Here is a 56930-nt window from a genome sequence, read left to right as displayed (position 1 = left end):
CGAGCCCGGGATAGCTGGGCGCGTCCGCCGGAACGATGTGCAACTGCACGGTGCCCGCCTCGGCGTGCCCGAGCAGGCACGCGAGTTGCGCGGCCATCAGGGCGCGGTCGTCGCCGACACGTCGTCGGAGCACCCCCTCGTCCAGCACGGCCACCAGCAGAGGCCCGCCCTCTCCCGGTGCGAGGATCGCCTGCCGGGCGATGCGCGCCTCGGTGAACTCGTCGACCGCCTCCGCCGCCAGCATCCCGCCGGCCAGGGTCGCCCGCGCGTACGCCTCGGTCTGCAACAGCCCGGGCACCCACGCCAGCTCGAACGACCGCAGCGTCACCGCCTCACGTTCCAGGTCGACCCACGGCCGGAACCACACCGGCTCACGACGCCGGCCGGCGTCCGGCACACGTACGACGGTTGGCTCTGGCTCGACGCGTACCAACTGGACCCGAAGGGCGAGGCGGTGGCCCGACGTGAACTGTTCGTGCTGCGCGCGGGCGTACGGCGGCAAGCACCCGGCGAGGCGCGCGGCCCGCCCCCGCGCGGCGTCGGACCGCTGCGCGGGCCGTCTGATGCCCCAGCGCCGCGAGCACCTGCCGTCGCGGCCGTCGTGGCGCTGCCCGACCTGACCCCGCGTTTCGTCGGCTGGGCCGAGGCCCGTTAAGCCAGTCGTGCGTGCAGGTGCATGTCGTGCCAGCCGTCGGCGTGGCGCACCGACCCTCGGGCCACGCCCTCGACGGTGAACCCGGCCCGCCCAGCCACCCGGCAGGACGCCACGTTGCCGGTCGAGTGCTCCAACCCGAGCCGGTGAAACCCGCCCCGGGTGAAGGCCCATCGGGTCATGGCGAGCAGCGCCTCGGTGGCGAGCCCTCGACCGCGCGCGGCGGGCATCAGCCAGTACGACACCTGCGCCGACGCCTCGGTCAGCAGCACGTCGCGCAACCCCACCTGACCGACGGGCTGGTCGTCGGCGTCGACGAGCGCCCAACTGGCGGCGCTCTCGTCGCGCCAACGGCCGGCCCACTGCGCTGTCCACGACCGTGCCTCGTCGTCGCTGTCGAGACGACGCACGTGCCATCGCTGGATCACCGGACAGTCGAAGGCAGCCCGCACGGCCGGGGCGTCGTCGTCACGCCACGGCCGCAACGCCACCCCGGGGCGTACCGGAAGGTGGGGTTGCTCCTGGGCGGCGAGGCTGCCGGCGGGCAGCGCGGGTACGACGAGCAGCGGCATCCGCCCATTATCGAGCCGGCGGCCGCACGCTCCCGGCCGGGCCACCGGCGAGCGCGGCGACCACGTCGAGGGGCCGGTGCGGCTGAGGGGACAACCCGGTCAGGGGTTGATCAGTTTCCAGTCGCCTTCGGAGATGACGTCGACATTGCCATCGACCACCGTGATGGCGGTGTTGTCGTCGATGGCGTAGGTCGGGACCGGGATTCCGGACGCCCACTTCTGGATGGTGGACAGCTCGGTGTCCTCCATCTCCGGATGGTTGAGGTGGGGGTACAGGGTGAAGTCCACCAGCCCCAGCGCCCGGTCGGCGTCCTGCGCCCTGTCGCTGCCGTCGGGGACGAACGCGAGGTCGAACTCGGCGTCGCAGTTGTACGGGGTGACCGCGATGCTCCCGGCACTGACCCCCACATAGACCGTGTCAGTCAGCGACGGCAGCAGGTCCGCCAGGCCCGACTGGCGCAGCCAGTAGGTCAGGTACAGCACGTCGCCGCCCCAGACGAGGAGAGCGTCGGCCTCCCGGACCGCCGGGACCCAGTTCTCTTCTCGAATGGTCGGCAGCGCGGTGAGCTCCAGCAACCCCAGGGATTTCCAACCGAGCTGGCACAGCGGAATGTCGGCCCGACCGTGAATCGCCTTCCACGCCCTCTCAGCCCCGCCGGGGAATGGGTAGACAGCGGTGGGAATGAACAGGGCCGTGGACTCGGCGATCGGCTTGCCCAACAGGTCGACGAGCGCGTCGGAGATGCTCGGGTTGCTGATGCCTCCCGACGTGAGAAGGAACTTCAACACATCCGCTCTCCTAAATCCATCGGATGACCGCGATCATGTTGCTCATGAGGGCCAGCGCCCCGGCTCGCCAACCCGAGCGACATCGCTGGATCATCCACCGGCGACCGTCCAACGTCAACGGCCTCCGCCCACCGCGCAGTTCGACTGGATCACCGCCGACTCAATTGATCGAGGGAAACCGCGAACAGCGGCATCAGCCCATCACTCTCCGGTCGGGCCGCCCGCGAGTTCGGCGACCACATCGAGGTGGCCGAGGTGACGGGCGTACTCCTGCACCAGGTGGAACAGCACCCGCTCCAGCGACGCCGGGTCCGCGCCGTCCCACCGCGGGCCCGGCGCACCGATCTCGGCCAGGTCGTGTGCCGTCACCACGGCCGTGGTGTGCGCGCCCTGCGCCCGCAGCGCCGCCACCAGATCCGCGCGGGTCTCGTCGGGGGCGACGTACCAACGGTCGTCGCGGCGGTCGCCCCACGGCTCGGCGACATCCCGACCCTGGAAGCCCCACTCGATCCAGCGCCGCTCCACGTGGCGCAGGTGGGTGAGCAGCTCCAGCGGGGTCCACCCGGACGGCAGCCGGCTGCGCCGCAGCTCCGGCTCAGCCAGCGCCGACACCCTGGCCACCATGGACTCGCGGAAGTAGTCCAGGTAGCGCAGGAAGACCTCGGCGCGGCTGCCGGCCGGGGCGGTGGGCTCGGGAAACGACGTCATGACTCGGCCGGTAGGTCACGGGCGCGCTGGCGCACGCCTGCGGCGCCGTACGGGTAGTCGCCCACCGGCGGGGCGCTCACCTCGTCCAGCAGCCGCATCTGCTCGGCGTCGAGGACCAGGTCGGCGGCGGTCAGGTTGTCGTCGAGCTGCTCGGTGGTACGCGCACCGAGGATCACCGAGGTGACCGCCGGTCGGGCAGCCAGCCAGGCCAGCGACACCGCCGACATGGACACCCCCAGGTCCCCGGCGATCTGACGGACCGCGTCGAGCACCCGCCAGGTGCGCTCCTCGGCGTTGCGACCCGCGTACGCCTCGACGCCGCGCTGCGGGTTCTCGCCGAGCCGCGTCGCGCCGGTGGGCGTGTTGTCGCGCTGGTACTTGCCGGTCAGCCAACCGCCACCCAGCGGTGACCACGGCAGGATGCCGATGCCCTCGTTCTCGCAGACCGGCACCAACTCGAACTCGATCTCCCGGGCCAGCAGGTTGTACTGCGGTTGCAGGGTCACGATCGGGGTGAGGTTGAGGTGCTGGGTGAGCAGGGCGGCCTTCTGCAGCTGCCAGCCGGTGAAGTTGCTGACCCCCGCATAGCGGATCTTGCCAGCGCGCACCGCGTCGTCGAAGAACCGCAGCGTCTCCGGCAGCGGGGTCAGCGGGTCCCAGGCGTGCGCCTGGTACAGGTCGACGGCGTCGACGCCGAGGCGCCGCAGGCTCGCGTCCAGGGCGCGGGTGAGGTGCACCCGGGACAGGCCGGCGTCGTTCGTCCCCGGGCCCATCGGGAACCGCCCCTTGGTGGCGATCACCAGGCGGTCGCGCACGTCGGGTCGGCTGCGCAGCCAACGCCCGATGATGTCCTCCGAGACACCGGTGGAGTAGACGTCGGCGGTGTCGATGAAGGTGCCGCCGGCCTCGACGAACCGGTCCAGTTGGGCGAAGCTGCCGGCCTCGTCGGTCTCCGCGCCGAAGGTCATCGTGCCCAGGCACAGTGTCGACACCACGGTGCCGGTGCTGCCCAGAGTGCGGTAGCGCATATCGTCCTTTCGGTCCGAGTGACAAAGCCGATCTTCGCACCCGGCTGGGCCACCTGCACATGGAGGCCGCCGGGCCCCGGCACGGGCACCCACGCGGGCACCTCGCCGGTCATCATGAGCGGGTGAGTGAGCCCGCGACTGACATCGACCGGCCTCACCGGTCGGCCCAGTCACCACCACCGCCGGGGCGTCAGCCGGAGCCCGGCACGCGCACCCGCGGCCCGTGGCTGGTGGCCGCCGCCACCAGCGCGACGCTGCTGCTGCTCGCCGGCCGCTACGGCTATCACCGTGACGAGCTGTACTTCCTGCTCGCCGGTCGACACCTCGACTGGGGCTACGTCGATCAGGGTCCGCTGGTCCCGGCGCTGGCCCGGCTGCTCGACACGATCGCGCCGGGCAACCTGGTGGTGCTGCGGACCCCGTCCGCGCTGCTGGCCGGCGGTGCGGTGCTGCTGGTCGCCGCGATCGCCCGGGAGCTGGGCGCCGGTCGGGGCGCGCAGCTCGTCGCGGCGGTGCTCGCCGCGCTGTCCGGCATCGTGCTCGCCAGTGGTCACCTGCTCAGCACCACCACCGTCGACCTGCTGGTCTGGTTGCTCGCGGCGTGGTGTGCGGTGCGGTTGCTGCGTACCGGTGACAGCCGTTGGGCGCTGGGCATCGGGCTGGCGCTCGGTGTGGGCATGCTCAGCAAGCTGCTGCCGGCGCTGCTGGCGGTGGGCCTGATCGTCGGGGTGCTCATCGCCGGGCCGCGTCGGCTGCTGCGCGACAGGTGGGTGCTCGCCGCCGCCGGGGTCACCGTGCTGTTGGCCGCGCCGAACCTGATCTGGCAGGCGTCGCACGGCTTTCCGCAGCTCGGCGTGGCAGCGTCCATCTCCGGCGGTGACAGCTCCTACAGTGGTCGGCTCGACGCGTTCACCCTCCAGTTCGTCATCATCAGCCCGTACGCCGTACCGATCTGGATCGCCGGCCTGGTCGCGCTGCTGCGCCGGCCGGCGTGGCGGCCCTACCGGGCGGTGGGCTGGGCGTGGTTGGTGGTGGTGGGCATCGTGCTGGTCGCCGGCGGCAAGGGCTACTACGACGCGCCGCTGTTGCTGGTTCTGACCGCCGCCGGTGCGGTGGTCACGGTCGCCTGGGCGTCGCGCGGGTCGCTCTGGTGGCGTCGAGGGCTCCTCGCGCTGGGTGTGGTGCCGTTCCTGCTGCCCAACGTCGTGCTGCTGCTGCCGGTGCTGCCGGCCGACCGGTTGCCCGGTTTCGTGGTCGACGTCAACTACGACGCCGGTGAGACGATCGGCTGGCCCGCGTTCGCCGACTCCCTGGCCGCCGTCCACAACGGACTGCCGCCCGAGGAGCGTTCGCGGGCGGTCATCCTCACCGCCAACTACGGGGAGGCCGGTGCGGTGGCCCGGTACGGTCCGGACCGGGCCCTCCCCCGCGCGTACTCCGGGCACAACAGCATGGTCGACTTCGGGCGGCCGCCCGCCGACGCGGACGTGGTCATCGCCGTCGGCTGGGAGCGCCCCGACCAGCTGAGCACCTGGTTCGAGCAGTGCATCCTCGCCGGGCGGGTGGATCAGCGGGTCGAGGTGGACAACGACGAGAACGGCGGCCCGATCCACGTGTGCCGGGGGCTGCGGCGTCCGTGGGCGCAGATCTGGGACACCGAGGTACGCCACACCGGCTGAGCGCGGTCAGCCCGGGTCGGCCGGAGCCGCTGGTCAGCAGGGTTCAGCCGGTGCCGCTGGTCAGCCAGGCCTGGATGCCGACCAGGGCCTCCGGGCCGGAGGTGGCGTCGACGTCGCGGGCGAGGTCGGCGATGGTGACCGCGGCGAGCGCCTGCCGCCACGCGTCCTCGGCCGCCCACATCGCCCGGGCGACGGGGCACGGCGTGGTGCAGGCGTCGGCGGGGGCCGCGAAGGGGCCGCGCTGGCGGATCTCGGTGCAGACGAAGCTCGGGCCGGGACCGTCGACGGCCCGGACCACGTCGAGCACTGTGACGCTCTCCGGTGCGCGGGTCAGCACGTAGCCACCCGACTTGCCCTGCACGGAGTGGATCAGGCCGGCGCGGGCCAGAGCCTGGAGCTGCTTGGCGAGGTAGCTGCTGGAGACGTCGTGCAGTTCCGCCAGCTTGGCCGCCGGAACGGGCGTGTGGCTGGCGGTGAGCACCACGCAGCAGTGCAGCGCCCACTCGACCCCGCCGGACATCTTCATGACCTCACCCTAGTCACCCCGTTACTCGGACCCCGTGTGTCCGAGTATAGTTCCCGGACAGAAGAAGTCCGAGTATCGGCGAGGTTTCCGCAGCCGGACACCGGACCACACACGTCACTGGAAGGTGCATGGGCATGAAGATCGCCGTACTGGGCGGGACCGGTCTCATCGGGTCCCAGGTCGTCAAGATCCTGCAGGCCGCAGGGCACGAGGCGGTGCCGCTGTCGCCGTCCACCGGGGTGGACCTGCTCACCGGGCAGGGCCTGTCCGACGGGCTCGCCGGCGCCGAGGTCGTCGTCAACCTGACGAACTCACCGACCTTCGACGAGGCCTCACCCACCTTCTTCCGCACGACCATGGACAACCTGCTGGCCGCCGCCGCCCGCGCGGGCGTCGGCCACGCGGTGATCCTCTCCATCGTCGGCGTCGACCAGGTGCCCGACCTGGACTACTACCGCGCCAAGACCCTCCAGGAGGACATCCTCACGGCCGGTCCGATTCCGTACTCCATCGTCCGCGCCACGCAGTTCTTCGAGTTCGTCGACGCGATCCTGTCCTGGACGGCCGACGACACCACCGTCCGCCTACCCAGCACCCCGGTGCAGCCGATGGCCGCCGCCGACGTGGCCCAGGCCGTCGCCGAGGTCAGCATGGGCGCGCCGTTGCAGGGCATCCGCAACGTCGCCGGGCCCGACGTCTTCGCCCTCGACGAGCTGGGGCGGATCACCCTCGCCGCCCGCGACGACCAACGCACCGTGACCACCGACGACAGCGCCGGCATGTTCGCCGCCGCGCCCGGCGACGTCCTGATCGCCAAGGGCGACGCCGTCATCGCGCCCACCGCCTACCGGGAGTGGCTCGCGCGCCGGGCCTGAGGTTGTCAGCCTGATCCGCACGTCGCCGTGGCAGCCGGTCACGACAGCGGCGTGCGGATCCCGGCCCGCCACTCGTGCGCCAGGATCGCGAAGACGAGTTGGTCGGCCCACTCCCCCTTGAACAGGTAACTCTCGACGTGGCGGGCCTCCTGGCGCATGCCGAGTCGCGTCATCATCCGGGCCGACGCGGCGTTGCGGCCGTGGCACCTGCCGTAGACCCGGTGCAGCCCGAACTCGTCGAACCCCCAGGCCAGCACCGCGGCGGCGGCCTCCGTCGCCAACCCGCGACCGCCGTGGTCGGGGTGAAAGACGAACCCGATCTCGGCGGTACGGTCCACCTGGCTGCGCCACACCAACTCCACGATCCCGATCACCCCGGCGTCGGTGACCGCGGCCACCGTCAGGCAGTCACCCTCCGTGCGCCACGCGTCCTCGCCCGCCATGACCAGCACCGACGCCCGGGACTGTTCACGGGTACGCGGCTCCGCGCCGAGCATCCACCGCACCACGTCGGGCCGGCGCTGATACGCGTACACGTCGTCGAGGTCGTCGATCGTGACCGGGCGCAGCGTGAGGCGGGTGGTGCGGATCGGGTAGGTCGGCTGGAACATCACGCGATCGTAGAGATCCGCTCGGCGTGCTCGGGTGCCGGTCGTTCGGTGTCCGGGCGTCGGGGCAGCAGCAGCGGGCTCGCGAGGATCACCAGCCCGGCGACCGTGATCGCCGTGCGCGCGCTGGTGGCCTCGGCGAGCAGCCCACCGAGCGCGCTGAGAACGGCGATGGCCGCACCGCTGCCGATCGACCAGGCAGAGAGGGTGCGGACGACGCGCTCCTTCGGAGTCTGTTGAAGGCGGTAGGTGGCGAGCACCGGGTTGTACAGACTCATGCAGATGATGATCGCGAACTCGACGGCGATCACCGTGGCGAGACCGACCACGCCGGGCTGCACGACGGCGAGACCGATCAGCCAGATCGCACGCAGCGCGCCCACGGTGCGGATGATCCGGTGTTGGCCGTAGCGCGCCACCACCCGACGGGCCAGGCGTGACCCGATGAGTCCGCCCACACAGGGCACAGCGAACGCGAGACCGTACTGCCAGGGCGGAAAGCCCAACTCGCCGAGCAGCAGCACGGCCAGCAACGGCTCCGTGGCCATGATCAGTCCACTGACGAGCACCTGGTTGAGGTAGAGCGCCCGCAGACCGCTGTGGGTGAGCAGATGCCGCCAGCCGTCGAGCAGCTCGCCGGCCCGGACCCGGGCCGCTCCGGTGCGCCGAGGGTGATCCTCGTGGCCGCGAATGGCCGCGATGCCCAGCGCCGAGAGCAGATAGCTGAGCGCGTCCGCCACAATGGTGACCACCGGTCCGAACAGGCCGACCGCCGCGCCGCCCAGCGGTGGTCCGAGCGCGATCGCGCTCCACGTCGTCGACTCGAACCGCGCGTTCGCCACCAGCAGGTCGTCCGGCCGCACCAGGGCCTTGAGGAACGCGCCGCTGGCCGCGTTGAAGGCGATCTTGGCGGTGGCGACCACGGCCGAGACGACCAGCAACTGCCCGAAGCTGAGCCGGCCCAACGCGTACGCGACGGGGATGGTCAGCAGCACCGCGAACCGGGCCAGGTCCATCCCGATCATCACCGGCCGCTTGCGGTGGAACTCCACCCACGGCCCCAGCGGCAACGCGATCAGCGCGCCCACCGCCGGCCCCAGCGCGGCCAGCACCGACACCTGAGCCGGGCTGGCCTGCAACACCAGCACGGCGATCAACGGCAACGCCCCGAACCCCAGCCCCGACCCGTAGGCGCTGACCGCGTACGACGCCCACAACCACCCGAACCGCCGACCCAGGGATCGCCTCGCGGACAAACCCGCACCTCCCGCTCCCGACAACTCGTCGTTGACCGCCGCGATCAAAGCAAGGCCACTGACCGTGGATCAAACAACCAGACGAGCGGCGCGGCACAACCAGAGGTTGTGTCAGTAGGGTTCGTCGGGTGAACCTCGACGCCGTCCGCACCTTCGTCGCCGCCGTGGACGCCGGCCAGTTCCAGGACGCCGCCGCCGCGCTGTCGATCACCCAGCAGGCCGTCTCCAAGCGCGTCGCCGCACTGGAGAAGGACCTCGGCGTACGGCTGTTCACCCGCACGCCTCGCGGCATCGCCCTCACCGTCGACGGTCAGACCTTCCTGCCGCACGCCCGTGAACTGCTGCGGGCCGAGGCACGCGCCGACGCCTCCGTACGCCCCGGCCGGCGGGCACTGCGCGTCGACGTGCACAGCCGGCGGACCGCACCGGCGGTGCTGCTTCAGGATTTCCACCGCGCGCATCCGCGTATCGAGCTGGACGTGGTCACCCTCGACGCCGACGTGCACGCTGCGATGGCCGCCGTCGAGGCAGGGACTGTCGACGCCACCTTCCACGCCGTCACCGTCGCCGCGCGCCATCTGCCCGCAGCGATCAGTGCCGCCCGCGTGATCGACGAGCACCACGACCTGCTCGTGGGGCCACGCCACGCGCTTGCCAACGCCCGTACCGTCACGCCCGCGCAACTCGCCGAGCACCGCATCTGGATGCCCGGCATGGCCCTCGGCACCGAATGGTCCGCCTACTACGACGAGCTCGCCGCCGCGTTCGGCCTCACCATCGACCTGGTCGGGCCGGTCTTCGGCAACGAGGCGCTGCTGGCCGAGATCGCCGACTCCGCGCAGTTGGCGACGCTCGCCGGCGAACGTACCCGGTACCTGTGGCCGGACAGCTACGACCTGCGCCGGATACCGGTACGCGACCCGGCGCCGGTCTACCCCATGTCACTCATCTGGCGCGACGACAACCCGCACCCCGCGCTGCGCGCACTGCGTGAGCACCTCGACTCCCGCCGGGTCCCGGCCCCCGACGCCGAGGTCTGGCTACCTCCCTGGGGTTGAGACGACGCCGGGACAACTGGGTACGGTGGCCCCGTGCTCTCGGCCGTGAAGGGTTTGTCCCGCTACCACACCGAGGAGTCGCTGCGCGCGTACCTGCTCCAGCGCTCGCACCGCACCGAGAGCGGCTGCCTCATCGTCCACGGCTACGGGCCGCGACGCGGGGTGCACCAGAAGGTCGCCGGCCGCGCGTGGGCGCACATCGCCGCGTACGCGGTGCTCGTCGGTGACTACGACCCCGCCCTCGACGTCGACCAGGCCTGTGGGGCCGCCGACTGCATCGAACCAACCCACCTACGTCAGGTCAGCCGCTCGGAAACCTGCCGAACCCGGTCACAGTCAGCGCAGTGCCGCAACGGCCACGACCGTGAGCTCGATGACGCGACGGGTCGCTACCGGCGGGTCTGTCGGGCCTGCAACCGGGAGGCGCAGCGTCGGTGGCGTGAACGCGAGGCCGCCGAGGTGGCGCAGGCGCGCGCCTCGTACGGCCGCACGTAGCGCGCCCGACGCGCAGAGCTGAACGAAGCCGGCCGTACGGCGGATGCGACCCGGCCGCAAACCCATCCTTAGGCAGATGTCCCGAGCGGCTCGGTGTGACAGTTTTGCCCCGTGACGACAGTTGATCGTGAAGTACAGCGCCGCCACCGGGTCCTGACGGTGGTGGCCGGTGGGGTTCTTCTCGGCGTGGTGGACCTGTTGCTACAGCTCAGTCTGCCGTACCCCTGGGCGAACCTGGCCAATTCCAGCGCCGTCTGGGCGGTCGGCGCGTTCGCCATCGGATGGTGGCTCCGCGCCGACTGGCGGCAATCCGCGTTCGCCGGGATCGTGCTGCTGGTCGTCGCCGTTGAGGCGTACTACGTCGCGGCGGTCGTCCTGTTGGACGACAGCGCGCAGAACCTGTGGTCGCCGACGACGTTGATGTGGCTGTTCTTCGGAGTCCTCGCCGGCGCACTCTTCGGGGTGGCGGGTGGGCTGAGCCGCCACGGGCAACCGTGGGTTCGAGCGATCGCCGTGGCCATGCCCGGTGCGGTCCTGCTCGCCGAGGCGGCCATGCTGTTCCACCGCAGCGCACAACCCGGCCACGACTCGCACTACCGCACCGACAGCCTGCAGACCGCAGTGATCGAAGCGGTGCTCGGCGCCGCACTGATCCTGGTGGTCGCTCGGACCAACCGGGTACGTCTGCAGGCGCTCGCCGCGGCAACGGCACTCGCGGTGCTCGGCTTCGCCGCGTACACCATTGCCGGCTTCGGCAGCTGATCAGTGCCGCATCAGCCCCGTTCTGCCAATGGGTTCCCCGTGCCCCGTTGGCGGTGTGTGGCGATGCAGGTCAAGCCCGATGTCGACGACCACGGAACGCTCCAGGGTGGCGACCTGTTCCAGCGGCACCCATTGCGCCAGGTCTGTCGTGCCGCCCGTCTCGGATCGCAGCTCACCGCCCGCGATCCGAGCCCGGTAGAAGACAGCCAGCGTGTGCAGGTCGACAATCCCGCCGTCGTAGCTCTCGACGGTCCGGGTCCGCGAGTTCACACCGAGCAGCAGCTCGACCTGCGCCTCGTACCCCGTCTCCTCGGCCACCTCCCGCACGACGGCGTCGAACGGATCCTCGGCGTGCTCGACCCCTCCACCAGGTAGCGTCCAGTGCCGCCGCGCCCGGTCTGGTGAGACCCAGCGGGCGAGCAGCAGACGATCGTCTCGCAAACACACCGCGTACGCGGCGACCCTGAGCCGTTGTGCGATCACAGTGACAGGTGTTGAACGACATGTGAACTTCAGTAAGAACGACATTGTTCTTCAGTGGCTGTGCCACCGGCGGCACAGGCGCTGATCTCGCATCCCACCTTTGGAGATCACGAAAAACGGCGAAGCAGCTTTCCAGCAACCCGCCACCTTGCGGCAGTCACCCCAGGTGCGGGCCTAGATCAACTGCCTAGCGTTGTTTTGGTCTGGAATCTACGGACGGCCCATCACCGTAAGCCGCGCAATGCTGAGAAGCTGGTTCCGCTCCATGGTCTACCTAAACCCGAACGGCAATATGGGCGCGCACTTAAGAGCACCGGGCGGGCCGCGCTAAAACCCGCCGGTGTGCGCTCAGCCCTGGCCGCTGGCTGGCCGGTCGCCGGCGGGCTCCGCGCCTGCGACCCGGAGTTCGCTGCGCCCGAGGCACGCATTGCCAGGTCACGCCGTACGGTTCTCGCTGGCGTCGGCTCGTTCGGCTGGCTTTGCCCGTCGGGATGCCCGGCGCCTGCCCAGCACGTGGGCGGGGTCGCGGTCGAGGTTGTGCCGATCGCGGTCGTAGCGGCGGGTGGTGCGCACGTCGGCATGGCCCATCGCATCCTGCACGTCCTCCAGCGGCACCCCCGCAGCGCGGGCCGAGGTGGCGAACGCGTGCCGCAGCGAGTGCGGCGACAAGCGGTTGGCCGAGGCGATACCTGCGGCCGAGGCCAGGCGACGGAGCCAGGTGAACACGTTGGGCTCGGCAAGCCGGCCCAGCTGCCCGACGGAGCTGGTGGTGGCGAACAGTGGGCCGCTCAGCGCGTCGATGGTGCTCCCGGCATGGGCCGCGCGGGCGGCGAGGTAGTCATCGAGTGCCTCCAGAGTGTGTGCGGGCAGGGGGCGCTCCCGCTGCTGGGTGCCCTTGCCAATGAACTTCAGCGTGCGCTGACCCGCGTTGTAGCTCAAATCGGTTACATCACGGTCGAGGGCCTCGCTGATGCGCAACCCGAGGTCACCGAGCAGCCGCAGCAGTGCCCGGTCGCGCAGCGCCGCCAAGTGCCGGGCGTTCCGAACCGGCGTCGGCGCGGCCTGCCAGCGCTTGGTGCGGTCGGCGGCCTCGTCGTCGGTTTGGGCAAGCAGCAGGTCGACTTCGTCGAGGGTGAGTCCGGCGGTGGTGGACGTGTGGGCGTTGACCTTGGGTCGTTTCACCGCGACGACCGGGTTGCAGGCAAACTGGCCGTCGGTGTTGGCCACCAGATGGGTGTACCAACTGGACACCGAGGCCAGGGCGCGGGCGACGGTGCTGGGCTTGGCGGCACGGCTTCCGGTGCCGCCCAGCTCGCGCCACACCTTGAACTGGGCTAGGTCGGTGGGCCGGGCAGTGAGTGGGTCCAGGCGTTCGCGGAGGCACCAGTCCAGGTAGGTGGAGAGGTCTCGGCGGTGCGCGATCGCGGTGTGCCGGGAGCGGCCCCACGCATCAAGGTTCCAGGAGACGGTGAGCCGGCGGATGCTGTACCGAGTGCCGTCGTCGGGGGGCAGTGCGGGCAAGCCGGCCGCCCACGTGGCGATTTGCCGGGTCGCGGTGGCCAGGGTGCCGGACGGCCCGGGGCCCGGGCCGTCCGGCACAGGCATGGCGGCTTGGGCGGTCACTGTTTATCTCCGGGGATGACCTGCAGCCGTGGGGTGGGCACCGGGAGCCCGAGACCCTCGAAGGCAATTCGGGCGAGGTGGAGCTGGCGCTGGGCCGCTCCGTCGAGGCAGCGCTGGGGCAGGTCCCGGCCAGGCCAGGACCTGCTCACCGATCGAGTCGGTGAGGATCTGCAGCAGGTCGACGTGGCGCAGCTGGCTCCACGAGCGGCTGGTGTAGACGTGCCCGCACAGCGCGGACTCGGGCTGGCTGAGCTCGTGCTCGGCCCACAGCGCTGCGAGCGCGCTGTCGTCGTCGATTCGTAGCGTGGTCGCGTGCAGGAGGACACGGCACGCACGCGTCGACCCGAGGGCAGGAAGCCGTCCATTAGGTGCACTCGGCCGGTTACGACTGCCCTCATCACCGCGTGGCCCGGCGAATCGTCCACCAGCCGGGGTCAAATCCCTGCGCGACTGCCTCGATCGCAGCGAGGTGGTCGTCGGCGTGCGGGGGCGCGAGCAGAAACGCGGCGGTGTCGTTGGTGCCGATGGTCGACCGGATGGCGCCGGGATGCCGGTTACCCCAGCCCGGCAGCTGGCACATGGCGGCCTCGTCCTCGGCCGTCTCTGGATCGCTGTGCACGACAGTCAGGTGCCGGTACCCGCGGGTAGCGAGCTCGTAGGCGGGCAGGCGGGTCTCCGCGATCCGGTCGGCGGCTCCCCGGGCCGCTGGGCCACTGATGGGCTGGCCGTTGACGAGGTAGCGGGACAGGAACTCGGCGAGCTGGTCTCGGTCGCCGTCGGGACTGGCGGATGTCATGCCGGTCAGGCCTCCTTGGTAGGGACGATGACGACGTCGCCGAGAGCGGCGCCCAAGCGATCCAGGTGGTGCGTGACCCACAGCAGTTCCACAGCGGTGAGAACGACATTGTTCTTCAGTGGCTCCACCGGGGTGAGGTGGTCACTCGATGCTCCAGCCATGCGGTGACTGCGGAGTCGGTCGGCTGATCATGGGGTGATCTCCGCGGGTGCGGCGGCGCGTAGTTTGCGTAGATCGAGGATGTGGCTCTAGAGGGCGCCGGGGCTGAGGCCGAGGAGCCGGGCAATGGAGGCGACGCCGGCGTCGGGATTGGGCAGTAGGTCGCGGGCTGCGCGGATCAGGTCGGGATTCATAACGGTGGGGAGTCGGCTTTCGTTCCGATCCCACCAGTATCAACCGACGGAGCGTCTTCGGGTGGGTACCGGTACTGAGTGATGCCGAGGCTGAATTTGACGTCGGGGTGTAGCTCGACCGGGTGGAAACTGCCCAGGTCCGAGGCCTCGGTGCTGTGCACGACGAGCTGGTAGTCGAGGGCTTCGTCGACCAGGTCTGCATGTTCGTGGAGGCGGTAGCGGCCGGGCGTGTAGGGGTCGCTGAGCTGGTGGATCAGGTGCAGGACGTGTGGATCGGGGCCGAGGCCGTGGGCGTGCAGCAGCTGGTTGAGTCGTCGGCGGGCGGCGTGGTCGAGGGTTTGGGGCGCTACGTCGAGGGTGAGGGTGTCGCCGGTGTTGGTCAGGCGGGTGCCGCCGCCGGGCCGGACGCGGGTAGCGAGCTGGTCGGCGGCGGCGCGTACACGGTCAGTGGTCCAGTTCAGGACGGCGGCGATTTCGCTGAGGTGCAGGGATTGCCCGAGAGCGGCGGAGAGGACGGCGTGCACACGGGCGGTGTCGGGGCGCTCGTGGGGTGCTGCGGGTGCGGGCCAGGTTGTTGGGGTGGTGAGCCAGTCGGGCCAGGGCAGGTCGAGGCGTTCGGCAAGGGTGCGTAGCACAGCGCCGGGCAGATGGTTGAGCGCTTCGGGCCCTGGCAGGGTGCGGATGCGCGCCGCGGGGATGCCGAGCAGGTCGGCGAGCTCCTCGCTGGTCAGGCCGTGGTCGCGGGCGCGGGTGAGGAGGTCGGCGCCGAAAGTGGCGGGTTGGGTCATAGGTGGCCCGGTCGTGGTGCGAGTTCGGCTAGGACGCACAGATCGAGGCCGCGGTGACGCATCCAGGGGGTGGCGTGGCCGCGGAGATAGGCGCGGCTGCGCCGGTACCAGGGGGTGGGTAGGGCGGCGAGCCGTAGGCGTCGCAGGGTGCGTTCGGTGAGGTTGTCCGCGTCGCGCCATTGGCCGGTGAACAGGGCGGTATCGGGTGGTGCGGTGCCGGTGGGGTCGACGAAGTGCCGGTGGGCGCGCAGGATGGCGTGCGCGCAGACGGGCAAGGGGACGCTGCCGTAGTCGGTGTGCAGTTGGCTGCCGTCCGGTTCGATGCTGCTCAGCGCATCCGATTGGGGCCGGGCCGGGATGAAGGAGCCATCCAGCGGGTTGACCAGCTGGAGCACGGCGGCGGCCGCCGCGGAGGTGGACACGGCGCGGTTGAGGGCCACGGCGACCTCGGGGGTGAGACGGCATCCGAGGTCGCCACCGAATGGCGCGGCGGTGCGGGGTTCGTGGTGCAGCAGTAGCCCGAGCCGGAACAGCGAGGCTTGGGCGGCGCGTAACCGCAGCAGCGCGTCGGCGGGGTGCGCGGCGGTGTAGAGCAGGTCGGCGAGTTGGACGCTGAGCCCGGCGGTGAGTGTGCGGGTCGCGGCGATGACGCGCTGCGGGTCGGGCCGGTGGGTGGCGGCGAACACCTCGGTGCGGTTCAGCCAGCCGCGCATGGTGTCGAAGATGTGCCGCCAGGCGTCATCGACGAGAGCAGCTTGGGCGGCGGGAAGGCGGCGTTGGCAGGCGTAACGGAAGGTCAGGAACCCGGTGTGCGGGAGGATGACCGGTGGGATGTGCGGCGCCGCGGTGGCGGGTTGTGGCGCTGCGGCCGGCTCGGCGAGCGTAATGGTGAGCAGCTGCTGGGGACGCTGCTCGACGGCGTGGGCGAGGCCGGCGAGTGCGGGAGCGTTGTGGGCCGGGGAGGCGTCGATGAACCAGAGGTGAGCGCCACTCGCGGCCGCGAGGCTGATCAGGTGGGTGATTAGGTGCGCGGGCAGGGTGTGAGCGCGGTCGACGACGAGGTGGTCGATCTGATGACCGACCGTCCAGGCTTGGGCCAGCGGCCACCACTGCCTTTGGGCGGCGCGGGGTTGCGGCTCGACCTGTTTGCCCAGCGCGGCGAGCACGGCCAGGGCGAGCATGGCGGGGCTGGTGGTGCCCGGAACCGGCCGTACGACCAGCGCCCCGCGGTCGGGGCGGTCGACGCGGGCGAGAAGGTCGCGGGTGGCCGGGGTGTCGTGCGGGTCGCGTACGACGGTGACCCAGGGCCGGTCAGCTGGCATCGCTGGTGCCGGGGTGCAGGGCGAAGGCGTTGTCGACGATCTCAATGTCGAGGCTGGTGCGCCGGGCACGGCGGGCCAACAGGTGGGCGGTTGAGGAGAACAGCGCCCAGTTACGCCAGATGCCGTGAGCGAATTTGTCGTCGACGTAGTGCAGCAGTTCGTCGTCGACCTCTGCGTAGAGCCGGTGGTAGGAGCGCATGACCTGCGGCACCTCGGCGCGGCTCATCGGAGTGAAGGTCTGCCGGCGCCAGACCCGCGAGCGCAGCATCGGCTGGCGGGAGAGCACCTCCCAGCAGCCGTTGCCGCCGACGTAGAGCAGCCCGAAGCGGGTGTCGTCGTGGTCGTGCAGGTAGCGCAGCAGCTCGATGCATTCCTCGGGGAGCCGTTGCGCTTCGTCAACGACGATCAACCGAGGGGCGCGTGCCATTTCGCGGACCAGGGCCGCGGTCAGGTAGAAGCGGTTGGCCTGCCGGGCCGGTGGCGTCCCGGTGAGAGTTTGCAGCAGAAGGTCGGCCAGCAGCCGCATCGTGGGCCGGGACGGGAACGTGATGATGGCGACCTCGATCCGCTCTGCCGCGCGGGTTCGGGCGGCCAGCGCCGCGATGCAGGTGCGCGTGGCGAAGGTCTTGCCGAGTCCGGCCAGGCCGTGGATGACGCCGACCGCCTGGTGGTCGGCGGTGTCGGTGATGACGTGCCGGGCCAACTGCAGCGCGGGGGTGGAGATCCGGCGGGCGCCGGGCGGTCCGGCCTCGGGCGGGCGGCGGGTCACCACGGCATGTCCCCTTCTTGGTCGTCGGTGATCAGGTCGTCCAGGGCGACGGGGTCGTCCAGCGGTGCCGCCGGGCCGATACCGAGCAGGCTGGTCGAGGCCGCCCGACGCAGCAGATGCCCACCGCCGGCGGGCAGCCGGCCGGGCAGGGCCGCGACGTCGACGGGGCTGACCAGCTTCGACTCGGTCACCGGGTCGCCGCTGCTGGCGAGGGCGGCCAGCCGGCGGCGGCCACGGCGGCGGGCAGCGCGCTTGTCGGCGGCCGCCGCCCGTTCCGCGGCGCGGGCGGCGGCGTAGAACTGCTCGGCCTGCTCGTCGGACAGGGCATTGTCCGGGTAGCAGGTGGTCAGGTAGGCGCCGTCGAGGTAGACGTGGACGAACCGGTCGTCGTGCGGCATGTACCGCAGCCGGACTTTCTGCCCGCGCCGTTCGCGGATGAGCCCGGCCGGGCACACGTAGACCAGGTTGCGGAAGTGGATCCCGTCGGCGCCGATGGTCCGTCCGACGTCGGCCAACAGCAGGTGTCGCAGCTCGTCCTCGGGGATCAGCCGCAGCGGCGTCGGGTCCTGCTCCCATGCTGCGGCCGGGGTACGCCCGCCGATGCCGGTGTGGGCGTGCTCGCGGTTGTACCAGGTCACCCAGGCGGCGAACTGGTCGACGAACACACTCCAGCGCATCGGCAGCGTCTCGGCAGGGGCACCGGCCGCCGCGGCGGCCTCGTATCCGGCCCGGGCCAGGCTGCGGTCGTCGACCGGGCCGGCGAGGCGACCGGATAGCTCGCGCGGTCCTTCGGTGAAGCCGGGCAGCATCGACAGCAGCAGCTGGTCGGTACTGCGGTTGACCCGCTCGATCTTGCCTTTGGCGTTGGCGTGGTACGCGGGCATCACTGCTACCTCGACGCCGAGGGCGTTCATGGCGTCGCGTACGGAGTCGGCGGCGAACTCCAGGCCGCGGTCCAGCCGCAGCATCCCCGGCACGCCACGGGCAGGCCCCGCGTCGTCGGGCAGCATGCCCATGCGTAGCGCGGTCAGCACTGTTCCCGCGTGCGGGGTGAGCGCGATCGCCCAGCCGACGATGACGCGGGTGGCGTCGTCGATGAACATCGTCACCCATGGCGTTGTCGCCGGGCCACGCGGCGGCAGCACCAGAACTGGCAGGTTTTTGTGGTCGCCTTCCCAGACCTGGTTGCGGTGCGACGCGGCCCGGCGCAGGTAGACCAGCTTCGCCCGCCGGGCCCGGTCACCACCGGCTGCGGCGGCGGCCTGCGCTGGGGTGAGCTCGGCGGCGAACGCCCGCTGCAGCGTGCGCAGCGAAACCGGCGCGGCGTTGGCCCAGCCGGAAACGAACTCGTCCGGGATCGACATTGCGGCCGCCGTGGTGCGCCCGGCCAGCACCGCTGTTCGGGCCCGGTGCACCGCGGCCACGTTGCCGCGGAAGTCGACGTACGCGGCCCGGTCGGTGTCCGAGAGCCGGAACCGCGTCTCGTCGCTCCGCTCGACGGCGGCCAGACGCAGCCACACCGCGCGCTCGGTCACACTGAGCCCGGCGGCCACCAGCCGGACCATCGCCGTGGTGCGCTGCCCCGCCGCATGCGCCTCTCGCAGTTGGTGCAGGGCGGCGCTCCACTGTTCCGCATTCGGGCGTGCCACGATCCGCCCTCCCTGCACCACGTGAAGGATCGCCGATCGGGAAGATCACACCGGCCTAATCGAACGATGTCAAGCCCGCTCCACGCCACGGGCTGGGCGCACCGCTGCTCACCCCGCAGGCTTCGATTGCCAGCGGGGCTGGCTGCCCGGCATTTGCCGCTTGTGGTCGTGCCGCACCCACAGGCGGGCTAAGAGAGCATGGGCGACGGAGACCGTGGATGGGTGGACCAGGCGGCCGGAAGATCCAAGCAAGCTGCTGCACGAGGGCTGGTCGAGTGAGACCAAAGTGCCGGCGGGAGCAACCGACTCCTGCTAGCCTCAGAGCCGCAGGAGGCCCAAAGGGTTCCCGCGCCCGCCTTGGGGCCCGCTCATGCGGGCCCTTCGTGCATCTGGCGCCGTGACATGGAGATGCTCCTGTGCGGGCATGAGCCGCTGAGCCACTTCGTCAACGGCTGAGACCCAACGGCAGCATCTGCTTCAACTTCCTGTGTGCGCCGCCGCGCTTCTCGGTGGTGCCGGACAGTCCAATGCAGTCCGGCACTGCACGGGCGAGCAGGTCGAACAATGCGGTGACGATCACAGGCCGACGTTGATGGGGGCCTGGCCAGGGTGAGGAACTGAGTTGGCTGTGCGATGTTGTCCTCACTGGCCGGCATCCTCGATACAGCCGGCCAGGTTAGTGGAACCGTCCTGCCGCCCGCCGTCGAGGGATTCTCGGCGCTTCTTGGTTGACCGTTCGGGCTTGCGCCCGTCCTACTCCGAACGGCGAAGCAGACGCCGGCATCACAATCAGTAGATACACGGTCACCGCACAATGATGCCAATCCCCCGCTTTCCGGACCGCCTTCACCAGCAACTTCGTCAGGGTGCTGCGTGAGCGCACCCGTCAAGCGGGCTCGGTGGGGCGCAAGCTCGCGGGCAGGTCAGCAGCGATTAGTTCGGCCAATTGGTGCAGGAACGGCGGCAGCAGCACCGGCAATAGTTCGAACTGGCCATCGGGCACCATCGCCCTCAGCCGGCTCATTCCGTTGGCCATGAACAGCAGCATCGCCGCGGTGCTCGCCCGGGCTCTCGTGGACGGCGCAGGCTCGAGCAGGGCCTGGCGCAGCAGCAGCCGGTTAAGGCCAAACGTAATGCCGAAGAACCACTGCTTCAGGCCCGGACACTCAGGCGGAGGCTGGCCGGCGGCCAGCGCGTCGAGCTCTGCCTCGACGGCGTCGCACAACGAAAGCGCCCAGCGGTGCATACGATCGACGGCCTGCCAGCTGGCCCGCAGCTGCGCGAGGGACGCTTCGGCGACGATCCGCTCAAAATCATTGCGTGCGTCACCAGCCGGTAGCAGAGTCAAGCCATGGCCGTCGTTGATGTCGGCGAGCTGCGTGCCCTCCTCGGGGTACTCGAGCATGGAGGCAACCGGAACGGTCGCACCGGGCGGAGCCAGGGCCCGCGAGACGGCAGCGATGCCCATGTCGGACAGCTCGCTGGTGCCGCCCAGGACGCCGGAGATCGCCGTAGTGAGGAGGTCCCGGTTGGTGTACGGCTCGGTCTCGTAGGCGCCCTTATCGAACGGGGCCAGTTCGGGCAGTGCGAAGGGGATGCCGGCAGCGGCAATGCGGCCGTCGATGTCGCGGATGCGCTGAGGCAGCAGCGTGCTCTTGCCACTGTGCTTAGCTGCGAGCTCCTGCGCGGTGTCGGCGATCCAGTCGCTGCGGTCGGCATCCTCTACCGGTTCCCGTAGGGCTTCCAGTCGGAAGTCGGTGACCGCAGCAAGCCACGCCGCGCGCACGGCCGGCTCCGGGATCGGCAGGCCGGCCCCGAACGCTTCCAGGGCGAGGTCGCCGGGGCGGCGGCCCGGGCGGGCGTGAGCGCTGAGCCACACCACCAGATCGACCGATTCGGCCGGGACAGTGGAGACGCTTCCCCGACCCTGCCCGGCGCCATGCTGCTCGTTGCGGGGCAGCAGGCCCGCCGCACGCCACCGTTCGAACTGGGTGGGAGTGGGTGCCGCGCCACGCGCGCCGGCGGCGGCCATCAGCGCAGTATCGGCTGCGCTCGGCTGTTTGCGGACCATGACCAGCGACCGTACCGGGTGCGGACGACTTTTGGAGCCCCGCGAGCTTGCCGAGGATCGGATCGTTGCGGGCTGGTGTGCTGGTTTCCTGTCCGAGGCGATGAGCCTCTCATCCACAAGGAGTGAATAGGTCCATGACCAGCACACGCAGCTCATCGGCGCCTGGCCCAGGCGGACCGCGTCGGTGGATCACGATCGCCGCGGCCGCAGGTGCCGCAGCCGCCGGGGTACTGGCCGCGCACAGCACGCCGTGGGCGGTCGGTGTCGGCACCGCAACGGGCCTGTTCGTCGCAATCCGCGAGGTCCTTCGGCATTGAGTTCCTGGCCGCGGCGGGGATGCATGACCGGGTGCGCCGGGTGGCTAGACGACGGCGGTTGCGGTCGGCGGAACAGCCGACCGGGCGCTCGCCGTGAGATCACGGTTCGTGCTCGCTGGTGGCGCGGGGCCGGCGGTTATTCCTTGGCGGAAAGAAGGGCGTCACCGCAGGTCGGGATGTTCGAGCGCCGTCTAGACCCACCGCCAGTCCAGGTCGACGACTGCGGGGCGGGTGACCAGGGCTTTGCCGAGGTCGGTGGGACCGCTAGGATGATCTTCGAGGTACCGGCGTGTAGCTCTGCCCGCCCAGCCGACGCCTCCAGCATCATGAGCGGCGTGCGGATTACGCGAGTGCTGATCAACAATTTCCGTGGTTGGGCTTATCTTGACCTACGGCCGCGAGGCCACGTCCTGCTTGCGGGTGTGCCCCGCTCTGGGCGCAGCGACATCATCGCTGCGCTGAGACGGGCCCTTGATCCGGACGGGCCCCGAGCGCCCCGTCCGTCCGATATTCATCAGCGCACGGTCTCGATCGAGAGGCCCGAGGGCGAAGACCGGGAAGGTCTCCCGGTCGAGGAGGTAATCACCAGAGCCGACTTCGCGGAAGTCGAGGTCACGCTCACGGATCTGGACCCGGAGCTGCAGCAGCTATTCGACGGCTTCCTTGAGCCACTAGACCCAGCCGGCCACGCGAGTGAGGCCGATGACGCTGATTCGTCCGCCCCACAGTGCGTGCGACTGACCTACCGGCTGAGCTACGACGCCGACGCCGATGTGACTGAGGCGTTCGTCTACTTCCCGGTCCGCAGCGACCCGGCCATGAGTCAATACAGTCGCCTGCCGGCGGCGACACGCCGTGCGCTGCCGGTCATCAATCTGAACTCGTCTCAACCGCTGCAGCTACGGTCCGGCGGCGCCCTGCGCCGCATTCTCGACGCCCGCGACCCAGACGCCGCTATCGCCGCTTTCACGACGCTCAGCGACGCAGTCGGCGCTGCCGTGGCCGTCTTGTCAGCCGATAATGCGATGGCAGGCACGGTGAGCCAGGTACTCGAGACGGGCGGAGCAGGCACGAGGCTCGGGGACACGGCCGTCACCGCCGCCGACATCGGCTTCTTCGCTGAAGACGGCACGGTGGCAGCGTTGCTGCGGACACTGCAGCCGGCCCTTCGGCTGGACCAAGCCGGCCCGCTGGCTCTCACCAGCCACGGCAGCTCAGCCACGGCAGTGCTCTCCGCGGCCGAGGCGATGCTGCTGGCCAACCTACCTGGAGCAGTCGTTCTCGCCGACGACTTCGGTGATCAGCTCGACGCCGCTGCAGCCCAGCACCTCACCGCGCTGCTACGCGCCCGATCCGGGCAACTGTGGCTGTCAACGAGACGTCCCGAGGCAGCGCGGGCGTTCGAGCCGGCCGAGTTGGTCCGCCTGGCGCGGCACGACGGCGTACGGGCGCACCATCAGCTGGACAGAATCACCGACCGCAAGGCACTCTCCGCGATGCGGCAGCTGCACACGCAACTGCTCACCGCGATGTCCGCACCGACCGTCGCCATCACCGAAGGACCCCACGACGTCGCCGTCTACAGCATGGTTGACCGCCGCTACCCGCCCGACCGGCTGCCGTTGTCGGCGCGCGGCGTGCGCCTCGTCGCCGCTGGCACTGGACAGGACGGCGGGATCGACCAAATCCCGCGAGTTGCAGACCTGGCCCGCAAGCTTGGCTTCCGGGTCATCGCCGTGATCGACAAGGACAAGGACAGCGCGCAAGCCGCCACGCAGGTAGCGCGGATCGAGGCTGCCTGCGACAACGTGATCCGGCTGCCTCCGGGGGCCATCGAACGCGCCATGCTCGCCGGCATCAGCATGGACGCGATCGTCGCGGGGAGCGCCACCCTCACGGAGTACGGCATCCCCGACCCGGTCGACGGTCGCACTGGCGAGGCGGCGGTCATTGAGCTGTGCAAGGTTGTACACAAGCAGGGCCTGCATGAGCAGCTTCTGGAGTCCCTCTACGCCGAAACGGGCGCCCATCCGCCTCTCATCCAAACCGTCCTGGCCCTCATCGCGGCACTGGCGACCACCCCACCCAGCGAAAACAAGCTGACCGACCTGACCGACATCGCGCGACCCGTGGCGGCCACCTCATGACCTACGAACCCCGAGGCACCCAGAACGACGTAATCACCAGCTCCGCGCCCGTGATCGTGGTCAGCGGCGGAGCTGGCACCGGCAAGACCACCACCGCTGTAGCCGCTGCGCGCGCTTACCTGGAGACGACCGACCGCCAGCTGCTCGAGACTCGTCGCGCAGCGGCGATCGCGGACCAACGAACCCGACTGGCAGCGCCCCAGCGGGTCCTTTTCTTGTCGTTCTCGCGTACCGCGGTCACGCAGATCATCGACCGCGCGGGTTCGATCATCGGACCGTACGGACCGCGGCTGGAGGTCGCAACGTTCGACGGCTTCGCCTGGCGCATCGTCACCAGCTTTGGCCCTCATCACGGTTACCCGCCGCCGCTTTCGGTCCTGAGCGCCGCCAACGCGCGTGTGCCCGGCGCCCCACCAGGACTGACATACGACGAACTGCTCCCGGCAGCCATGAAACTTCTGACCATCCCCAGGATCGCCGAGCACTACAACGGCCGGTACGGCATGATCATCTGCGACGAGTTCCAAGACACCGACACGGAAGAGTGGGTGTTCCTGCGGACGATTGCACCTTCAGCCCGACTGATCCTGCTCGGCGATCTCCACCAATGCATCTATGACGGGTTCAAACACGTAGACCCGAACGCGCGGATCTCCGACGCACTCGCGTTGCCCGGCGCGATCGAGATCGATCTGCCACCGGCAAGCTTCCGGGACCCCACCGGTGTGCTGCCCGCTGCGGCCGAGGCAGCGCGCAAGCGCCGATTCGACGACCCAGCCATCGCCTACGCGGCGAAAGCCGGGCGCCTTTCAATCACCCGTACTACCTCCGCCACGGGCTACGCAGAGGTCATCGATCTCGTGCGCGACGCCCGACTGCAGGGGCACACCGTCAGCATCTTCACGCACACCAATGCGGCCACGACCGAGCTTTCCGACGCCATGCGCCAGGCCGGGCTTAACCACGAACAGGTCGGCCTTACCGAAGCGTACGGGGAGGCCCTTCCGGCGCAGCTCGCCCTGATTCAATATGCGCTCGGCGAGGACGCGGCACCGATCCGCCGCGCCCTCGCCGTGTACATCACGGCAAACCACCGAGGTAGGTACCTGCCTGCACTTGCCGAGCAACTACTGATCGGGACGAATCCTCAGCTGGAACATGCTTTGTCCGGGTTGTGCCAGGACCTGCGGGCTGCAGCCCGTTCAGCACCCGACCTTTCCGGCGTTATCGCCGGGGCGTACCGCCGGGTCGGTACCTTCCGAGGGCAGGAAACCTGGACGCAAGCGGCGGAACGAACTCGCAATGCCCTTCGGGGGGTCAACCTCGACCACGGAATGGCGGGCATCGAGGCACAGCTACTTCGGCTGCGCGACGAATCGCTGGTCGGTGGGCTTAGCCCACGCCGGCACTCGATTCAGGCAATGAATCTTCACCAGACTAAGGGACGCGAGGCCGACACCACCATCCTCCTGCTTCGCCCAGACGAGTGGTACGGCTACGAACAAGATCCGTATCCGAACGGGTCGCGGTTGCTCTACGTGGTCATGACACGTGCTCGACAACGAGCCCACCTGGTGGTGCCAAGCGCAGCGCACCCATTGTGGCAGCCACTCATCGATGCCTGCGATTCCTACTGAACCGGCACACGGCTGCACCCCCAAGGAACGGGTGTGGCTGAGCCGGAATTCACGTAATGATTCCCTCCGGCCACTGCCGGGTTGCCGCATGAGCGCCGCGGTGCTCAGCCGGCGTAGCGGGCGGCGAGCCGGTCGAAGAAGGCGTCGAGCCGGCGGGCTGTGTCCGGGCCGTCGGCGAGCTCGGCGCCGCCGAAGCGATAGACCTCATAGCCGGCTAGGCGCAGCTCGCGGTCCTCGGCCATCATCTCGGCGTACAGGCGCGGGTTGGCGTATCGCCGCTTGTTGCCCGACACCTTTTCATCAGCGTAATGCTGCACGCCGTCACACTCGATCACGACCCGGACCCGGTGCGGTAGCAGCATCAGGAAGTCCATCCGCTGGCGTGGCAACGGCGGTGTGCCGGGCGAGTGGTAGCTGCGCACATGCGGGTCGTAGTGCAGGTAGACCTGTGGGATCAGCGCCGGGATGTCCGGGCCCAGGCGCAGGGACCGGTCGGTGTAGGCGCGCAGCACCCGCCGTTCGGCGTCGTTGTCGCCCAGCGACCGGTCCAGCCGCCGGCACAAGCTGAGGAATACCTCCCGCGCCGGGGCGCCGGTCATGCCTTCCCGATCGGCCCACCACCCAGTCAATTCGGTCCATGTGAGCCCGTGCGCGGGCAGCGGGCGGTCGTACATCAGGCAGTTCTGCGCGTTGCGAGTGATGCGTAGGTCGTTATTGAGCGCGTCGACGAGCACGATTTCGGGCTTGGGGCCGATCGCGGCGAAGATCAGGTTCTTCATGGTGCCGCGGACGCCGGAGCCGATCCGGCGCGGGGCGAACACCGGGGCACCGCTGATGTCGTCGATCTGGATCAGCTTATAGCCGTCGTGCACAAGCACGCCGTTGAGGAACTCGCCCAGCCGTTCGACCTCGGCCGGGTCAGTACGCACAGCAGGGTGCAGCATCTCGGCGAGGAAGCGCAGCAATTTTTCGTCACTGTCGGCTAGGCCGAACCGCGGGTCCTCGAAGATCCAGTCGTCGTCCCAGTCCTCGTTCATCACACGGTGCTGGACAACGTCTTGGAACGCGTTGGCGTACCGAGGGTCGTGGCTGGGCAGCTCGTCGAGGTCGTAGAGCCGGGCCAGGAAGTCGGTCTCCGAGAGGGCGCCGCTCCAGAAGGTGTGCGCCGGCGTTAAGAACTCTCGGAACCCGTTCGGCACGCTGCCGCGCAGCCAGCCGAGGCCCTCGAGGATTCGGCGTCGGGTGACCTCGGTGATGTATCCGGCGATCGGGACCTCCGGTAACGGTGTCGAAGCGGGAGGTCGCCGGTGGGCGGCCCTGCAGGTTTCTTACCGCCCGCCGCTGGTTGCTGTCCAACCCCGACCGTGGCGTCTCCAAACCTTGGCCGAGTCGCGTCGTCGCCGTCTCTTACAGTGACAGCCATGTCAATCGCCGGGCATGCCTCCGACCGGTTCTGGAGTCAGCAGCGGACCACATTGTCGGAACTGCTGCTGCGCGCGGGCAACCAACGCGCAGCGCGACTGCTATCGCTCGTACCAGCCGCGGAACTCGGCGATGGAGATCCGTGGGATCCGGTTCAAGTAGTGCTGTTGGTACGGCCGACCTTCCTGGACCTGTTCCGCCCGGCAGACCTGCGAGCGATCGCCGGGCAGATGAACGAGCTCAAGAGCTGGGACTCCAGCACTGGCCACCATGTCACCGTGGCGCCGCTGCTGGCAGACCCTTTCACCCGTGCCCCGCTGGGCAGCACCGGGACCAGCGCTATGCAGCTGCGCGACGCGATTGCCGAGGCGCTGTACGCCGTCAAGTCGTACGACCTCCCCGAGGTTTGCCGGGCTTTAGGGCTCGCTGATGGTGATGTCGATGAGGCCCACGCGAGCAAGCGCAGTTACGTGCGCAGTCGGATCCAGGGCTACAGCGAGGATCAGCTGCTCGAACTGGGCGACCGGGTGGTGGAGGAGCACTACCTTCCAGAGTTATGGGGACTATTGCAAGTGCTCGGAGCCCGCCGAAGTGGGGTGTGCACCCCCTTCCGGAATCTGATCTTCGCCGCCGACGGTCCGAAACCCGAGCTGGTGCTCGCCGACGCGGTCAGCAACACCATCGAGATCGTTAAGAATGAGGACTTCTGCCTGGTGTTCGACCGGCCTCTCGGTGATGCTGGGCTCACCTGGGCAGAAGTCGTGGCGTGGTGGGCCGAGACTCATGCGCCCGCGGCCGGGAGCGAGCGTGTCGCCGCGAACCAGTTGCATGCCCGTCTTCTTCGGTCGCTTGATGCTGGCCGCCCGGTGTCGGTGGAGCCCGGCCCGGAACGGCAGATGTTCCTGGCTTACACAGAGCTACTCAAGCAGCACGGCTTCCAACTGCCAGCGCTGATCCCGCAGGTCTATCTGCACTACGACCCTTATAGCCGCCAATACCGTCGCGCCGCAGGACCGCTGCCGCGCCAACGTATGGACTTTCTGATGCTGCTGCGCGGGCGCCGTCGGCTCGTCATCGAGATCGATGGCAAGCAGCATTATGCCGAAGGCGATCGGGCGAGCCCGCGGCTGTATGCGGAGATGATGCGCGAGGACCGGGCACTCCGCTTGGACGGCTACGAGGTCTATCGGTTCGGGGGCCACGAGTTCCGCGACGTACAGCATGCGCGGACCGACATGCGGGCCTTCTTTGGTCGCATCCTCGCCAACTACGGCTACCTTGAGGACGCGTCCGCATAGAGACCAGGGCTCCTCTGCGGCGGTCAGCAACGCCAGGCGGTGCACCTCGCGCGACGGCACCAGCCGTCGGAGTCGGGCTGTGATGCCGTACCTGACCACTACCTCACGGGCGGAGGCAGCGAGCGTGAGGCGGTCCAGCGGCGGTATGACGTCGAGGCGCTGCGGGCGCCGATCTGGGAGACCACGACGATGTGCGGCCGGGAGTGGGCGCTGATGCTCGGCGGTGACGGCGGGATGCTGGGCAGGTGCCGGAAGCCGGCGTTCGCGCCGACGGTGTCTTACGCTGATGGACCGCCTGTTCTCCGCGCCAGCGGTCGACAGCAGAGCCTCCGTCGTTGCGCAGGTAGTCGCCGACGTGGTGCGTCAGCACGGCTACGCGGAGGTGCGCGTAAGGTTCCCGGTGACCAGCTTGCCGCCCTCCGGAAGGCGATCCGGTCGCTGATCAGGCAGCAGGCGGGGCACCCCGCCCAGACACTCGTGCACGGCGATCTCCTGCTGGTGGTGTGATCCGCTGCGGGACCCGGCGGCGGAGATGCGGGCAGCAGCCGAGGCGGTAGGAGCGGCACTGTTCGGGAATCAGCCGCGTCCGGCCACGCGACCCGAACGGCCAAAGGTGGTCAGGTGGACCGCGTGGGAACTTGGGTAGGCGTCGGATTGACGTGCTGTCGGCCTTCAGCACGCTCGCCATTTGCGGGTGCTTGAGCTGGATATGCTCCGCACACGGCACCACGCGGGGCTCAAACATCGGCCCTGACGCTAGATGCGCCGAAGCACACAGACGACCTTGCCCAGGATGACCGCGTGTTCGGCGGAGATCACCTCATAGAGCGGATTTCGCGGGACGAGCTCGATGCGACCGTCGCGGGTCCGGTGGGCCTTGACCGTTGCCTCGCCCTCGATCATCGCGGCGACGATGTCGCCGTTCTCGGCGACCGCCTGCTGGCGTACGACGACGACGTCTCCGTCGCAGATCGCCGCCTCGATCATGGAATCGCCCTTAACTATCAGAGCGAACAGTGTGCCGTGCCCGACTAGGTTGCGAGGCAGCGTCAGCTCGTCCTCCACGTGTTCCTCGGCGAGGATCGGGGCGCCGGCAGCGATAGTGCCAAGCACGGGAACCTTGAGGCCTGGCTTGTCTGCTCCGTTCGATGCCGGGCCAACCTGCGCCCTGCGAATGTCGACCGCCCTGGATGCATTTGCCTCGCGACGCAGGAGGCCGCGCCGTTCAAGCGTGTTCAAGTGGTGCGCCACGGACGAGGGGGAACCAAGCCCGACCGCTGCACCGATCTCGCGCACTGTGGGTGGGTAGCCGTGCTGCTGGACCCAATCGCGGATCACAGTCAGGATGCGCTGCTGCTTGGAGCTGATGTGGGGCGGCTCGGCCTCGGCACCATCGGAGGTTGTCATTCACGCACCATACAACGGACTTTGGCACGTGTGTACTAACACGCTGACTGCTCGTCGTTGACGTCCTCGCCGCCAATTTGGTGGCTCGCGAAGGTGGTGGTGCGGGGTCGGGTGCCACTCACGGTGTCTAGCAGCCGGGCCAGCACGTCAGGGCACAGAAACACGACGGCGCCGTGGAAGGAGGGCGCCAACGGCGGGCAGCTGCTGCCGTGGACGAGGGGCCCGCCTTGCAGACCGCTCCCTAACCACTCAGGCATTCCCCGTGAACGCCCGGACCGATTCGGCCGGTCGGGGTTCCTCCGTGTACGGCGAAGAGGAGCTTCAATATGGAGAGACTAGGGGCATCAATCGCTGCCCTTTGGTGAGCCGGGTGATGGGGCATTCTCGGAATGGCTTACGGTCACGCCGAGGGAAAGTCGATCCTTACCGACGGCGTCTACGAGGGTTTGGTAAAGGTCGGTGCGGAGGATTAGGTCGGCTCCGTGGATGGCTGGTTCGAGTGGGCTGTAGTTGCCGTCGTGGATGAGGAAGCCGCGCCATTGCCGGCCGACAATTGCTGTGCCGTTGTCGTCGACGAGGACGTGACGTAGTGCTGGTGCTTCGGGGCGGAGCCCGAGGAGAGCAATGACTTCGATCCGGGGGACGAGTGTGAAGCGTTGGAGTCCAACTCCACGGTCATGCGCCGGGGCGCCCGGTTGGCCCTCGTAGTCGATGAATGCGGCGAGGGGTCCTCGGGTGGAGCTGAGGGCGATGCGGGCTCGTTCGGCGTCGAGATTGGGTGCGAGGTGTTTGTAGCCGACGGCCCACGGGTGCGGTGTGGTGCGGGAGAGTGGCATGCTGTTGACGGGCGGCGGTCCGTCGCATGCCTCGAGTCCGGTTGCGATGAGTATTTGCCGGGCTGGGGTGTCGGGGTAGCGGGTGGCGAGTGTTGCTTGCCGCTCGAACATCCCGAGCTGGACCCATCCTTTGTATGGCTCCTCGCTGACGCGTACCGGCTCGCCGTCTGCACCGGTGAGTTGCCGGACATCCGCGAGAGCGATTGCGTCGGCGGGGGGCCACTCAGCGTCGTCTTCAATCCATGGGATGGGTGTCAGAGACCAGTTGAGCGCACTGGCTCGGGTTGGGGGCCGCGGAACCCTTGATGCTTCGCTGCGGAGCGCCCATCGCGCGTTCGGCGCCAAACGTTGCGCGAGAGTCTGTTCGAATCGTCGAGGGTCTGATAGGACTCCTTCTAGCGCTCTCGCGGCCCGGATGCCGGCAGCAGCCGACTGCAGCTCGTTCTCGACGACTTCTTCGTCCGCGAGGTACGCGTCCGGCATCCGTCTGGCCCACGATGATCGCAGATGGTCGATCTGTTCGCCGAAGCGTTTCCCGATGTCGTCGACCTGCCCGACAAGCCGATCGACGATTGCTTCACGCAATCCCGGGGGCTCGTTCGCATCCTCAAGGCGGTCATGGAGAAACAGAGTCACGAACCCTTCAGCCCGTTCCTCCGGTGTCGCCGATGTCATTCGCGCTTCCTCATGAGGTCGTGGAAGGCAGCTCGTACCTTCGGGGCGGGTTCGGTCGCCGTCGGGTACGGAACCGGACGGCCGTGTGCGTCCAGGATCCGGCCCGCGAGCGCGCGCACTGACAACCAATCCGTTCCAGCCAGCTGCGTCAACTCTGCCGCCATCTCATCAGTCAGATCGCCAATCGGCAGGCAGGTGCGTATGACGTCCAACAGCCATGTGATTCGGCCTGCGTCCAAGCGAGCTCGCAGCACGTGGACGAGTGCTGCCTGCGCGATCCTCGGGCGGCACGTCACCAGCAGTGTGGTGGCGAGGAGCGTCTGCCGCAGGTCCGCGCGCAGGGGCTGCGAGATCGTCGCCAACGCAAGCGTCGCCAACGCGACATCCAATGCATCCTGCGAATCAGGGGTTGCGGTCGGGCGGTACGTGTGACCGGCCCGTTCCGCGGTCCCCGGGAGCCGATGCTGAATGATCGGGAACGCAGCCTCCCAACACTCGACCGCCGTACCACCCGGCGCGCCGGTCGGCGCCGAAGCGAACGCTGCGACCACAGCCTGCGTCACCCCGTACGTACTCTGCGCATCTGAATCAACCGTCTCGGCGACCGCCGCCGCCAGCGTCCTCTCCGCGGTAACCGAATCCAGCTCTTGTGCTGTGGTCCACAGGTTTACACGTTCCCGTCCGGCGAACGTGCGCCACCCGCCCCCGCCGCGGATACGGATGTAAGCGAGCGTGAGACAGTAGCTCGCGACCGTCCTCAACGCGTCGCTGGTGCCGTCGCAGCGGGCGGCGAGGCCCTCGCCAAGACCAGCGAACACCTCGTTATCGGAAAACCGGGAGACCTCACGGGCGACGTCGTCAACTAGCCCGATACCCGCCTCTGCACCATAGGTCAGGGTCGCTTCAATGATGCGCCATCCGATGGCGTTCGTGACCGCGTCAAGGTCCCACCTGGGAGCAGCGTCGTCCCGATACCGCTGGTTGTCGAATTCGCGTGCCGCGAGTATCGCACCCGCCCGGCCAACGAGGACGACGGGACGCTGGTCACTCACAAGCCGCTTCTGCAACTCCAGCGGGTCAGGCTTCGGGCTGGAGTCCCATGCGCTGTTCCGCTTCTGCTCCGGACGCGGCGTCCGGGTCGGGAAAGCTGCGCCACCCAATCGGACGACTGCGTCGACAAGCTCCGGTGTCACCGCGGACTTGGGCTGATCGCTGGAGTACAGCATCGGCTGGTCGTCGTAGGTCGCCGCGACATTGTTCGCGACAATGGCGAGCATCACGTCCGTCTGCGGGCTCCTGCCGAGCTCATTCGCGAGCCGGGTGAGGAGCTCAAGGTCCGTGGTCGGGCGACGCCAGCCCGTCCCGACGGTCAGTCGGAGGGCCGCCAGGACGATTGGGTCCGCGGCCATGGCCTGGGTTTCGAGTAGGTGCGCGTGTGCGGTGTACGCGCGCACGTCCTCGAACCCAAGCATGGCGAGGAGGGTGTCCGCGCCGTCGATGCCCACAGCAATCGGATCAATGGTTGCGGCCTCCTCCCACCACCGGGTCACGAAGCCTGAGGTGCCGCGGCCGTTGGTGTGCTGCCGCACCAGGTAGACGAGATCGACGAGCTTCTCCAGGCATGCGCGTGCGGCGTCGATGTCGACGTCGGCGATGTCGTGGATGCTGTCGATGATTTCCAAGATGGTGGGGTCTTTATGTCCGCCGTAGCTCGCCAGGAGTAGACAGGCGCGGCGCCAGCATTCGTCGGCTTCATCCTTCGCGCCGGCGGCGACGCAGATGCGGGCGGTCGCGAGTTCGAAGTCGGCGGTGATGCTGTACTGGGTGTTGGTGTCACGGCGTCGGTCCCGGATAACCTTGATCAGGGCGTGGGTGGCGCCGACGCCGATGTGGTCGGAGACGCGAGACAGGATTTCGAGAAGGTCGTTGGTTGCGAGGGGCCCATTCTCGGGCAGTCCGAAGTTGGTCGTGGTGGTGGTGCCGTCGCCGATGGCGACGAGGTGGGCGAGCACCGGGTCGAGGTCGCTGGTTTGGACGACGATGAGGGAGCTCTCGACGACCTTGTGAACAAGCGAGTGAATGGAATACAGGTCGCACGCCCGCGGGTCACCGGTGAACGGGTGTGCTTCAGCCGCGAGGTCCGCGAGCGCGACCAGGACGGCCGTGGAGGCTGCTTCGGCCGTGGTGAGGCCGGCGGCGACGTCCTCTGCGACGCCGATGGTCGCCACCGCGTACCGCAGCCAGGCGCGATAGAAGCCGACGCCCGCGAGCTGACTGGCGTACTTGAGCGGGATGCTCCGGTCGAGGGCGTGGGCGAGGGTGAGGAGCGAAAGCCACCGTTGGATGTTGCCGTAGTTGGCGGAACGACGGGCGAGGATGGCGTCGGTCGCGGCCTGGATGTCCGCTTCAAGGTCGATGGTTCCCAGCCCTGCGAGAACGTCACCGGCGGGGATGCCATAGTTCAGGTACCCGACGATGTCGAGTGCCGGCGCAAGCCCCCACGCCTGCCGGGCGAGGTCGGCCGGATCGGGTAGGCCGGGTGTCCCGGCTGCGGCGAGGTTGGCGAGTGCCAGGTAGACCCGAGCGGCCTTGTCGGGGTCGGTCATCGCCGCCGCAACATCCGGCATGAACCCCGCCGGGAGACCGGCGGTGAACACGTCGACCAGATCTTCAAGGGACGCGTCGTGGTCGAGTTCTAGGTTCTCGGCAACCTGTTCGGCCAGGTTCGGCGGGACGTCACCGCGCTGATTGCGGAGGCGGAGCGCACCGAGCTGGATGGCCAGGTGGAGAGTGCCGTCGCCGTCAGAGCTGTAGGTGGAGCGTTCGCGTTTCGATTCGGACTCTCGGGCGTCGATGTATGCCTTCCACGGGGCCGCAGCCCCGGCTCGATCAACTGACTCACAGAGGCGGAGCCCCCACCGTGACGGGAATGTGGGCCGTCCTTCGTACATGAGTCGCTCGGCTACGACGTCGGCACCGACGATGGCCACCACGACCTCCGCGTACTCGACAATCGAGTCGGTCAGCGACTCGGTCTCGTAAGTGTCAATTGACTTGCGGGTCTCGACGCAGGTGATCAGCGTCGGCCAGTCGAGCCGTGCTTCGGCTTCACGGGCAACGATCCCGACGACCCGCTGCAGCGCCTCCGGCGGTTGGAACGCGCGGATGCTTTCGGCGACGAACCCCGGCTGGATGAGCTCCTTCAGTTCGTCGTACCGGTCCAAGTGCGCGAGGAGCTCGGGAAGGTGCCGGAACGCCCGCGCGTCGGTGAAGAACCCGCGAGCCGCGAGCCACGCGGCCGCGCTTTCACGGATGGACGCGACCCACTCGTCGTCCTTGCCGCGCAGGATGTGCCGGCTAAAGCTTTCGTGGTGGATGCGCAGGCCACCGAGGCCGGGTTGCGACTTCAGCACGGGTGCGAGCGTCTTGAGAGCGGATGCCAACAACGTCTTCACCATTGGGGGAAGCAGTTCGCCGAGCTCGTCCGCGGACAGCGCGAAGTCGCACAGCGCGAGGATACCGATGGCGAACAACTGGTCGTCGGTCATGGCGCCAAGCAGGTACTCGTAGTACGCGTCGATGTCAGTGGCCGTGTCGGGGACACGCGCCAGCCGGTGAATGATGTCGTTGACCGTGCTCGGCGCTGCGCCGTCGTCGAGCGGTGACGTGCGGGTCGCGTACCGGCACAGGTAGGTGGCGTAGAGCGCGTTGCCGCCGGAACGGCCGTGGACTAGATCGACGATGGCGCGTTCGTCGTCATCATCGAGCGGCTCGGTCCCCCCGGGCTCGGTGAGGAGCCCATGCTTGGTCGCGAGAGTGCAGATCTCCTCCCACGACATGCGGGGCATCTGGACGAGGTCCCCGGCCGCGGGTGCTGCGTTCGCGAGGTGGGAACCGGGTTGACTCGCGATGAGCATGCAAACGCCGGGCGGGAGGTCGATGGCGGCAAGCTGGTCAACCAGTAGGCGGGAGGGGTCCGTCTGTCGGCTGGTACGCCGGCCCAGAACCCGGTCAACGTGGTCGAGACCGTCGACGATAAGAAGCACGCTCTGCCCGGGGCGCGTCTCGCGGCATGCCTCCACTGCGACGGTGAGCGCTTCCGGGGTAGCGGCGAACCTGGGCCGCAGGTCTGTGGTGGCTTCGGGCACGATCTGTTCGAGCTGCCGCAGAAGGCTTCCGATGACAACGTCGGTGAGGACGCGTTCCTCTCGGTTGATGTCGTTGGCACCGAGCCAGCAGTGGTGCCGGGCAACAATCCAGCCTTCGTCGCGGTGGGTGTCTGCGAGTTGTTCGCACAGCCAGGACTTGCCGACACCGGGTTCGCCGGTAACGACGACGCGGCCGCCGGCGGGGGCGACGGCGTCGACATGCTTGCGCACTTCGGCGGTAGCGCCGGCCCGGGGCACGACGATGGCCGTTTCGATGGGGTGTCCTTCGGCGACGGCACCGAAGTCGGTGGTGAGCCCGACTTGGGGTAAAACGTGTTCCCGCGCGACGTTCCCGTCGAGTGCGCGGGCGCCAGTGGCTGCATGAGCCAAGGCGAGCGCCGCATACTCGGGTCGAATGTTGGTGTTAGGGGTGCGGCCAGCGCCGAGCTCTTCGATAACGCGACGCAGGAGCGCGCGCTCAGCCAGACCGGGCGCGGAGAAGTCGAGCGTCGAAGCCGGGGCGCTGGTGTCGATAGTGAGGTGCTCGCACGCCGTGCGGATCTGAACCTCAGTGAGACCGGCAAGGCGCGTCTTCCAGGGTTCAGTTTCCTGGAGGGCCGTCGGGTTGAACTTGAACCTGCGGGTGGCGACGCCCGGCAGCGGGTGACCAGGGTCGCCTGCCGCGTCAACGGGTTTTAGCACGACGGCGAGGTCCTCATCCGGGTTGCCGTCGCGGACGATGACCCGGTACGTAGTGCCGGGGTGCTGGTCCAGGTCGGATAGGAGAGCGCCGAACAGCAAGTCGAGCCGGAGACTCCTCCCGTCCCCGGAAAAGCTGTCCTTCGACAGCTCGCGGTCTAGAGTCGTGTGCTTGATCTGGATACGGAGTCGCCGACCGGTCCTGTAGGCGATAGTCAGGTCGTCGAACCGGTCGCCAGTGAACCCCTTGGTGTCGACCGTGATGTGTTCGGCGGTGCCAAGCACCAGGTCGACGAGGGCGATGCCAGTGATGAGGTCCTGGTATGCGTAGCCGTAGTGCGTCGCCCTCAGGTTCATGCGCGTCCTCAAACTGGTTTCAATCCGGCAAGTCGGGTGCTGGAGGAGAGGCCCGTCACGCTCGGGTGAGTCGATGATGGCACGCGGGACCGACAGAGTCCTGTTCCACCAAGGCGGCGCGGTCACGCTGACCACACCGTTGGTCCGCCACCGCAGCCGTCACCTCGTGTCGAAAGTGTGCAGTTCGGCGGCGGCAGGCACCGGACGCATCCGGCGAAAATGGTCACAGCAGTCGGCTCCGCGGCAAGGACCCGAGGCGACATCAGCATCCGCTGACTGCCGCCGATCACGTCGCTCGTGCCCGTGCTCTGCCGGCTCACCTGACGTTGAGGGCAGCAGCTCGACGCGCGAACGAGCCGCCGCTCCCAGCGGGGTTTGTGTCATGCGCTCGCGTCTGCTGGCTGATCACCGCCGGTGTCATCGAGGGGCGTTTGCCGTCACTTCGTCAGAGACCCGCATGGAACCCACCTCACCGATGCCTGCTCGGGCCTGCCCGGTGCCGAAGCCGTCTTCAAGCTACGCGCCCCGATCAGCAACGGCGACTTCGACGCCCACTGGACCTACCGCCTTGACCAGGAGAAAAACCGCGTCCACGCCAGTTGCTACAAGGGCAACGTCACCTTGACTTGATCATCTCTCCGGAAGAGCCACACCCGGTTGAGTTCGAGGGCGGCTTCCGGGTGTCGGCCGGCAGTAAGGCGATCTGCGCGGCGAGGCGATGCTGCGCCAGCTGCGGCGGAAGCAGCTCGGGCAGTGCTTTGTAGATCGTGCTGCGAGACACGCCGACGAGTTTGGCGATCGCGCTGATCGAGCGGTCCGGCTCTGCGAGCAGCTGGCGGGCGTAGGCAAGTTTCTCGGGGGTCATCGCTGGCGGCCGGCCGAGTCGTTGCCCTCTGGCGCGGGCGGCGGCCAGGCCTTCGTTGGTGTTGGCGACAATGATGGTGCGGATGAACTCGGCCAAGGCAGCGAACACGTGGAAGACGAACATGCCGCCGGCGGTGGTGGTGTCCAGCTTTTCGTGCAGCGACAGGAATCCCACGCCCTGGCGCTTGAGCCGGCCCACGATCGCGATGAGGTCTTCCAGGGAGCGGCCGAGGCGATCGAGGGACACCACGATCAGGGCGTCACCGGGTCGGACGTAGTCGAACATGCGGGCCAGCTCCGGCCGGTCTGCGTTCTTGCCTGAGGCCTTGTCGAAGAAGCAACGCGCACAGCCGGCCGCAGTCAACGCCGCCTCCTGGCGAGCGAGGTTCTGCTCCCGGGTCGACACCCGGCCGTAGCCGACGAGCACTCCGGACGGCCGGGCCTGCGCGAGCGGATCGTCCGGTGCGGACGTGGAAGCGGTCATGCGGTTCAGGGTGTCCGACAAACCTGTGATCGGTTTCTTGGACACGCCGACTTTCTGGACAGGGTTGTTGGACAGCTCCGACCGGCAGGCGGGCCCTGTCTCGATCTTGTTCAGGAAACGATCGTTTCTCGGACAGCCCCGCCGTGCCCCTTGAGGCCCCGCCTCCGCTTACATCGGACAGCCCTTCCGGTCGGGCCGTTGGGGAGGAATCGCCGACTCGATCTTCCGCAATGCCGAAGATCGAGTCACTGAAGATCGGTGACGCACGTACTGAAGGGCGGTGTCGTCCCTACCGAACGCCCGCGTCACCGGCCGCTGAAGTGCCGCTGGCGCTCAACAACAGGATCTCGCAGTTCGCGGGCCAAGCGCTGCCCCCACGACACCATCCTGACGCGTTACGCACAAGAACTGTCATTATGATGCACGTGTGATATGCCCGTTTTGTGGCGGTGATTTATTGGATTACTGTTACCGGTAAACCGTTAATTGCCATAACGGGGTGGACGACGTCGCGTGTGGAGGGGCCCCGAAGGCGCGAGGGAGACGGGCACCTCCCGTCTCCCTCGATTCGAAGTCCTGGCCCAGCCCTATCTGCTCGATCAGGCCGCGGCGCGGTCGGCGAGTGGGCGGCGACGCAGTGCGGTGTCGGTCAGCGAACGCGGGGGCATGGGAGCGTTCGGGTTGTACAGGTTGGTCCCGGGCGGCACGATCTCGTCGATTCGGTCGAGGGCCGCGTCGTCCAGGGTCAGCGCGGCGCCCTTGAGGAGATCCTCCAGCTGCGGCATGGTCCGCGGTCCGATGATCGCCGAGGTGACGGCCGGGTGGGCCACTGTGAACGCAATGGCGAGCTGCGGGAGGGTGCAGCCGATGCTCTCCGCGAGGTCGACGAGCTGCTCGACGACGTCGAGCTTGGCGGCGTTTTCCGCGAGCGTGGGATCGAATCGTTCCGGCCGGATTGTGGGACGCCCGGTGGACAGGTCGATGGGCTGGTTCTTGCGGTACTTGCCGGTGAGGAACCCGAAGGCCAGTGGGCTCCAGACAAGCACGCCCATTCCGTAGCGCCGGCAGACGGGCAGGACCGAGGCCTCGATCCCGCGGGCCAGGATCGAGTACGGCGGCTGCTCGGTGCGGAAGCGTCCGAGGCCACGACGCTCGGAGACGTGATGCGCCTCGACGATCTCCTCGGATGGGAACGTCGAGCAGCCGAAAGCACGGATTTTCCCCTGACGCACGAGGTCGCTGAGCACCGAGAGCGTCTCCTCGACGTCGGTCGAGTCGTCGGGGCGGTGGACCTGGTAGAGGTCGATCCAGTCGGTGTTCAGGCGCCTGAGGCTGTCCTCAACCGCCTTGAGGATCCAACGCCGCGAGTTGCCACTGCGATTGCGGCCCTCGCCCATCTGGAAGTGCACCTTGGTGGCCAGGACAACGTCATCACGGCGCCCCCGCAGCGCCTTGCCGACGATCTCCTCGGACTCTCCCTGCCCGTACATGTCAGCGGTATCGACAAAGTTGATCCCCTGATCCACCGCGGCATGGATCATACGAACGCAATCGTCATGGTCGGAGTTGCAGCCATCCTGGAACATCATGGTCCCGAGGCAGTAGGCACTGACGTGAATGCCAGTTCCACCGAGGGTGCGATAGCGCATGGTGATGCTCCCTTGATTCAGCCGTGATCGCGGAGCGACAGAAGTGTCGACCGCACGGGAACCCTAGGATCTAGAGTTGACTCTAGGTCAAGCCGCTAGCCTGAACGGCATGGCTGAGGTCACCACAAATCTGAGCATCGGGCAGGTCGCCGAACGCACCGGCTTGAGCGTCCATGCGCTGCGCTTTTACGAGCACGAGGGCCTCTTCGTCAACCCTGTGCAACGTGGACCTGGCGGGCGCCGCGTCTACAGCCAGGATGACGTGGACTGGCTCACCGTCTGCATCATCTTGCGCGCCTCCGGCATGCCCCTGCCCGCGCTACGCCGATACGCCGACCTCGTCCGGCAGGGAGCCGGCAACGAGGAAGAACGACTCACGCTCATGCGCGAGCACCAAGCCCACGTCACCACCCAGATCGGCAGACTCGCCGAGTGCCTGGACCTGATCAGGTTCAAGGTCGGGGTGTACGAGGACCTCCTCGACCCGGACAGCGGTGGCGACCGCCAATGCCACGCGGCATCTCCTTCGGCGAACGACGAAGACGCCAACAACATCGGGCTCATCAATGGCCCGCGAGGACCAGTGACGCCGGACCCGGCGCTGAGCCCGTAGTGGTCGTGCCATGGATAAGCTCCAGCGCTTACGGTCAGGTCGTCACTGTCAGCTCTTGCGAAGGCGAGAACCCATGTCAGCGTCCCACCCCCCGTCGCCGGTGATCACGCATTTCGCGGCCCGCGCCGGCGACCACAACGACCGGGCCATGCAGGCGTCGGGAATGATCGCGGCCGAACTCGCCGCCCGGCTGGGTTCAGCGCCGGTCGTCATCGGGTCACCCGAACCCGCGCTGTGTACCAACTGGGAAGAAGAGTTGGCCGCGGCTCGGCCGGCACTGCGCGCCATGGCAGAGCATTTCGACGGGTTGTTGCGCGACGGCGCCTTTCCGGTCACGGCGCTGAGCCGCTGCGCGGTCGCTCTGGCGACGCTTCCCGTCGTCGCCAGGTATCGCCCGGACGCGGTGGTCGTCTGGTTCGACGCACACGCGGACCTCAACACTCCCCAGAGCAGCACGACCGGCTACCTCGGCGGCCTCGCCTTCAGCGGCCCGCTCGGTATGTGGGACTCCGGTCTGGGACAGGGGCTGAAGCCAGAGAACGCGATCCTTTGCGGGGCACGTGACATCGACCCGGGCGAGCAGCCCCTGATCGATGATGGCGTGATCACGCTGGTCGGGCCAGGACCGGACCTGGCGAAGAGGCTGCGGTCCGCGATCGCCGGCCGTCCGGTCTATGTGCACCTCGACTGCGACGTCCTCGAACCCGGCATCGTGCCCACCGACTACCTCGTTCCCGGCGGCCTCACACTCAGCGAACTCAGATCCGCCGCGCTCGCCATCGGCGAATCCGACCTCGTCGGCTTGGAGATCGGCGAGTTCGAGGCCGGGGAAGACGCCAATGGCCTCCCAGTCCACCCCGGTCCGCTCCTGGACGCTCTTCAGCCGCTACTCGACACGGCGGTGGACCTGCGTGCTGTTCCGTAAGGGGTTCGTCCGGGAGCCCTGTCCGGAGCAACCCGGGGTCACGAAGGCGACCCGTCGACAGGGGTGCGCCCGGCCGGCGGCTGGAGCCAGCGATCAAACCAGGCGCGGGTGCGGCGCAGGAGGTCGAGTTGGTGGTGGCGTTCCCGGATCGCGTGGCCCTCTCTCGGATACGTCACGAACTCGTGCTCGACATCGAAGTGGCGCAACGCCCGGTGCAGATACACGGCCTGCCCGAGGGGGACGTTGGTGTCCTCGGCGCCGTGCACGATGAGCACCGGAGTGCGGATCTGACTGGCGAAGGAGATCGGGCTGACCGCGTCGTGCGGGTGTGGTCCGATGCCGGACCAGCCGGTGCTGCCACCCAGCGCCGCCTCGAACTGGCCGTTGTCGCCGGTCGCGGCGAGCATGCCCCAGTCGACGATGCCGGCGCCGACGAGCGCGGCGCGGAAACGGTCGGTCTGGCCGATGGCCCAGGCGGACATGAAGCCGCCGTGGCTCCAGCCGGCGATGCCCAGCCGGTCGGGGTCGGCGACGCCCTCGGCGATCAGTAGGTCGATGCCGGTCAGGATGTCGGTCCACTCCTGCTGACCGACCCGGCCGGCGACGCTGGCGGCGAACTCGTGACCATGGCCCTGGCCGCCGCGCGGGTTGGGCAGGAACACCGCGTAGCCGGCGGCTGCCAGCCACTGCGCGCTGGGGAACCAGAACAGCTGGCAACGATCGGCGTAGCGGTCGTACGGGCCGCCGTGCACGATCGTGACCAGCGGGAACGGGCCTTCGGACGCGTTTCTTCCGACCGGGAGGACGAGCAGGCCGTCCAGGTCGAGGCCGTCGACGGCACGGTAGGCCAGCGGCTGTTGGGTGCCGAATGTGATGCCGTCGAGTTCCGGACGGGTGTGGGTGATGCGTCGCAGCGGCCCCGTTGGCGCTCCGATGTGCACGTTCGGCGGTTCGTAGCGGGCGCCGGTGCGTACCGCGATCATGTCGCCGGTGGGGGTGGCGGTGAGGTTGTCGAGACGTCCGGGGTGATGCGACAGGGTGGTGAGGTCGGTGTGATCGAGCCTGGCCACCGTGGTGTTCAGGCCGTCGGCGAACACCACCAGCGGGGCGGTGTCGGTCTGGCAGAGTTCGGTGGGGCAGATCGAGAGACCAGCGGTGCGGTTGCGGAGGACGCGGCTCTCCACTGCCAGGTCGAACACGGCGGTGCCGGCTTGCAGAAGCGGTGGGGTGAGCGCGACGTAACCGAGGTGCCAACCGTCATCATCCGGCCACCAGGCCAGCGATCGTGCGTCGACCGCGACCGGTCCGAGGTTCTCCGCCGTTTCGGTGGTGGGGTCGAACAGATGCAGTTGGTTGGTGCGTGGCCCGTGGTCGTTGTCGGCGCTGGCCCAGGTCAGCACGGCGAGTGGGCCGCCGTCGGGACGTTGCCGCACCTCCACGACGTGCCGGTCAGCGAACACCTGCGGGCTGACCACCCGGCCGGTACGCAGGTCGAGCAGGCGCAACCGGGTACGCGGCTCGTGCTCGCCGACCACGATGGCGTCGTCGCGGTCCCGGGCCCGGCGCGCGTCCCGTTCGGTGGGTTCGTCCTCGGCGAGCAGGGCGACCAGGTCGGGGTCGTTGAGCGGCAGGTGGTCGATGACGCCGCCGCTCCAGCTGGTGCACGTGGTCACCGTGCCGTCGGCGAGGGTGAGGCGGTGCAGTTGCGGGGTCCCACGCTCGGTGCGGTCGGACAGGAAGAACAGCGTCTGGGAGTCCGCCGACCAGCGTGGCTGGGACTCGGTTGCGGTGTCGGCGGTCGCCCGGCGCGACGCGACACCATCGGTGTCGACGAGCCAGAGCTCGGTGTCGAGGTGGTCACCGGCCCGGCTGATGGGAGCGAGAACGTAGCCGAGCAGTCGCCCGTTCGGGGCGAGTGCCGGGGTCTGCGGCTCACGACCATCGACGACGAGGTCGGCGGTCAGCCCTGTCATTCGATCAGTCTGCCAGCACCGGCGTGGCACCACGAACCGGTGCGCCGCTGACAAGTCCGCGCCGGACTCTTCCACGGCGACGTCGAGGCACCGGGATAGCATTCTCACGTCCCGCTGGTGACGGGTCCGAGGAGGAAGCCGGTGGCCTGGTGCCGATACAGCGTCGGGCCGTCAGCTCATCTCCGGCCGCCGGGCCACCTCGATGGTGGAGCAGCGTGATCACGTGTTCTCCGTGGAGGAACGCGACCTGATCCGGGAGCGGTTGTTGCGCCTCGCCGCGCAAGATCCCGCCGTGGTCGCCGCGGCTATCACCGGCTCGCATGCCAGCGGCGATGAGGATCGCTGGTCGGATGTCGATCTGGCCTTCGCGGTCAGCGACCCGCTCGACGCCGTCATGCGTCGGTGGACGCAACTCATGTACCGGGACTTCGCCGCTGTCCATCACTGGGACCTCCCTTCCGGGTCGATGCTCTACCGGGTGTTCCTGCTTCCCCACTGCCTGGAGGTCGACCTCGCCTTCGGCCCGGAAGCCGACTTCGGGCCGCGCGGCCCGGGTTGGCGTCTCATCTTCGGGCAAGCCACACCGTCCCAGGCGGTCATGGCGAGCGGCTACGACACGATCGCCGGCCTGGCGTGGCACCACGCCCTGCACGCGCGGATCAGCATCGAGCGAGGCCGATACTGGCAGGCGGAGCACTGGATCAGCGCGATGCGCACCCAGACGATGTCACTTGCCTGCCAGCGCCTGGGTCATGCCACCAGCTACGCCAAGGGCGCCCACCTCCTGCCCACCACCATCACCGGACCTCTCGAAACGACCCTGGTCCGTTCCCTGGATGAGGCCGAGTTACGTCGCGCGCTGTCGGCCGCCGTAGCCGTCCTGAGCACAGAACTCACTCGTACGGACGCGGCCCTGGCCGACCGCCTGCGCCCGATTCTCGGCGAACTCGCCGCCAGCTCATGACGATCAACGCGATTGCGGTGATCGGGGCGTAGCAGGAGCATCGTCTCGTGGAGGAGATGATGCCCGGCGGCAACATGGGCGGCGCGATACGCGTCGGCGACACCGTTCGGCGTGCTGCCGCCGAATGGAACCCGACCGTGCAGCGCCTGCTGGGGCACCTTCGTGACCGCGGCCTCACCTGGGTGCCGCACCCGTTGGGCACCGACGAGTACGGGCGTGACACCGTCTCGTACCTGCCGGGTGTCGTGCCTCAGTACCCGCTGCCGGCCTGGGTCTGGAGTCGGGAGGTCCTCATCGACGCCGGCGCCCACCTCGCCCACCTTCACCAGGCCAGTCTGGGCTTCGATGTCTCCGGTGCCGTCTGGCAGTCCGCGGTACGGCAGCCGGCCGAGGTCATCTGTCACAACGACTTCGCGCCGTACAACATGGTCTTCACCGATGGCCGACTGAGCGGTGTCATCGACTGGGACACGGCCTCGCCAGGCCCCCGGTTGTGGGACGTGGCATACCTCGCCTACCGGCTGGTGCCGTTGGCGGACCCGAGCAACGGCGACGCCATTGACAGTGACCTGGGCGAGCGGGCCCGACGCCTGCGGCTGCTCGCCGCCTCCTACGGCTCGCAGCTGGCGCCCGCGGACGTCCTCCCCGTCGCCGTTGCGCGACTGCACGATCTCGCCGCCTTCACCGAGGCCCGCGCCGACCAGGGTCAGGAGACGGTTCGCAGTCACGTCGAGCTCTACCGCCGCGACGCGGCGTGGATCACGAGGCACGCCGATGAGCTGTGCCAGGAATCCGGCTGAACCACCGGTCGGTGTGACGCCGATTCCGGTGGGTGTCGTGGCGACGTCCTGGCAGACCGGGACGTCGCCACAGCTCGGCACCTGTTGGTGCGGCGGGATCAGTGGACGGGCCGGCCGAACCAGCGGGTGAGGTGGTGGTCCAGATCCCGCTGGTCGTCGCCGATCCAGGCGACGTGGCCGTCGGGGCGGAGCAGGACGCCGGGAGCGTCCAGTGCCGCGGTGGAATCCGCGAGGTGGTCGACCCGGTCGGACCAGCCGCCGACGGTCAGGCGTTCGATGCGGTCCAGCAGCAGGCCACGGCCGCGGTGCAGCAGGCCGTAGAGGTGCCCGTGCTTCACGTCGATGTCGGGCAGCCGGCGACCGAGCAGGTCGGGGCCGTCGCCGAAGTCGTAGCGGATGCCGATGGCGGTGATCTTTTTGAGCAGGTGCAGGTTCACCTCGTCGAAGTCCATCAGCTCGATGAGCAGCCGGCGCACAGCCTGTGCGCCCGGTTCGGTGGACAGCAACTGCGTCTGGGCCCGGGTGTTGTCCAGCACGTCCTCGGCGACCGGACGCCGTTCGGCCTGGTAGGTGTCGAGCAGGGCCTCCGGCGCCCAGCCGCGGACCTGTGCGGCCAGTTTCCAGCCGAGGTTGACGGCGTCCTGAACGCCGAGGTTGAGGCCCTGCCCGCCGATGGGGGGATGGATGTGCGCCGCGTCGCCGGCCAGCAGCACCCGTCCGACCCGATAACTGTCGGCCAACCGCATGGCGTCGCCGAAGCGGGACAGCCAGCGCGGGGAGTGAACGCCGAAGTCGGTCCCGGCTACGGCGTGCAACTGGCGCTTGAAATCGTCGAGGGTGGGCGGTTCGGCGCGGTCACTGACGCCGGCGGCGGGGACCAGGACGCTGTAGACGCCGACGCCTGCTGGCCGGAGCCAGAACCGTTGATGGGTCTCGCGGATCTCGGCCACCCTGACGGCGATCTCCTCCGGCGGGATCCCTACTGCCATCTCGCCCATCAGGCTCTCGGTCCGTGCCGGCTCGCCGGGAAAGCCGACGCCGAGCAGTTTGCGAACTGTGCTGCGCCCGCCGTCGCAGCCGACGAGGAATCGCGAGCGCAGCCGTTCCCCGTCGGCCAGCTCAACTGTCACCCAGTCGTCGTCCTGCTCGACAGCGGTGACCGCCCGACCGCGCCGGACCTGCGCGCCCAGTTCGACGGCATGTTCTTCGAGCAGACGTTCGATGACCGGCTGCGGAATGCCCAGCAGGTAGGCGTACCGGGGATCCAGGCCCGTGGGCGCGGGCTTGGGGATGGCGGCGAAGTAGGCGCTGGCCGGACGCTGCCGCCCGTGCGGGAGGATGCGTTCCAGCAGCCCGCGCATCGCCATCAGCTCCAGGCTGCGGATGTGCAGGCCGACGATGCGGACGGCCGATGGCGGCTCGGTCTCCTTCTCCACCACGAGTACCCGGACGTCGTGCAGCCGCAGCTCGGCGGCGAGCATCGCACCTGTCGGTCCGCACCCTGCGATGATCACGTCGTACGTGCGGGGGGCGTAATCGGTGCTGCGGGTCGGAGATGACGGGCGGCCGCCGACGACGGAGTCGGGCTCGACGGGGGCGGTCGACGGGTTTTCGGCGGTGAAATGCGCAGGGTGCACAGGTGTCGCCTCTCGGGAGTGCCGTGTTGGCGGGGCGCTCCCGGCGACACCTATGTCAGTCGCCCGACCGTGACGGCAAGGGGGAGCACCCACATCGCTTGAACGTTCATGGGTCTCACCTCCTCGGGTGGTGTCGCGGTCAGCGGCACGCTATCTCCCCCGGCCAGGTCGCGTCGAGCTCTTTTCCGCCGCCGGGGGTGGTCACGACGTCGAGTGGGTCAGCGATCGGTGGAGCCACTCGGCCATCAGTGCGCGTTCGGCGTCGGTGAGCCCCGGCAGGTGGGGCAGCACCGTCGCGAAGGTCACCGCGACCGTGTTCGTGGTCGTGTCGGGTGTCGCCGGGGTTGTCGACAGGATGCTGGTGAGCACGGCGTCGAGCATGGCCTCGCTCAGGCCGGGGTCGCGCTGCTCGGGGGGCGTTCCGAGTAGCGCGAGGATGGTTCCGTGGCCCGCTGAGTGGATCATCATGAGTGCGCGTTGTTCGTCGACCCGCAGCAGACCGGCTGCGGCGAGTCGCCGGACGCGACGACGGAGCACGTCGAGGCCCGCGACGGTCGCCGGTGAGGGTGCGCCGCTCCCCCGGGCGGCCATCAGGGCGTACAGCTCGGGGTTTGTCAGGCCGAACTCCACGTGCGTGCGCCACCCGGTGCGCAGCTCCGCGACCGGGTCACCCGTCGCGGCGTGCGCGGCGACCGATTTGCCGCTGACGTAGCTGGCCATGACGTGCTCGGCGACGGCGTCGATGAGGCCGTCCTTGTCACCGAACAGGCGGTAGATGGTCGGCGCCTGCACACCTGCGGCCTGGGCGACGGCGCGCGTCGTCACCGCGTTGGCGCCCTTCTCGCGCAGCAGTTCGGTTGCTGCCGCGACGATGCCCGCGCGGACGTCGTCGCGGGATGCCATGTCCTGCGTCGTCACCATGAATCAATGCTAACAGCGACTTGTTAACCACGGATTATCGCTGCTAACGTCTCAGCCGTAACGCCGATATCAAGGGAGTGTGCAACATGTTCGTCGTCACCGGTGCCACTGGTCAGCTCGGGTCCCAGATCGTCGACCGGCTGCTCGACCGGTTACCAGCCGAGGCGGTGGGCGTGAGCGTGCGCGACGTCGACCGGGCCGTGGGCCTCGCCGAGCGGGGCGTGCGGGTGCGCGCCGGCGACTTCACCGACCCGGCCACGCTGGAGCACGCCTTCGAGGGCGCCGACAAGGTGCTCGTCGTGTCCGCCGCCATCCGTGGGGCCGCCGCGGTCGCCGCGAACCGCGCCGCCATCGACGCCGCCCACGCCGCGGGAGCCAAACGAATCCTCTACACCAGCCACCAGGCCGCCTCCCGGGACTCGCTGTTCGCCCCCCAGCCCACCCACGCCGCGACCGAGGAGCACCTGGCCGGGCTGGGGGTTCCCTTCACCGCCCTGCGCAACGGGTTCTACGCGAGCACGCTCAGCCTCTGCATCGGGGCGGCGTTGGAGACCGGTCAACTCGTGGCGCCGGCGGACGGCCCGGTGTCCTGGACCGCGCACGCCGACCTGGCCGAAGCCGCGGCCATCGCCCTGGCCGAGGAGGGCCTGCTCGACGGCATCACGCCGGCGCTGACCGCTGCGCAGGCGCTCGACCTCGAGGCGGTGGCCGCCATCCTGAGCGACATCACGGGCCGCACCGTCACCCGGGTGGTCGTCACCGACGACCAGTGGCGCTCGGCCGCCATCGCAGGTGGCATGCCCCCGCCGGCCGCCGACTTCACCCTCGGCATGTACCGCGCGGCGCGTCGCGGCGAGTTCGCCGTCACCGATCCGACGCTGGAGACCCTCATCGGTCGCCGTCCGACATCCGCTCGCGCAGCACTGGAGGCCATCGTCGCCCAGCGTTGACGGGCCGGGTCGGCGGAGGTTGACCCTCGACGTGGTTGAGGCTCGACCATCGGCGACATGACCGAGCAACCGACCGCCGATCCGACCATGACCCGCATCATCGAGGCCGTGCACCTCGGCCATGGTGGCGCGCCCGCCGAGGCCCGTGCGCTGCTCACGGCGCTGTGGGACGACATCGGCCCGACCGGGGACGCCCTGCACCGCTGCACCCTGGCGCATCACCTCGCCGACCTGCAGGACAGCACCGAGGCGGAGCTGAGCTGGGACGAACGTGCCCTGGCCGCGGTGTCCGAGCTGACCGACGAACGCGCCCAGCGATACCTGTCCTCACTGCAGGTTCAGGCGTTCCTGCCGTCGCTGCACCTCAACCTGGCCGACTGTCACCGGCGGCTGGGTAACGTCGCTGCGGCTCGGGAGCACCTCGCCCGAGCCCGGGAACACCTGGTACTCCTACCGGACGACCCGTACGGCGAGAGCATCCGCGTCGCCGTCCGTGACTTCGTCGAGGATGATCCGACCGACCACCGGCGACGGTGACCGGTCACCGACCCTGGTGCGCGACGGTCGTCCGGTAGGCCTGCGGTGAACGTCCGTAGCGGGCCCGGAAGAGGCGACTGAAGTGGGCCTTGTCGCGGAATCCCCAACGGGCGGCGATGGCCTGGATCGGTTGCCGTACCAGCGGGTTGGCGAGATCACGCCGGCACTGCTCCAGGCGTTTGGCGCGGATGAGTTCGGCGACTGTCGTCGAGTCCCCTTCGAACAGGCGGTGCAGCGATCGCAGCGAGATGTGGTGGACGGCGGCGACGCTGCGCGGGCTGAGCTCGTCGCTGTCCAGGTGGCGGTCGATGAAATCGACGACGCGAGCCCGCAACGTGGTTTGCCGGGCCTCCGGCGACAGGGTGTCCTCGATGTCGAGGTACTGGGCGAACGCGGCGGCGAGCAGGTCCAGCGCCACGCTGCCCAGCACCTCGGCCTGGGCGGGCTGGTACTGCTCGGGGTGCGCGGCGATGCTGCGCAGGTGGTGGACCAACAGCCCGCCGACGCCGACGTGCGACGGCAGCGGCGTGGCCAGCAGCCGGCGGATCCGGTCCGGCGCCACTGGTAGCGACGGGTGCGGTATCTGCACGGTGATCGTGTGGGCGAGGCCGGGGCCGTCAGCGCTGTGCCGGGCGACGTGCGGCCGCGCGGTGTCCAGGAGCGTGAAGTGGTTTCCGGCTTCCAACGGGGACTCGGTGCGGTCCTGGATCAGCATGCTGCGGCCGGTGAGTGGGAGCGCGAGCTGGTACACGTCCCCCTCCGTTCTGCGGACCAGCTTCGCGGACCGGACCGAGTCCAGCGACGGGTACCGCAGCGAGGCCATCCGAACGCGGCCGAGATCGATGGCCTGGGCGTAGGCCACGAAGTTGTCCAGGTGACCGCTGCTGATGTGCGCAGGCGCCATCTCCTGAGCGATCAGTGCGTACCAGAACTCGAACCGGTCCGCCGGCGGTAACACCGTCGTGTCGACCACCAGGTTGGGCAACACTCTGCTCGCCTCCCCCGCATGCGAGGATGGATTCTTGCATGCTTCGATCCGTGGTGCCCATGACGGGATTCCCACACGCGGTGCGTCCCAGGGGGTTGCTCAGTGTCAGTGGTGACCGGTGCCGACCTGCACGAGGCGGCCGAGGAGATGACCCGGGTGCTGGAGCCACACCGCGAACGCGACTGGTCGGTGCCGGCCGGCTCGCTGAGCTGGAGCTGCTGGACCACCGCGGCGCACGTCGCGCACGACCTCATCGGGTACGCGGGCCAGGTCGCCGGCCGCCCGGATGACGGCTATCTGCCGTACGACCTGCGGGTCTCCCCCGACGCGAGCCCGACGCAGGTGCTCACCGTGGTGCGAGCCTGCGCCGGTCTGCTCGCCACCGCCGTCGACGCCGCGGGCCGGGACACGCGGGCCTGGCATTGGGGCCCGTGCGACCCGGCCGGTTTCGCCGCCATGGGCGTGGCCGAGACCGTGCTGCACACCCACGACATCACCCTCGGCCTCGGTGTGCCGTGGCAGCCACCGCAGCGACTGAGCGCGCTGGTGCTGCGGCGACTCTTCCCGGACGCCCCGGCCGGTGCGGCACCCGAGGTGCTGCTGTGGATGACCGGCCGGGGTGAGTTGCCCGGCCGGACCCGGCGCACCTCCTGGGTCTGGCGGGCCAGGGTGGACTGACGGCTAGGCGTGCAGGGCGTGCCGGTGACCGTCGAGCGGGAAGGGCGGCCGGGCTGGCAGCACCTCCTGGAACACGAAGCCGCACTTCTGCGCCACCCGGCAGGACGCCACGTTGTCCACCTGGTGCAGCAGGTCGAGACGCGTCACCTCGGGGAACCGGTCGAACGCCCAGCGGCTCAGCGCGATCACCGCGCGGGGCGCGACCCCACGACCGCGTGCCCACGACGCCGTCCAGTAGCCCACCTCCGGCGCCGGGCGCTGCGGGGTGATCCCCTTGAGCACCACGTTGCCGACCAGCCGCGCGCCGTCGGCCTGCTCTTCGACGACGGCGAAGGTGTACCGGCGGCCGTCGGCCTGGTCGCGCAGGGTGCCCTCCAACCACCGCCGGGCCTCGGCGGCGTTGGTCACCGGATGACTGGTCCAGTGCCGCAGGACCGGGTCCCGGTACGCGTCCACCAGGTCATCGAGGTCGTCGGCGCACCACTGACGCAGGGTGACACCCGGTGTCGAGGGTGGGCCGGATGCCGGTGATGATCCGATGAGCATCGGCACATTCTGCCGTGTCCGTGGCCGTGGGGTCAGCCCCGACGGCGCCACCGCTGCCACCAGCCCCGGCGCGACGGTCTCACGGCGGTCACCGCTTCGGTGACGGTGACGGTGACCTCGGGGCGGGCCCGTTCGGCGCGCCAACGGCGGATGACGTCCTCGGTGTTGACCGGGCGCACCGCGATCCGGGGCCCGTCGTCGGGGAAGCGCAGCCACGCCACGATCTGCACGTTCAGCTGCCCGACGAAGTCCCGGACGGACTGCTCGGTGGGCAGGTCACGGACCTCGTCGGGGACCTGCTCGATACGGCGGCGCAGTTGCAGCGACGTGGGCAGCAGCAGGTCACTGGGGAGTGCCTCGCGCTCCAGGAAGCTCTTGATCCACCACGCCTCGTCGTACGGCGCCCCACGACCGGGGATCGGCTTGCCCGTGCCGGGCAGGTCGTCGAACTCGCCGCGCTGAATGGCATCCTGGATCTTCGCCTCGACTGACGCTTCCCACGCCTCGGTCACCCTGCGGCACCTCCCCTGGCCACCGTAACGCGCCGCTTCCGGTGCGCGGCACGCATGTGCCACTGATCAGCGCGCCCGTGACGGTGGGCATTCCCGCCGTGGCCGCCCGGTGCCGGCAAACGCGAGTGGATCACCCCGGATCTCAGGCCACGGCTCGTCAGGTGGCTCTGGGCCGGGATGTTCGTCCCGATTACGGTCAGTGTGGGGGTCTACCGAACGGGGGAATCGTCGTGGTCGGTGCGGGCGCACTGCTGGGTATCGCGCTGGTGGCGTTGGGGCTGGTGCTCACCCCCGGCCCGAACATGGTCTACCTGGTGTCCCGCTCGGTGGCGCAGGGCCGCCGGGCCGGGCTGGTCTCGCTGCTCGGGGTGGCCGCCGGCTTCGGCGTCTACCTGGCGGCGGCGGTCGCCGGCCTGGCCACCGTCTTCGTCCTGGTGCCGACGCTGTACGCGGTGGTGAAGCTCGCCGGCGCCGGCTACCTGCTCTGGCTGGCCTGGCGGACGCTGCGTCCGGGCGGCGGTTCACCGTTCGCCCCCGCACCGCTGCCACCGGACCCGCCCCGGCGGCTGTTCACCATGGGCCTGGTCACCAACCTGCTCAACCCGAAGATCGCCATCCTGTACGTGTCGCTGCTGCCCCAGTTCATCGACCCGACCCGGGGGCACCTCGCCACGCAGAGCCTGCTGCTCGGTCTGACCCAGATCGCCGTGGCGTTGAGCGTGAACGCGCTGATCGTGCTCAGCGCCGGCGCCCTCGCGGGGTTCTTCGCCCGCCGGCCGGTGTGGCTACGGGTGCAGCGCTGGGTGACCGGCACCGCCCTGGCCGCGCTGGCGATCCGCATCGCCGCGGACCGCTCACGCGCGGCCGTGGCCACGCCCTGACCCGGCCGCCCACCGCCCCGGTCGGGTGGCCGTCCGGCAGAGCGGGCCACGGGTGCGCCGCTCGCCAGTGCGACGCACCGATGAGGTTTCCGCGTCGCGCTCGTCGGTACGGGTGAGATCGACTGACGAGAGGCTGACACGATGCGGAAACTGATCTTCGGCATGAACGCGACACTGGACGGTTACGTCGCCGCGCCGGGCGACGACATCAGTTGGAGCGGGCCGACCGACGAGCTGTTCCAGTGGTGGCTCGACCGCGAACGGGCGATCGCGCTGTTCCTGTACGGGCGCAAGCTGTGGGAGATGATGAGTTCCTACTGGCCGACCGGCGACCAGCAGCCGGGTGCCACCCCGGCGCAGGTCGAGTTCGCGCGGAACTGGCGGGACACGCCGAAGGTGGTGTTCTCCTCGACGATCGACAAGGTCGACTGGAACACCCGGCTGGTCACCGGCGACGCGGTCGCCGAGATCACCCGGCTCAAGGCCGAGGACGGCGGGCCGATGAGGGTTGGTGGCGTGACGCTCGCTGGCGCGGTGATGCGGGCCGGGTTGGTCGACGAATTCGAGGTTGTGACCCACCCGGTGCTGCTGGGCGGCGGCAAGCCGCTCTTCAGCGCACTCGACAGCTGGGTGAACCTGAACCTGGTGGAGACGCGGACGTTCCCGGGCGGTGTGGCGCTGGCCCGGTACGAGACGAGGCGATAGCAACGGTCACCTGCCCCGGCCCGTGCGTGGATCTGTGATCACAGTGTCGGTGCCAGGTCCAGCCACGGCTTGTCGGTGGCGTCGAAGCCGGTGAGCTCGGCGATCTTCCCGTCGACGATGTGCAGGACGGCGATGGCGAACAGCCGGTACTGCGAGTCGCCGGGGGCGCGGAGGTAGAGCGCGGCGGCTGGCATGCGGTTGACCGTCGTGGTGATACCGCGCCAGTCGTCGTGCCCGCGCTGGAAGAGCCCACCGGAGATCCAGCCGTCCACCGCGTCCCCGGCCGTCGTGGTCACGGTGCCCGGGTCGGGCAGCATCGCGAAGCGCAGGTCGTCGCGCAGCAGGGACATCAGCCCGTCGAGGTCGTTGCGCTCATGCGCGCGGATGTACGACCTCACCGCGCCGCGCTCGTCGCTCGACAGCTCGTGGGTGGCGGGGCTGCGCCAGTCGAGGCGGCGGTCGGGCAGCTGCTCGCGCATCGTCACGCGGGCCCGCTGCAGTGCGCTGGTCACCGACGCGACGGTCAGCTCCAGGGCGTCGGCGGCCGTCGACGCCGGCCAGCCGAGCACGTCGCGCAGGATGAACACCGCCCGCTGGCGCGGTGGTAGGTGCTGCACGGCGACGATGAACGCCAGCTCGATCGTCTCCCGCGCCACCACCGACTCCTGCGGGTCCTCGGGGAGCATCTGGTCGGGGTACGGCTGCAGGTACATCACCTCGGAGTCGGCGTCCGGCAGCGCGGACGGTGCGGGTGCGCGGTTGGTGGGCTTCTTCAGGAAGTCGAGGCAGGCGTTCGTCGCGATCCGGTACAGCCAGGTCCGTACTGCCGCGTGGCCCCGGAAGGACTCCCGCTTGTGCCACGCGCGCAGGAACGTCTCCTGCGTCATGTCCTGGGCGTCCTCGTAGTTCGCGAGCATCCGGTAGCAGTGCACCTGCAGCTCACGCCGGTGGCGCTCGGTCAGGAGCGCGAACCGCGCGGCATCTCCCGCGCGGACCGCCGCGATGAACGTGGTCTCGTCGGCGTCCAACCGGGTGGCGTCGGTCATGTCAGCATCCTTCCAACGGTGCGAGTGGCCAACAGAGCTGACGACCTGGTGGATCATTTCTGATCGCGCCGGCACTGTCACGCGCGAACCGCTGCCCGCCTCGGCTACCTGCCGCCGGTTTCCGGCGACCTCCGGGCGGCCCCGCGGTGCCGGTCGACCATCCCGGCGGCCAGCGGCGCGGCGTCCAGGTCACCGGCGGCGAGCCGGGCGGCGAGGGTACGACGCACCAACCGGTCGGCCAGCGCGGGCGCGTGCCGGCCGACGGCCATCTCCAGCCGGCCACGGGCGGTGGTCGCCACGTCCCGGGGCGCCCGCCGGGCGGTGGCGGTCCGCAGGATCGCCGCGACCACCCCTTCGACGGGCTCGGGGCGGGACACCCCCCGCAGGGACAGCCCGGCCTCGGCGGTGCTGTCGTGAATCGGTGAGGCGACCATGCTCGGGTAGACGACGCTCACCCCGACGTGGGTGCCCACCTCGTGGCGCAGCGCGTCGGCGTAGGCGACCAGTGCCCGTTTGCTCACCCCGTACGCGGCGGCGAGCGGCAGCGGCAGCACCGCCATCCGGCTGGCCACGAAGATCACCCGTCCGCGGGTGGTGAGCAGTGCGGGCAGCGCGGCGGCGGTGGTGCGCCAGGCGGCCAGCAGGTTGACCTCCAGTTGCCGGCGGACCACCTCGTCGGGAGGCAACTCGGCCGGCGCGGGACCACCGACCCCGGCGTTGTTGATCAGCAGGTCAAGCCCGCCGAGCCGGTCGACGGCGGCCCGCACCGCCGCCGGTACGGCGTCCGGGTCGGTCAGGTCGCAGCCGAGCACCGGCACGTCGTCGTCGGGGCGGGCGTGCAGGTCGAGCCCCACCACCCGGGCGTCGGCCGCGCTCAGCGCCGCGCCGAGGTGGCGGCCGAACGTCCCGCTCGCCCCGGTGACCAGCACCCGCCAGCCGGCCAGCGATCGGCCGCTCACCGGGGTGCCCGCACCGAGGACGGCGCGCCGGAGCGGGCGCGGCGGGCCCCGGCGGTCAGCTCCCGGGCCAGCTCGGCCAGGTAGACGTCGAAGTCCACCCGCATCGCCGGGCGGCGCTGACCCCACCGGGCGGTAGCGGCCCGTAGTTCGGCCCGGCACACGGCGCGCTGCCGGTCCGGGTCCGGCAGCGCGTACCGGCCGGCGAGGTGCGCCGCGATCAGCTTGGCCTGCGCCTCGACCAGCGGGAACGCGGAACCGGTGGACTGCATCAACCCGACGAAGCTCAGTCCGGGGGCGTCGGGGTGGAACACGTGCCGGTACAACGGCAGGGTGTCGGCGCCGCCGGCGAGCAGCGCCGGGTCGAGGAACGGCACGTCCACCCGGTAGCCGGTGCACCAGATGATCAGGTCGACGGTGTCGCTGCGGCCGTCGGTGAACTCCACCCGGTCGCCGTCGAGGGCGGCGACGCCGGGGCGGGCCTCGACGTCGCCGTGGGTCAGCCGCGACAGCAACCCGTCGGAGAGCGTCGGGTGGTCCTGGAGGAAGCCGTGCGTCGGCGCGGGCAGCCCGTAGCGGGCCGGGTTGCCGACGGTGGCGCTCAGCATCGTCTGGCTGACGCGTTGACGCAGCCGCCACGGCAGTCGGCGGGCCAACGCCCCGTTGAGGGTGTCCGAGGGGCGACCCAGCAGGTACTTCGGCACCACCCAGACGCCCCGGCGCAACGACAGTAGGGTGCGGGCCGCCGCGTACGACGCGTCCACGGCGATGTCCATCGCGGAGTTCCCGCCGCCGACGACCAGGACCCGCCTGCCGGCCAGCTGCTCCGGGCCCCGGTAGTCGTGGCTGTGCATCTGCTCGGCGGTGCAGGCGCCGGGGTAGCCGGGATCCGGCAGCCGGGGCACCCGGTTGTGCCCGTTGGCGACGACAACCGCGTCGACGGTGACCTCGGCCGGGCCGGTCGGGCCGGTGGCGGCCACCGTCCAGGTGCCGGTGGGGTTGCGGGTGACCCGCTCGACGGTGTGCCGAAGCCGGATGGTGTCGGCCAGCCCGAAGCGGGCGGCGTAGTCGGCGAGGTATCCGGCGACGCGCCGGTGGTCGGGGTAGTCCGGCCAGTCGGTGGGCATCGGGTGTTCGGCGAACTGGGTACGACCGCGGCTGGTGTTGAGGTGCAGCGTGCGGTACGCGGGTGAGTCGGGTGCCCCGTACACCCAGAGGCCGCCGACCTGCTCGGCGGCCTCGAAGCCGACCGTCGGCACGTCGGCGTCACGTAGTGCCTTGACCGCGGCGAGCCCGGCGGCGCCAGCGCCGATCACCGCCACCCGCTGTGCTGCGCCCATCGCCCCGCCCCCAATAAATCCAACGTCCGATGGATAATCGTCGGGCGGCGGCGGCCCGTCAAGGGGCCGGTGGCCCGTACAGCCCGTCGAGCATCCGGTGCACGAACGTCCGGAACTCGCACCGTTCCCGGGCGCCGGGCGCCCCAGCGGCCAACGCCACCACGTGCCCGTGGGTGGCCCACACCAGGCTCCGCACGGTGATGTGGGGAGTCGGCTCGGTCAGGGCGCCCGCCGCCGCGGCGGCGGTGAGCAGCTCCGCGACCAGCCGGTACAACGGCTCGGCGTAACGCTCGTCGAGCTCGGCGTGCCGCTGTGGCTCCAACCAGCGCCGCAGCCACAGCGCGGTCGTCTCGGGGCGGTCCTCCAGGAAGTCGACGAAGACGTCGACCAGTTCGTGCAGGGCCCGCCGCGCCGCCTCCGGACCGGCGTCGACAGCGGCGCGGGCCTGCTCGGCGGCCGCGGTCAGCACCTCCTGCTCGGCGGCGAACACCCGGGCGAAGCACGCGTCGTAGAGGGCCGCCTTCGTACCCGTGTGGTGCGCGACGGTGGCGACGTCGACCCCGGCGGCGGCGGCGACCTCCCGCAACCCGACGGCGTCGAAACCCCGCTCGGCGAAGAGCGCCGTCGCCGCGGTGAGCACCACCTCGCGGGTCGGCCGGGTCTCGTCGCGGCGGGGCCGACCCGGGCGGCGGCGGGGCATGGTCATGACCGTCATTCTGCCCCTAGAATCCAGCAACCGTTGGATTGTGGAGAGGATGCGGCGATGACCGGGCTGGACCGGCGGCCGGCGGCCGCCACCGACGCGACACTGCCCCGCGGACCGCTGGCGGGCTTCGCCGCCGGCTCCCTCGGCATGGGTGTCTGGGTGACAGTGCCCGGCCTGCTGCTGCTGTACTTCCTCACCGACGTGCTGGCGGTCGGGCCGTGGCTGGCCGGCCTGGCGCTGCTGCTGCCGAAGATCGCCGACGTGCTGCTGCACCCCTGGGTGGGGCACCGCGCCGACGTGGAACAGACCCGGCGCGGGGACCGTCGTCGCCTGCTGCTGCTCGGCTGCGCCCTGCCGGTCGCGTTCGCCGCGCTCTTCGCCGTGCCCGGCGGCCTGACCGGAGCGCCGGCCGCCGCGTGGGTGGCGGTGTTCTTCATCGCCGGCAACCTG

At 69.6% G+C, this 56930-nt stretch carries 53 protein-coding genes (2 of these 53 running past the window's edge); 19 read left to right on the top strand and 34 right to left on the bottom strand.

What is annotated here, in order from left to right:
* A protein-coding gene (locus ACX27O_RS09770; protein WP_210865894.1) for a DUF5753 domain-containing protein crosses the window boundary here: on the bottom strand, positions 1–433 show its 5' portion. It extends 197 nt beyond the left edge of the window; 433 of the gene's 630 nt are visible here — the first part of the coding sequence; its start codon is at positions 431–433; its stop codon lies off the left edge, out of view.
* A 21-nt stretch (positions 434–454) separates the two neighbouring features.
* Here ACX27O_RS09770 and ACX27O_RS09765 point away from each other — a divergent pair, with 21 nt between their 5' ends.
* Positions 455–655, top strand: a complete 201-nt coding sequence (locus ACX27O_RS09765; RefSeq protein WP_210858913.1) for a hypothetical protein — start codon at positions 455–457, stop codon at positions 653–655.
* Here the strand turns inward: ACX27O_RS09765 and ACX27O_RS09760 are convergent.
* The 4 genes from ACX27O_RS09760 to ACX27O_RS09745 all read right to left on the bottom strand — a co-directional run bounded on the left by ACX27O_RS09760 (position 652) and on the right by ACX27O_RS09745 (position 3749).
* Positions 652–1224, bottom strand: coding sequence for a GNAT family N-acetyltransferase (locus ACX27O_RS09760; protein WP_210858903.1), 573 nt, complete (start codon positions 1222–1224; stop codon positions 652–654). The two genes, ACX27O_RS09765 and ACX27O_RS09760, sit on opposite strands and share 4 nt — an antisense overlap.
* 99 nt (positions 1225–1323) lie before the next feature.
* Positions 1324–2010: a Type 1 glutamine amidotransferase-like domain-containing protein gene (locus ACX27O_RS09755; protein ID WP_210858909.1), complete on the bottom strand. Its 687-nt coding sequence runs from the start codon at positions 2008–2010 to the stop codon at positions 1324–1326.
* Between the two features lie 204 nt (positions 2011–2214).
* Complete coding sequence (locus ACX27O_RS09750; RefSeq protein WP_357635149.1) at positions 2215–2721, bottom strand: mycothiol transferase; 507 nt, start codon at positions 2719–2721, stop codon at positions 2215–2217.
* Positions 2718–3749 carry an aldo/keto reductase gene (locus ACX27O_RS09745; protein ID WP_458939313.1) on the bottom strand — a complete coding sequence of 344 codons (1032 nt, stop codon included), beginning with the start codon at positions 3747–3749 and terminating at the stop codon, positions 2718–2720. The genes ACX27O_RS09750 and ACX27O_RS09745 overlap by 4 nt, the downstream gene beginning before the upstream one ends.
* Positions 3750–3871: 122 nt before the next feature.
* On the opposite strand from ACX27O_RS09745, the gene ACX27O_RS09740 reads away from it, so the two are divergent.
* Positions 3872–5428 (top strand): ArnT family glycosyltransferase, encoded by a 1557-nt coding sequence (locus ACX27O_RS09740; RefSeq protein ID WP_458939312.1) that lies wholly within the window; start codon positions 3872–3874, stop codon positions 5426–5428.
* Positions 5429–5471: 43 nt separating this feature from the next.
* Here ACX27O_RS09740 and ACX27O_RS09735 read toward each other — a convergent pair whose 3' ends face one another.
* Positions 5472–5954: an RrF2 family transcriptional regulator gene (locus tag ACX27O_RS09735; protein WP_210858899.1), complete on the bottom strand. Its 483-nt coding sequence runs from the start codon at positions 5952–5954 to the stop codon at positions 5472–5474.
* 134 nt (positions 5955–6088) lie between these two features.
* Between ACX27O_RS09735 and ACX27O_RS09730 the strand changes: the two genes are divergently transcribed.
* Entirely contained in the window at positions 6089–6829 is a 741-nt protein-coding gene (locus ACX27O_RS09730) for an SDR family oxidoreductase (protein WP_458939311.1), read from the top strand.
* A 38-nt stretch (positions 6830–6867) separates the two neighbouring features.
* On the opposite strand, the gene ACX27O_RS09725 is transcribed toward ACX27O_RS09730, so the two are convergent.
* The gene (locus tag ACX27O_RS09725; protein WP_458939310.1) at positions 6868–7440 is read right to left on the bottom strand and encodes a GNAT family N-acetyltransferase; all 573 of its coding nucleotides are present in this window, start codon (positions 7438–7440) and stop codon (positions 6868–6870) included.
* A complete protein-coding gene (locus ACX27O_RS09720; protein WP_458939309.1) occupies positions 7440–8693 on the bottom strand; it encodes an MFS transporter in 1254 nt (417 codons plus the stop codon). Before ACX27O_RS09720 ends, ACX27O_RS09725 begins: the two co-directional genes overlap by 1 nt.
* A gap of 128 nt (positions 8694–8821) precedes the next feature.
* On the opposite strand from ACX27O_RS09720, the gene ACX27O_RS09715 reads away from it, so the two are divergent.
* The 3 genes from ACX27O_RS09715 to ACX27O_RS09705 all read left to right on the top strand — a co-directional run bounded on the left by ACX27O_RS09715 (position 8822) and on the right by ACX27O_RS09705 (position 11008).
* Entirely contained in the window at positions 8822–9751 is a 930-nt protein-coding gene (locus ACX27O_RS09715; RefSeq protein ID WP_358126193.1) for a LysR family transcriptional regulator, read from the top strand.
* A gap of 33 nt (positions 9752–9784) precedes the next feature.
* Positions 9785–10246 carry a hypothetical protein gene (locus tag ACX27O_RS09710; RefSeq protein ID WP_030327636.1) on the top strand — a complete coding sequence of 154 codons (462 nt, stop codon included), beginning with the start codon at positions 9785–9787 and terminating at the stop codon, positions 10244–10246.
* A gap of 111 nt (positions 10247–10357) precedes the next feature.
* Entirely contained in the window at positions 10358–11008 is a 651-nt protein-coding gene (locus ACX27O_RS09705) for a DUF6518 family protein (RefSeq protein WP_458939308.1), read from the top strand.
* Here ACX27O_RS09705 and ACX27O_RS09700 read toward each other — a convergent pair whose 3' ends face one another.
* The 10 genes from ACX27O_RS09700 to ACX27O_RS09655 form a co-directional block, all read right to left on the bottom strand.
* A complete protein-coding gene (locus tag ACX27O_RS09700) occupies positions 11009–11536 on the bottom strand; it encodes an NUDIX hydrolase (protein ID WP_458939307.1) in 528 nt (175 codons plus the stop codon).
* Positions 11537–11926: 390 nt separating this feature from the next.
* Entirely contained in the window at positions 11927–13096 is a 1170-nt protein-coding gene (locus ACX27O_RS09695) for a tyrosine-type recombinase/integrase (RefSeq protein WP_458939468.1), read from the bottom strand.
* Between the two features lie 415 nt (positions 13097–13511).
* A complete protein-coding gene (locus ACX27O_RS09690) occupies positions 13512–13910 on the bottom strand; it encodes a hypothetical protein (RefSeq protein ID WP_458939306.1) in 399 nt (132 codons plus the stop codon).
* Positions 13911–13915: 5 nt separating this feature from the next.
* Positions 13916–14071 (bottom strand): hypothetical protein, encoded by a 156-nt coding sequence (locus ACX27O_RS09685; RefSeq protein WP_363618314.1) that lies wholly within the window; start codon positions 14069–14071, stop codon positions 13916–13918.
* Between the two features lie 188 nt (positions 14072–14259).
* Positions 14260–15051 carry a hypothetical protein gene (locus ACX27O_RS09680; RefSeq protein WP_458939305.1) on the bottom strand — a complete coding sequence of 264 codons (792 nt, stop codon included), beginning with the start codon at positions 15049–15051 and terminating at the stop codon, positions 14260–14262.
* Positions 15048–16373: a hypothetical protein gene (locus ACX27O_RS09675; RefSeq protein ID WP_458939304.1), complete on the bottom strand. Its 1326-nt coding sequence runs from the start codon at positions 16371–16373 to the stop codon at positions 15048–15050. The genes ACX27O_RS09680 and ACX27O_RS09675 overlap by 4 nt, the downstream gene beginning before the upstream one ends.
* Positions 16363–17145 (bottom strand): AAA family ATPase, encoded by a 783-nt coding sequence (locus ACX27O_RS09670; protein WP_458939303.1) that lies wholly within the window; start codon positions 17143–17145, stop codon positions 16363–16365. The genes ACX27O_RS09675 and ACX27O_RS09670 overlap by 11 nt, the downstream gene beginning before the upstream one ends.
* Complete coding sequence (locus tag ACX27O_RS09665) at positions 17139–18791, bottom strand: transposase (protein WP_458939302.1); 1653 nt, start codon at positions 18789–18791, stop codon at positions 17139–17141. The genes ACX27O_RS09670 and ACX27O_RS09665 overlap by 7 nt, the downstream gene beginning before the upstream one ends.
* A 445-nt stretch (positions 18792–19236) precedes the next feature.
* Complete coding sequence (locus ACX27O_RS09660; protein WP_458939301.1) at positions 19237–19371, bottom strand: hypothetical protein; 135 nt, start codon at positions 19369–19371, stop codon at positions 19237–19239.
* A gap of 306 nt (positions 19372–19677) precedes the next feature.
* Positions 19678–20862 carry a hypothetical protein gene (locus tag ACX27O_RS09655; protein WP_458939300.1) on the bottom strand — a complete coding sequence of 395 codons (1185 nt, stop codon included), beginning with the start codon at positions 20860–20862 and terminating at the stop codon, positions 19678–19680.
* Between the two features lie 667 nt (positions 20863–21529).
* On the opposite strand from ACX27O_RS09655, the gene ACX27O_RS09650 reads away from it, so the two are divergent.
* Both ACX27O_RS09650 and ACX27O_RS09645 read left to right on the top strand, forming a co-directional pair.
* The gene (locus ACX27O_RS09650; protein WP_458939299.1) at positions 21530–23326 is read left to right on the top strand and encodes a hypothetical protein; all 1797 of its coding nucleotides are present in this window, start codon (positions 21530–21532) and stop codon (positions 23324–23326) included.
* On the top strand, positions 23323–24963 hold the full coding sequence (locus tag ACX27O_RS09645) for a UvrD-helicase domain-containing protein (RefSeq protein WP_458939298.1): 1641 nt from the start codon (positions 23323–23325) through the stop codon (positions 24961–24963). The genes ACX27O_RS09650 and ACX27O_RS09645 overlap by 4 nt, the downstream gene beginning before the upstream one ends.
* Before the next feature lie 104 nt (positions 24964–25067).
* On the opposite strand, the gene ACX27O_RS09640 is transcribed toward ACX27O_RS09645, so the two are convergent.
* A complete protein-coding gene (locus tag ACX27O_RS09640; RefSeq protein WP_458939467.1) occupies positions 25068–26219 on the bottom strand; it encodes an AbiJ-related protein in 1152 nt (383 codons plus the stop codon).
* Positions 26220–26384: 165 nt separating this feature from the next.
* On the opposite strand from ACX27O_RS09640, the gene ACX27O_RS09635 reads away from it, so the two are divergent.
* Complete coding sequence (locus ACX27O_RS09635) at positions 26385–27683, top strand: hypothetical protein (RefSeq protein ID WP_458939297.1); 1299 nt, start codon at positions 26385–26387, stop codon at positions 27681–27683.
* Between the two features lie 756 nt (positions 27684–28439).
* Here ACX27O_RS09635 and lexA read toward each other — a convergent pair.
* The 5 genes from lexA to ACX27O_RS09610 all read right to left on the bottom strand — a co-directional run bounded on the left by lexA (position 28440) and on the right by ACX27O_RS09610 (position 38802).
* Positions 28440–29090 carry a transcriptional repressor LexA gene (gene lexA / locus ACX27O_RS09630; RefSeq protein ID WP_458939296.1) on the bottom strand — a complete coding sequence of 217 codons (651 nt, stop codon included), beginning with the start codon at positions 29088–29090 and terminating at the stop codon, positions 28440–28442.
* 344 nt (positions 29091–29434) lie between these two features.
* Positions 29435–30601, bottom strand: a complete 1167-nt coding sequence (locus ACX27O_RS09625; RefSeq protein WP_458939295.1) for a hypothetical protein — start codon at positions 30599–30601, stop codon at positions 29435–29437.
* Positions 30598–35805, bottom strand: a complete 5208-nt coding sequence (locus tag ACX27O_RS09620) for an NACHT domain-containing protein (RefSeq protein WP_458939294.1) — start codon at positions 35803–35805, stop codon at positions 30598–30600. Before ACX27O_RS09620 ends, ACX27O_RS09625 begins: the two co-directional genes overlap by 4 nt.
* Positions 35806–36421: 616 nt before the next feature.
* A complete protein-coding gene (locus tag ACX27O_RS09615; RefSeq protein WP_458939293.1) occupies positions 36422–37198 on the bottom strand; it encodes a recombinase family protein in 777 nt (258 codons plus the stop codon).
* Positions 37199–37752: 554 nt separating this feature from the next.
* On the bottom strand, positions 37753–38802 hold the full coding sequence (locus ACX27O_RS09610) for an aldo/keto reductase (RefSeq protein WP_358126185.1): 1050 nt from the start codon (positions 38800–38802) through the stop codon (positions 37753–37755).
* 109 nt (positions 38803–38911) lie between these two features.
* Here ACX27O_RS09610 and ACX27O_RS09605 point away from each other — a divergent pair, with 109 nt between their 5' ends.
* Positions 38912–39415, top strand: a complete 504-nt coding sequence (locus ACX27O_RS09605) for a MerR family transcriptional regulator (RefSeq protein WP_210865811.1) — start codon at positions 38912–38914, stop codon at positions 39413–39415.
* Between the two features lie 100 nt (positions 39416–39515).
* Entirely contained in the window at positions 39516–40340 is an 825-nt protein-coding gene (locus ACX27O_RS09600) for an arginase family protein (protein ID WP_387221553.1), read from the top strand.
* Between the two features lie 38 nt (positions 40341–40378).
* Here ACX27O_RS09600 and ACX27O_RS09595 read toward each other — a convergent pair whose 3' ends face one another.
* Complete coding sequence (locus tag ACX27O_RS09595; RefSeq protein WP_458939292.1) at positions 40379–42313, bottom strand: S9 family peptidase; 1935 nt, start codon at positions 42311–42313, stop codon at positions 40379–40381.
* 223 nt (positions 42314–42536) lie between these two features.
* On the opposite strand from ACX27O_RS09595, the gene ACX27O_RS09590 reads away from it, so the two are divergent.
* Together ACX27O_RS09590 and ACX27O_RS09585 are read left to right on the top strand one after the other, a co-directional pair.
* A complete protein-coding gene (locus tag ACX27O_RS09590) occupies positions 42537–43277 on the top strand; it encodes a nucleotidyltransferase domain-containing protein (protein ID WP_458939291.1) in 741 nt (246 codons plus the stop codon).
* A 56-nt stretch (positions 43278–43333) separates the two neighbouring features.
* A complete protein-coding gene (locus tag ACX27O_RS09585; RefSeq protein WP_358126331.1) occupies positions 43334–44077 on the top strand; it encodes an aminoglycoside phosphotransferase family protein in 744 nt (247 codons plus the stop codon).
* Positions 44078–44175: 98 nt separating this feature from the next.
* On the opposite strand, the gene ACX27O_RS09580 is transcribed toward ACX27O_RS09585, so the two are convergent.
* Both ACX27O_RS09580 and ACX27O_RS09575 read right to left on the bottom strand, forming a co-directional pair.
* Positions 44176–45558, bottom strand: a complete 1383-nt coding sequence (locus ACX27O_RS09580) for an FAD-dependent monooxygenase (RefSeq protein ID WP_458939466.1) — start codon at positions 45556–45558, stop codon at positions 44176–44178.
* A 357-nt stretch (positions 45559–45915) separates the two neighbouring features.
* A complete protein-coding gene (locus tag ACX27O_RS09575; RefSeq protein ID WP_458939290.1) occupies positions 45916–46635 on the bottom strand; it encodes a TetR/AcrR family transcriptional regulator in 720 nt (239 codons plus the stop codon).
* 86 nt (positions 46636–46721) lie between these two features.
* On the opposite strand from ACX27O_RS09575, the gene ACX27O_RS09570 reads away from it, so the two are divergent.
* Together ACX27O_RS09570 and ACX27O_RS09565 are read left to right on the top strand one after the other, a co-directional pair.
* The gene (locus tag ACX27O_RS09570; RefSeq protein WP_458939289.1) at positions 46722–47585 is read left to right on the top strand and encodes an NmrA family NAD(P)-binding protein; all 864 of its coding nucleotides are present in this window, start codon (positions 46722–46724) and stop codon (positions 47583–47585) included.
* A gap of 57 nt (positions 47586–47642) precedes the next feature.
* A complete protein-coding gene (locus tag ACX27O_RS09565) occupies positions 47643–48122 on the top strand; it encodes a hypothetical protein (protein WP_458939288.1) in 480 nt (159 codons plus the stop codon).
* 4 nt (positions 48123–48126) lie between these two features.
* Here the strand turns inward: ACX27O_RS09565 and ACX27O_RS09560 are convergent, their stop codons facing one another.
* Positions 48127–49110: an AraC-like ligand-binding domain-containing protein gene (locus ACX27O_RS09560; protein WP_458939287.1), complete on the bottom strand. Its 984-nt coding sequence runs from the start codon at positions 49108–49110 to the stop codon at positions 48127–48129.
* Between the two features lie 102 nt (positions 49111–49212).
* On the opposite strand from ACX27O_RS09560, the gene ACX27O_RS09555 reads away from it, so the two are divergent.
* Positions 49213–49788 (top strand): maleylpyruvate isomerase N-terminal domain-containing protein, encoded by a 576-nt coding sequence (locus tag ACX27O_RS09555; protein WP_030327621.1) that lies wholly within the window; start codon positions 49213–49215, stop codon positions 49786–49788.
* 3 nt (positions 49789–49791) lie between these two features.
* On the opposite strand, the gene ACX27O_RS09550 is transcribed toward ACX27O_RS09555, so the two are convergent.
* Together ACX27O_RS09550 and ACX27O_RS09545 are read right to left on the bottom strand one after the other, a co-directional pair.
* The gene (locus tag ACX27O_RS09550) at positions 49792–50334 is read right to left on the bottom strand and encodes a GNAT family N-acetyltransferase (RefSeq protein ID WP_458939286.1); all 543 of its coding nucleotides are present in this window, start codon (positions 50332–50334) and stop codon (positions 49792–49794) included.
* A 32-nt stretch (positions 50335–50366) separates the two neighbouring features.
* A complete protein-coding gene (locus tag ACX27O_RS09545) occupies positions 50367–50846 on the bottom strand; it encodes a DnaJ family domain-containing protein (protein ID WP_458939285.1) in 480 nt (159 codons plus the stop codon).
* 230 nt (positions 50847–51076) lie between these two features.
* Between ACX27O_RS09545 and ACX27O_RS09540 the strand changes: the two genes are divergently transcribed.
* Both ACX27O_RS09540 and ACX27O_RS09535 read left to right on the top strand, forming a co-directional pair.
* Positions 51077–51727, top strand: a complete 651-nt coding sequence (locus ACX27O_RS09540) for a LysE family translocator (RefSeq protein WP_210860579.1) — start codon at positions 51077–51079, stop codon at positions 51725–51727.
* A 141-nt stretch (positions 51728–51868) separates the two neighbouring features.
* A complete protein-coding gene (locus ACX27O_RS09535) occupies positions 51869–52432 on the top strand; it encodes a dihydrofolate reductase family protein (RefSeq protein ID WP_030327615.1) in 564 nt (187 codons plus the stop codon).
* 38 nt (positions 52433–52470) lie between these two features.
* Here ACX27O_RS09535 and ACX27O_RS09530 read toward each other — a convergent pair whose 3' ends face one another.
* From ACX27O_RS09530 to ACX27O_RS09515, 4 genes are all read right to left on the bottom strand, one after another.
* Positions 52471–53478, bottom strand: coding sequence for an RNA polymerase subunit sigma-70 (locus tag ACX27O_RS09530; RefSeq protein ID WP_458939284.1), 1008 nt, complete (start codon positions 53476–53478; stop codon positions 52471–52473).
* Positions 53479–53582: 104 nt separating this feature from the next.
* The gene (locus ACX27O_RS09525) at positions 53583–54437 is read right to left on the bottom strand and encodes an SDR family NAD(P)-dependent oxidoreductase (protein ID WP_458939283.1); all 855 of its coding nucleotides are present in this window, start codon (positions 54435–54437) and stop codon (positions 53583–53585) included.
* Entirely contained in the window at positions 54434–55774 is a 1341-nt protein-coding gene (locus tag ACX27O_RS09520; RefSeq protein WP_458939282.1) for a flavin-containing monooxygenase, read from the bottom strand. The genes ACX27O_RS09525 and ACX27O_RS09520 overlap by 4 nt, the downstream gene beginning before the upstream one ends.
* Before the next feature lie 58 nt (positions 55775–55832).
* Complete coding sequence (locus tag ACX27O_RS09515; RefSeq protein ID WP_458939281.1) at positions 55833–56480, bottom strand: TetR/AcrR family transcriptional regulator; 648 nt, start codon at positions 56478–56480, stop codon at positions 55833–55835.
* A 57-nt stretch (positions 56481–56537) separates the two neighbouring features.
* Here ACX27O_RS09515 and ACX27O_RS09510 point away from each other — a divergent pair, with 57 nt between their 5' ends.
* Positions 56538–56930: the beginning of an MFS transporter gene (locus tag ACX27O_RS09510; RefSeq protein WP_458939280.1), read on the top strand. Its footprint extends 969 nt past the window's final position; the window shows 393 of its 1362 coding nt (coding positions 1–393); it begins with the start codon at positions 56538–56540; its stop codon lies off the right edge, out of view.

The organism is Micromonospora sp. SD19 (assembly GCF_054462275.1).
Note: the sequence above shows the minus strand (reverse complement) of the source record. Positions and strands in the feature narration are given on the sequence as shown.

Excerpts from the sequence above, each read along its gene's own strand:
- ACX27O_RS09635 (WP_458939297.1), top strand. The coding sequence starts at position 26,385 with ATGTCAATCGCCGGGCATGCCTCCGACCGGTTCTGGAGTCAGCAGCGG.
- ACX27O_RS09680 (WP_458939305.1), bottom strand. The coding sequence starts at position 15,051 with ATGACCCAACCCGCCACTTTCGGCGCCGACCTCCTCACCCGCGCCCGC.
- ACX27O_RS09685 (WP_363618314.1), bottom strand. The coding sequence starts at position 14,071 with ATGGCTGGAGCATCGAGTGACCACCTCACCCCGGTGGAGCCACTGAAG.
- ACX27O_RS09530 (WP_458939284.1), bottom strand. The coding sequence starts at position 53,478 with ATGACCGACGCCACCCGGTTGGACGCCGACGAGACCACGTTCATCGCG.
- ACX27O_RS09735 (WP_210858899.1), bottom strand. The coding sequence starts at position 5,954 with ATGAAGATGTCCGGCGGGGTCGAGTGGGCGCTGCACTGCTGCGTGGTG.
- ACX27O_RS09550 (WP_458939286.1), bottom strand. The coding sequence starts at position 50,334 with ATGCTCATCGGATCATCACCGGCATCCGGCCCACCCTCGACACCGGGT.
- ACX27O_RS09675 (WP_458939304.1), bottom strand. The coding sequence starts at position 16,373 with ATGCCAGCTGACCGGCCCTGGGTCACCGTCGTACGCGACCCGCACGAC.
- ACX27O_RS09690 (WP_458939306.1), bottom strand. The coding sequence starts at position 13,910 with ATGACATCCGCCAGTCCCGACGGCGACCGAGACCAGCTCGCCGAGTTC.
- ACX27O_RS09760 (WP_210858903.1), bottom strand. The coding sequence starts at position 1,224 with ATGCCGCTGCTCGTCGTACCCGCGCTGCCCGCCGGCAGCCTCGCCGCC.
- ACX27O_RS09625 (WP_458939295.1), bottom strand. The coding sequence starts at position 30,601 with ATGACATCGGCGACACCGGAGGAACGGGCTGAAGGGTTCGTGACTCTG.
- lexA (WP_458939296.1), bottom strand. The coding sequence starts at position 29,090 with ATGACAACCTCCGATGGTGCCGAGGCCGAGCCGCCCCACATCAGCTCC.
- ACX27O_RS09745 (WP_458939313.1), bottom strand. The coding sequence starts at position 3,749 with ATGCGCTACCGCACTCTGGGCAGCACCGGCACCGTGGTGTCGACACTG.
- ACX27O_RS09620 (WP_458939294.1), bottom strand. The coding sequence starts at position 35,805 with ATGAACCTGAGGGCGACGCACTACGGCTACGCATACCAGGACCTCATC.
- ACX27O_RS09695 (WP_458939468.1), bottom strand. The coding sequence starts at position 13,096 with ATGCCTGTGCCGGACGGCCCGGGCCCCGGGCCGTCCGGCACCCTGGCC.
- ACX27O_RS09700 (WP_458939307.1), bottom strand. The coding sequence starts at position 11,536 with ATGTCGTTCTTACTGAAGTTCACATGTCGTTCAACACCTGTCACTGTG.
- ACX27O_RS09730 (WP_458939311.1), top strand. The coding sequence starts at position 6,089 with ATGAAGATCGCCGTACTGGGCGGGACCGGTCTCATCGGGTCCCAGGTC.
- ACX27O_RS09725 (WP_458939310.1), bottom strand. The coding sequence starts at position 7,440 with ATGTTCCAGCCGACCTACCCGATCCGCACCACCCGCCTCACGCTGCGC.
- ACX27O_RS09575 (WP_458939290.1), bottom strand. The coding sequence starts at position 46,635 with ATGGTGACGACGCAGGACATGGCATCCCGCGACGACGTCCGCGCGGGC.
- ACX27O_RS09520 (WP_458939282.1), bottom strand. The coding sequence starts at position 55,774 with ATGGGCGCAGCACAGCGGGTGGCGGTGATCGGCGCTGGCGCCGCCGGG.
- ACX27O_RS09595 (WP_458939292.1), bottom strand. The coding sequence starts at position 42,313 with ATGACAGGGCTGACCGCCGACCTCGTCGTCGATGGTCGTGAGCCGCAG.
- ACX27O_RS09655 (WP_458939300.1), bottom strand. The coding sequence starts at position 20,862 with ATGGTCCGCAAACAGCCGAGCGCAGCCGATACTGCGCTGATGGCCGCC.
- ACX27O_RS09580 (WP_458939466.1), bottom strand. The coding sequence starts at position 45,558 with ATGCTCGCCGCCGAGCTGCGGCTGCACGACGTCCGGGTACTCGTGGTG.
- ACX27O_RS09570 (WP_458939289.1), top strand. The coding sequence starts at position 46,722 with ATGTTCGTCGTCACCGGTGCCACTGGTCAGCTCGGGTCCCAGATCGTC.
- ACX27O_RS09605 (WP_210865811.1), top strand. The coding sequence starts at position 38,912 with ATGGCTGAGGTCACCACAAATCTGAGCATCGGGCAGGTCGCCGAACGC.
- ACX27O_RS09645 (WP_458939298.1), top strand. The coding sequence starts at position 23,323 with ATGACCTACGAACCCCGAGGCACCCAGAACGACGTAATCACCAGCTCC.
- ACX27O_RS09585 (WP_358126331.1), top strand. The coding sequence starts at position 43,334 with ATGATGCCCGGCGGCAACATGGGCGGCGCGATACGCGTCGGCGACACC.
- ACX27O_RS09515 (WP_458939281.1), bottom strand. The coding sequence starts at position 56,480 with ATGACCATGCCCCGCCGCCGCCCGGGTCGGCCCCGCCGCGACGAGACC.
- ACX27O_RS09535 (WP_030327615.1), top strand. The coding sequence starts at position 51,869 with ATGCGGAAACTGATCTTCGGCATGAACGCGACACTGGACGGTTACGTC.
- ACX27O_RS09610 (WP_358126185.1), bottom strand. The coding sequence starts at position 38,802 with ATGCGCTATCGCACCCTCGGTGGAACTGGCATTCACGTCAGTGCCTAC.
- ACX27O_RS09750 (WP_357635149.1), bottom strand. The coding sequence starts at position 2,721 with ATGACGTCGTTTCCCGAGCCCACCGCCCCGGCCGGCAGCCGCGCCGAG.
- ACX27O_RS09565 (WP_458939288.1), top strand. The coding sequence starts at position 47,643 with ATGACCGAGCAACCGACCGCCGATCCGACCATGACCCGCATCATCGAG.